Source organism: Gramella sp. KN1008 (genome assembly GCF_004332155.1).
Lineage (GTDB): Bacteria > Bacteroidota > Bacteroidia > Flavobacteriales > Flavobacteriaceae > Christiangramia.
In genome coordinates, this window is the sequence record NZ_SJDV01000003.1 from 57672 (window position 1) to 115342 (window position 57671).

57 protein-coding genes and 3 tRNA genes (2 of these 60 cut by a window edge) are annotated in these 57671 nt (G+C 40.0%); 29 read left to right on the forward strand and 31 right to left on the reverse strand.

Going from position 1 to position 57671, the window contains the following annotated elements:
* Nucleotides 1-2530, forward strand: the 3' portion of a protein-coding gene (locus EZJ28_RS06025; protein WP_131395961.1) for a tetratricopeptide repeat protein. It extends 491 nt beyond the left edge of the window; 2530 of the gene's 3021 nt are visible here — the last part of the coding sequence; its start codon lies beyond the left edge, outside the window; it ends in the stop codon at nt 2528-2530.
* A 26-nt stretch (nt 2531-2556) separates the two neighbouring features.
* Nucleotides 2557-4278 carry a TonB-dependent receptor gene (locus tag EZJ28_RS06030; protein WP_131395963.1) on the forward strand — a complete coding sequence of 574 codons (1722 nt, stop codon included), beginning with the start codon at nt 2557-2559 and terminating at the stop codon, nt 4276-4278.
* Between the two features lie 3 nt (nt 4279-4281).
* Here the strand turns inward: EZJ28_RS06030 and EZJ28_RS06035 are convergent, their stop codons facing one another.
* The 4 genes from EZJ28_RS06035 to EZJ28_RS06050 are packed head-to-tail and all read right to left on the reverse strand — an operon-like array spanning nt 4282 to nt 8303.
* Nucleotides 4282-5673, reverse strand: a complete 1392-nt coding sequence (locus EZJ28_RS06035) for an amidohydrolase family protein (protein ID WP_131395965.1) — start codon at nt 5671-5673, stop codon at nt 4282-4284.
* Between the two features lie 36 nt (nt 5674-5709).
* On the reverse strand, nt 5710-6447 hold the full coding sequence (locus tag EZJ28_RS06040; RefSeq protein ID WP_131395967.1) for a DUF6090 family protein: 738 nt from the start codon (nt 6445-6447) through the stop codon (nt 5710-5712).
* A 4-nt stretch (nt 6448-6451) separates the two neighbouring features.
* Nucleotides 6452-7522 carry a hypothetical protein gene (locus EZJ28_RS06045; RefSeq protein ID WP_131395969.1) on the reverse strand — a complete coding sequence of 357 codons (1071 nt, stop codon included), beginning with the start codon at nt 7520-7522 and terminating at the stop codon, nt 6452-6454.
* Nucleotides 7515-8303 carry a DUF6090 family protein gene (locus EZJ28_RS06050; protein ID WP_131395971.1) on the reverse strand — a complete coding sequence of 263 codons (789 nt, stop codon included), beginning with the start codon at nt 8301-8303 and terminating at the stop codon, nt 7515-7517. The genes EZJ28_RS06045 and EZJ28_RS06050 overlap by 8 nt, the downstream gene beginning before the upstream one ends.
* 226 nt (nt 8304-8529) lie before the next feature.
* Between EZJ28_RS06050 and EZJ28_RS06055 the strand changes: the two genes are divergently transcribed.
* A complete protein-coding gene (locus EZJ28_RS06055; RefSeq protein ID WP_131395973.1) occupies nt 8530-10161 on the forward strand; it encodes an amidohydrolase in 1632 nt (543 codons plus the stop codon).
* A 37-nt stretch (nt 10162-10198) separates the two neighbouring features.
* A complete protein-coding gene (locus EZJ28_RS06060; RefSeq protein WP_131395975.1) occupies nt 10199-11131 on the forward strand; it encodes a peptidylprolyl isomerase in 933 nt (310 codons plus the stop codon).
* A gap of 78 nt (nt 11132-11209) precedes the next feature.
* Here EZJ28_RS06060 and EZJ28_RS06065 read toward each other — a convergent pair whose 3' ends face one another.
* Complete coding sequence (locus EZJ28_RS06065) at nt 11210-11854, reverse strand: peroxiredoxin (RefSeq protein ID WP_131395977.1); 645 nt, start codon at nt 11852-11854, stop codon at nt 11210-11212.
* Between the two features lie 96 nt (nt 11855-11950).
* The gene (locus EZJ28_RS06070; RefSeq protein WP_131395979.1) at nt 11951-12508 is read right to left on the reverse strand and encodes a thioredoxin family protein; all 558 of its coding nucleotides are present in this window, start codon (nt 12506-12508) and stop codon (nt 11951-11953) included.
* A 76-nt stretch (nt 12509-12584) separates the two neighbouring features.
* Between EZJ28_RS06070 and EZJ28_RS06075 the strand changes: the two genes are divergently transcribed.
* Nucleotides 12585-12923: a tRNA-binding protein gene (locus EZJ28_RS06075; RefSeq protein ID WP_131395981.1), complete on the forward strand. Its 339-nt coding sequence runs from the start codon at nt 12585-12587 to the stop codon at nt 12921-12923.
* On the opposite strand, the gene EZJ28_RS06080 is transcribed toward EZJ28_RS06075, so the two are convergent.
* The 5 genes from EZJ28_RS06080 to EZJ28_RS06100 all read right to left on the reverse strand — a co-directional run bounded on the left by EZJ28_RS06080 (nt 12924) and on the right by EZJ28_RS06100 (nt 20391).
* On the reverse strand, nt 12924-13631 hold the full coding sequence (locus tag EZJ28_RS06080; protein WP_131395982.1) for a TrkA family potassium uptake protein: 708 nt from the start codon (nt 13629-13631) through the stop codon (nt 12924-12926).
* Between the two features lie 4 nt (nt 13632-13635).
* Nucleotides 13636-15339, reverse strand: coding sequence for a TrkH family potassium uptake protein (locus tag EZJ28_RS06085; protein WP_131396716.1), 1704 nt, complete (start codon nt 15337-15339; stop codon nt 13636-13638).
* 239 nt (nt 15340-15578) lie between these two features.
* Nucleotides 15579-18095 (reverse strand): M14 family metallopeptidase, encoded by a 2517-nt coding sequence (locus EZJ28_RS06090; protein ID WP_131395984.1) that lies wholly within the window; start codon nt 18093-18095, stop codon nt 15579-15581.
* Nucleotides 18096-18173: 78 nt separating this feature from the next.
* On the reverse strand, nt 18174-18560 hold the full coding sequence (locus tag EZJ28_RS06095; RefSeq protein ID WP_131395986.1) for a PUR family DNA/RNA-binding protein: 387 nt from the start codon (nt 18558-18560) through the stop codon (nt 18174-18176).
* Nucleotides 18561-18633: 73 nt separating this feature from the next.
* Nucleotides 18634-20391, reverse strand: coding sequence for an ABC transporter ATP-binding protein (locus EZJ28_RS06100; protein ID WP_131395988.1), 1758 nt, complete (start codon nt 20389-20391; stop codon nt 18634-18636).
* A gap of 134 nt (nt 20392-20525) precedes the next feature.
* Between EZJ28_RS06100 and EZJ28_RS06105 the strand changes: the two genes are divergently transcribed.
* From EZJ28_RS06105 to yajC, 4 genes are all read left to right on the forward strand, one after another.
* The gene (locus tag EZJ28_RS06105) at nt 20526-21623 is read left to right on the forward strand and encodes a Glu/Leu/Phe/Val dehydrogenase (RefSeq protein ID WP_131395990.1); all 1098 of its coding nucleotides are present in this window, start codon (nt 20526-20528) and stop codon (nt 21621-21623) included.
* Between the two features lie 88 nt (nt 21624-21711).
* Nucleotides 21712-22656, forward strand: a complete 945-nt coding sequence (gene nusB / locus EZJ28_RS06110; protein WP_131395992.1) for a transcription antitermination factor NusB — start codon at nt 21712-21714, stop codon at nt 22654-22656.
* Nucleotides 22657-22709: 53 nt separating this feature from the next.
* Nucleotides 22710-23168: a DUF1573 domain-containing protein gene (locus EZJ28_RS06115; protein ID WP_131395994.1), complete on the forward strand. Its 459-nt coding sequence runs from the start codon at nt 22710-22712 to the stop codon at nt 23166-23168.
* Between the two features lie 8 nt (nt 23169-23176).
* Nucleotides 23177-23470, forward strand: coding sequence for a preprotein translocase subunit YajC (yajC, locus tag EZJ28_RS06120; RefSeq protein WP_131395996.1), 294 nt, complete (start codon nt 23177-23179; stop codon nt 23468-23470).
* 54 nt (nt 23471-23524) lie between these two features.
* On the opposite strand, the gene EZJ28_RS06125 is transcribed toward yajC, so the two are convergent.
* Together EZJ28_RS06125 and pepT are read right to left on the reverse strand one after the other, a co-directional pair.
* Nucleotides 23525-24127: a YdeI family protein gene (locus tag EZJ28_RS06125; protein ID WP_131395998.1), complete on the reverse strand. Its 603-nt coding sequence runs from the start codon at nt 24125-24127 to the stop codon at nt 23525-23527.
* A gap of 11 nt (nt 24128-24138) precedes the next feature.
* Entirely contained in the window at nt 24139-25386 is a 1248-nt protein-coding gene (gene pepT, locus EZJ28_RS06130) for a peptidase T (protein WP_131396000.1), read from the reverse strand.
* A gap of 198 nt (nt 25387-25584) precedes the next feature.
* Here pepT and EZJ28_RS06135 point away from each other — a divergent pair, with 198 nt between their 5' ends.
* From EZJ28_RS06135 to guaB, 7 genes are all read left to right on the forward strand, one after another.
* On the forward strand, nt 25585-26607 hold the full coding sequence (locus EZJ28_RS06135; RefSeq protein WP_131396002.1) for a quinone-dependent dihydroorotate dehydrogenase: 1023 nt from the start codon (nt 25585-25587) through the stop codon (nt 26605-26607).
* A gap of 11 nt (nt 26608-26618) precedes the next feature.
* Entirely contained in the window at nt 26619-27233 is a 615-nt protein-coding gene (locus EZJ28_RS06140; RefSeq protein ID WP_131396004.1) for a LysE family translocator, read from the forward strand.
* Nucleotides 27234-27351: 118 nt separating this feature from the next.
* A complete protein-coding gene (locus EZJ28_RS06145) occupies nt 27352-28215 on the forward strand; it encodes a hydroxymethylglutaryl-CoA lyase (protein WP_131396006.1) in 864 nt (287 codons plus the stop codon).
* 139 nt (nt 28216-28354) lie between these two features.
* Nucleotides 28355-29521: a porin gene (locus tag EZJ28_RS06150; protein ID WP_131396008.1), complete on the forward strand. Its 1167-nt coding sequence runs from the start codon at nt 28355-28357 to the stop codon at nt 29519-29521.
* 89 nt (nt 29522-29610) lie between these two features.
* Nucleotides 29611-30123 (forward strand): FMN-binding protein, encoded by a 513-nt coding sequence (locus EZJ28_RS06155; RefSeq protein ID WP_131396010.1) that lies wholly within the window; start codon nt 29611-29613, stop codon nt 30121-30123.
* Entirely contained in the window at nt 30123-30626 is a 504-nt protein-coding gene (locus EZJ28_RS06160) for a hypothetical protein (RefSeq protein WP_131396012.1), read from the forward strand. Before EZJ28_RS06155 ends, EZJ28_RS06160 begins: the two co-directional genes overlap by 1 nt.
* Before the next feature lie 56 nt (nt 30627-30682).
* Nucleotides 30683-32155 carry an IMP dehydrogenase gene (guaB, locus tag EZJ28_RS06165; RefSeq protein WP_131396014.1) on the forward strand — a complete coding sequence of 491 codons (1473 nt, stop codon included), beginning with the start codon at nt 30683-30685 and terminating at the stop codon, nt 32153-32155.
* A gap of 66 nt (nt 32156-32221) precedes the next feature.
* On the opposite strand, the gene EZJ28_RS06170 is transcribed toward guaB, so the two are convergent.
* Together EZJ28_RS06170 and EZJ28_RS06175 are read right to left on the reverse strand one after the other, a co-directional pair.
* The gene (locus EZJ28_RS06170; protein ID WP_131396015.1) at nt 32222-32764 is read right to left on the reverse strand and encodes an OmpH family outer membrane protein; all 543 of its coding nucleotides are present in this window, start codon (nt 32762-32764) and stop codon (nt 32222-32224) included.
* Nucleotides 32765-32838: 74 nt separating this feature from the next.
* Nucleotides 32839-33291 carry an SRPBCC family protein gene (locus EZJ28_RS06175; RefSeq protein ID WP_131396017.1) on the reverse strand — a complete coding sequence of 151 codons (453 nt, stop codon included), beginning with the start codon at nt 33289-33291 and terminating at the stop codon, nt 32839-32841.
* Nucleotides 33292-33487: 196 nt separating this feature from the next.
* Between EZJ28_RS06175 and EZJ28_RS06180 the strand changes: the two genes are divergently transcribed.
* The 4 genes from EZJ28_RS06180 (at nt 33488) to EZJ28_RS06195 (ending at nt 39252) form a co-directional block, all read left to right on the forward strand.
* The gene (locus EZJ28_RS06180; protein ID WP_242670078.1) at nt 33488-34348 is read left to right on the forward strand and encodes a peptidyl-prolyl cis-trans isomerase; all 861 of its coding nucleotides are present in this window, start codon (nt 33488-33490) and stop codon (nt 34346-34348) included.
* Nucleotides 34311-35759 carry a peptidylprolyl isomerase gene (locus EZJ28_RS06185; RefSeq protein ID WP_131396020.1) on the forward strand — a complete coding sequence of 483 codons (1449 nt, stop codon included), beginning with the start codon at nt 34311-34313 and terminating at the stop codon, nt 35757-35759. The genes EZJ28_RS06180 and EZJ28_RS06185 overlap by 38 nt, the downstream gene beginning before the upstream one ends.
* 6 nt (nt 35760-35765) lie before the next feature.
* Nucleotides 35766-36716: a MoxR family ATPase gene (locus tag EZJ28_RS06190; RefSeq protein WP_131396022.1), complete on the forward strand. Its 951-nt coding sequence runs from the start codon at nt 35766-35768 to the stop codon at nt 36714-36716.
* Nucleotides 36717-36984: 268 nt separating this feature from the next.
* On the forward strand, nt 36985-39252 hold the full coding sequence (locus EZJ28_RS06195; protein ID WP_131396024.1) for an aconitate hydratase: 2268 nt from the start codon (nt 36985-36987) through the stop codon (nt 39250-39252).
* A 132-nt stretch (nt 39253-39384) separates the two neighbouring features.
* Here EZJ28_RS06195 and EZJ28_RS06200 read toward each other — a convergent pair whose 3' ends face one another.
* Nucleotides 39385-39747: a hypothetical protein gene (locus tag EZJ28_RS06200; protein WP_131396026.1), complete on the reverse strand. Its 363-nt coding sequence runs from the start codon at nt 39745-39747 to the stop codon at nt 39385-39387.
* A 220-nt stretch (nt 39748-39967) separates the two neighbouring features.
* Here EZJ28_RS06200 and EZJ28_RS06205 point away from each other — a divergent pair, with 220 nt between their 5' ends.
* Together EZJ28_RS06205 and EZJ28_RS06210 are read left to right on the forward strand one after the other, a co-directional pair.
* Complete coding sequence (locus EZJ28_RS06205; protein ID WP_131396028.1) at nt 39968-40729, forward strand: S24 family peptidase; 762 nt, start codon at nt 39968-39970, stop codon at nt 40727-40729.
* Nucleotides 40730-40787: 58 nt separating this feature from the next.
* Nucleotides 40788-41348, forward strand: coding sequence for a TlpA disulfide reductase family protein (locus EZJ28_RS06210; RefSeq protein WP_131396029.1), 561 nt, complete (start codon nt 40788-40790; stop codon nt 41346-41348).
* On the opposite strand, the gene EZJ28_RS06215 is transcribed toward EZJ28_RS06210, so the two are convergent.
* The 8 genes from EZJ28_RS06215 to EZJ28_RS06250 all read right to left on the reverse strand — a co-directional run bounded on the left by EZJ28_RS06215 (nt 41335) and on the right by EZJ28_RS06250 (nt 46717).
* Complete coding sequence (locus EZJ28_RS06215; protein WP_131396031.1) at nt 41335-42486, reverse strand: lycopene cyclase family protein; 1152 nt, start codon at nt 42484-42486, stop codon at nt 41335-41337. The genes EZJ28_RS06210 and EZJ28_RS06215 overlap by 14 nt on opposite strands.
* A gap of 13 nt (nt 42487-42499) precedes the next feature.
* Nucleotides 42500-42949 (reverse strand): sterol desaturase family protein, encoded by a 450-nt coding sequence (locus EZJ28_RS06220; RefSeq protein ID WP_131396033.1) that lies wholly within the window; start codon nt 42947-42949, stop codon nt 42500-42502.
* Between the two features lie 12 nt (nt 42950-42961).
* Nucleotides 42962-43801, reverse strand: coding sequence for a phytoene/squalene synthase family protein (locus EZJ28_RS06225; RefSeq protein ID WP_131396034.1), 840 nt, complete (start codon nt 43799-43801; stop codon nt 42962-42964).
* Between the two features lies 1 nt (nt 43802).
* Nucleotides 43803-45269: an NAD(P)/FAD-dependent oxidoreductase gene (locus tag EZJ28_RS06230; RefSeq protein ID WP_131396036.1), complete on the reverse strand. Its 1467-nt coding sequence runs from the start codon at nt 45267-45269 to the stop codon at nt 43803-43805.
* Nucleotides 45270-45285: 16 nt separating this feature from the next.
* A complete protein-coding gene (locus EZJ28_RS06235; protein ID WP_131396038.1) occupies nt 45286-46191 on the reverse strand; it encodes a MerR family transcriptional regulator in 906 nt (301 codons plus the stop codon).
* A 193-nt stretch (nt 46192-46384) separates the two neighbouring features.
* A tRNA-Leu gene (locus tag EZJ28_RS06240) sits at nt 46385-46468 on the reverse strand.
* Nucleotides 46469-46542: 74 nt separating this feature from the next.
* A tRNA-Lys gene (locus EZJ28_RS06245) sits at nt 46543-46615 on the reverse strand.
* A 29-nt stretch (nt 46616-46644) separates the two neighbouring features.
* A tRNA-Lys gene (locus EZJ28_RS06250) sits at nt 46645-46717 on the reverse strand.
* A gap of 126 nt (nt 46718-46843) precedes the next feature.
* Here EZJ28_RS06250 and EZJ28_RS06255 point away from each other — a divergent pair.
* Complete coding sequence (locus EZJ28_RS06255) at nt 46844-47365, forward strand: shikimate kinase (RefSeq protein ID WP_131396039.1); 522 nt, start codon at nt 46844-46846, stop codon at nt 47363-47365.
* Here EZJ28_RS06255 and EZJ28_RS06260 read toward each other — a convergent pair.
* From EZJ28_RS06260 to EZJ28_RS06270, 3 genes are read right to left on the reverse strand one after another with little or no spacing between them, the layout of a single operon-like run.
* Nucleotides 47357-47854, reverse strand: coding sequence for a phosphoribosyltransferase family protein (locus tag EZJ28_RS06260; RefSeq protein WP_131396041.1), 498 nt, complete (start codon nt 47852-47854; stop codon nt 47357-47359). The two genes, EZJ28_RS06255 and EZJ28_RS06260, sit on opposite strands and share 9 nt — an antisense overlap.
* Before the next feature lie 2 nt (nt 47855-47856).
* A complete protein-coding gene (locus EZJ28_RS06265; protein WP_242670079.1) occupies nt 47857-48471 on the reverse strand; it encodes a methyltransferase domain-containing protein in 615 nt (204 codons plus the stop codon).
* The gene (locus EZJ28_RS06270) at nt 48425-48832 is read right to left on the reverse strand and encodes an RNA-binding S4 domain-containing protein (protein WP_131396044.1); all 408 of its coding nucleotides are present in this window, start codon (nt 48830-48832) and stop codon (nt 48425-48427) included. The genes EZJ28_RS06265 and EZJ28_RS06270 overlap by 47 nt, the downstream gene beginning before the upstream one ends.
* 80 nt (nt 48833-48912) lie before the next feature.
* Here EZJ28_RS06270 and EZJ28_RS06275 point away from each other — a divergent pair, with 80 nt between their 5' ends.
* Nucleotides 48913-49833, forward strand: a complete 921-nt coding sequence (locus EZJ28_RS06275; protein ID WP_131396046.1) for an FKBP-type peptidyl-prolyl cis-trans isomerase — start codon at nt 48913-48915, stop codon at nt 49831-49833.
* 49 nt (nt 49834-49882) lie between these two features.
* On the opposite strand, the gene EZJ28_RS06280 is transcribed toward EZJ28_RS06275, so the two are convergent.
* On the reverse strand, nt 49883-50662 hold the full coding sequence (locus EZJ28_RS06280; RefSeq protein ID WP_131396048.1) for a hypothetical protein: 780 nt from the start codon (nt 50660-50662) through the stop codon (nt 49883-49885).
* Nucleotides 50663-50704: 42 nt separating this feature from the next.
* Entirely contained in the window at nt 50705-51406 is a 702-nt protein-coding gene (locus EZJ28_RS06285) for a bifunctional 2-polyprenyl-6-hydroxyphenol methylase/3-demethylubiquinol 3-O-methyltransferase UbiG (protein WP_131396050.1), read from the reverse strand.
* On the opposite strand from EZJ28_RS06285, the gene EZJ28_RS06290 reads away from it, so the two are divergent.
* A complete protein-coding gene (locus tag EZJ28_RS06290) occupies nt 51406-51897 on the forward strand; it encodes a YkgJ family cysteine cluster protein (RefSeq protein ID WP_131396052.1) in 492 nt (163 codons plus the stop codon). The genes EZJ28_RS06285 and EZJ28_RS06290 overlap by 1 nt on opposite strands.
* Here the strand turns inward: EZJ28_RS06290 and EZJ28_RS06295 are convergent, their stop codons facing one another.
* The gene (locus tag EZJ28_RS06295; RefSeq protein ID WP_131396054.1) at nt 51898-52089 is read right to left on the reverse strand and encodes a PLDc N-terminal domain-containing protein; all 192 of its coding nucleotides are present in this window, start codon (nt 52087-52089) and stop codon (nt 51898-51900) included.
* A 7-nt stretch (nt 52090-52096) separates the two neighbouring features.
* The gene (locus EZJ28_RS06300) at nt 52097-53332 is read right to left on the reverse strand and encodes an exo-beta-N-acetylmuramidase NamZ domain-containing protein (RefSeq protein WP_165499038.1); all 1236 of its coding nucleotides are present in this window, start codon (nt 53330-53332) and stop codon (nt 52097-52099) included.
* A gap of 6 nt (nt 53333-53338) precedes the next feature.
* On the opposite strand from EZJ28_RS06300, the gene EZJ28_RS06305 reads away from it, so the two are divergent.
* The 4 genes from EZJ28_RS06305 to EZJ28_RS06320 all read left to right on the forward strand — a co-directional run.
* The gene (locus tag EZJ28_RS06305; protein ID WP_131396056.1) at nt 53339-54571 is read left to right on the forward strand and encodes an ABC transporter permease; all 1233 of its coding nucleotides are present in this window, start codon (nt 53339-53341) and stop codon (nt 54569-54571) included.
* Between the two features lie 85 nt (nt 54572-54656).
* Nucleotides 54657-55637 carry a PLP-dependent cysteine synthase family protein gene (locus EZJ28_RS06310; protein ID WP_131396058.1) on the forward strand — a complete coding sequence of 327 codons (981 nt, stop codon included), beginning with the start codon at nt 54657-54659 and terminating at the stop codon, nt 55635-55637.
* A 130-nt stretch (nt 55638-55767) separates the two neighbouring features.
* The gene (locus tag EZJ28_RS06315) at nt 55768-56460 is read left to right on the forward strand and encodes an SGNH/GDSL hydrolase family protein (RefSeq protein WP_131396060.1); all 693 of its coding nucleotides are present in this window, start codon (nt 55768-55770) and stop codon (nt 56458-56460) included.
* A gap of 52 nt (nt 56461-56512) precedes the next feature.
* Nucleotides 56513-57671: the 5' portion of a DUF2851 family protein gene (locus EZJ28_RS06320; protein ID WP_131396062.1), read on the forward strand. It continues 125 nt past the right edge of the window; only the first 1159 of its 1284 coding nucleotides appear in the window; it begins with the start codon at nt 56513-56515; its stop codon lies beyond the right edge, outside the window.

A 57671-nucleotide genomic window follows, 5' to 3' on the forward strand; every position in this document is an offset into this window, starting at 1 on the left:
CAGGGTAAGAGATTCAAAGCAATATGGAGCTCAGGCAAAATACTATCTTGGATATATCGCCTATGAAGGAGATGACTATGAAGAAGCCAATGAATATTTTGAAGAAGTAAAAGGGAACGAGCGTTATACTGAAGATCTTTCCTATTTCCAGGCCGATATGAATTTCAAGCTTGGGAATTTTGAAAAGGCAATAGAGCAGGGACTTGAACAGTTACCAAAATCCAACAGACAGGAACTTTCGGAACTTAATAAGATCATTGGAGAAAGCTACTTCAACCTTGGGGAATATGATAAAGCCATTCCTTATTTAAAGGAATATAACGGCATGCGCGGTAAATGGAATAACACCGATTATTACCAGCTGGGTTATGCCTATTATAAGCAGGGGAATTATGAGGCTGCGATCAACGAATTCAACAAGATCGTAGATGGTAAAAATGCGATCGCCCAGAATGCCTATTATCACCTTGCGCAATCTTACCTTGAATCAGGCCAGAAGCAACAGGCGCTGAATGCATTTAAGAATGCCAGTGAAATGGAATTCGATGCGAAGATTCAGCAGGATGCGATGCTCAATTATGCAAAATTGAGTTACGAAATTGGGAATTCTTATGAAAGCCCATCGCAGGTACTTATCAACTACCTGAACAAATATCCCGATTCGGAGAACCGTCAGGAAATGGAAACATTGCTGATCGACTCCTTTATTACTTCTAAAAATTACGAAGAGGCGATGAGGTTGCTTGAGAACAACAGGAACTTTAGCGATAAGCAGGCCTATCAGAAAGTCGCGTATTTCTACGGGCTGGAACTTTATGAAGAAGGAGATTATTACGGGGCTATCGAGAATTTTGATAAGGCGCTTAAAGAGCCAAGAGACCAGAATATTACCGCCAAGGCTACTTTCTGGAAAGCGGAAAGTGAATACAATGTGAACCGTATGGATGATGCTCTTTTAGGATATCGTGAATTCAAAGGGATGAGTGCGGCAAGAGGAACAGATGAGTATAAAGATCTTGATTACAATATTGGATATGCCTATTTCAAGAAGAATGATTACTCGCAGGCAGTAAACTATTTCAAGAATTATGTGGCAAGTTCAAGTGCTGAAGGTGCCAAAAAGAATGACGCCCTGCTCAGACTTGGAGATACTTATTATGTGACCAGCCAGTACTGGCCTGCTATGGAAGCTTATCAGAATGCCATTAACAACGGTGTAAGCAATGCCGATTATGCCGCATTTCAGAAAGCCATTAGCTATGGTTTCGTGGAGCGTAATGATACAAAGATAGAAGAGCTGAATAGCTTTATAAGCAAATATCCTCGTTCTTCTTATCGCGATGACGCGATGTATGAGCTGGGGAATACTTATGTAGCCAAGAATAATACCTCTCAGGCCATTCAGTCTTATAACCGACTCATCAGGGATGTGCCTCAGAGTGCCCTGGTACCTAAAGCCATGCTGAGACAGGGACTTATTTATTACAATAATAATGAAGGAAACAAAGCTCTTGAAAGATTAAGAAAAGTGGTGGCCGAATATCCTAACACTCCGGAAGCCAAGCAGGCAGTTTCAACTGCGAGAAATGTGTATGTTGATCTTGGCCGTACAGATGAGTATGCCAGCTGGGTAAGGAATATCGACTTTGTTGAGGTAAGTGATGCCGATCTTGATAATACCACTTATGAAGCTGCAGAAAATCAGTACCTGAACAATAATACCGATAAGGCGATAGCGAATTTCGAAAAATATATTCAGAACTTCCCGAATGGAATTCACTCGATAAATGCCAATTTCTACCTGGCACAACTATATTACCGAAACGGACAGGTTGAGAAGTCAATTCCAAACTATCAATATGTGACTTCCAAGCCTAAGAATGAATTTTCAGAACAGGCTTTAGCTAGGTTATCACAGATATATCTTGAGAAAAAGAATTATGCTCAGGCGCTTCCGCTGCTTGAAAAGCTTGAGAAGCAGGCCGATAATGAGCAGAACGTGGTATTTGCTCAGCAAAACCTAATGAAGTCTTATTATGAGACCGGTAATTTCAACAAGGCGAATGAATATGCAGAAAAAGTGCTGAACAACTCCAGCGCTGAGACCGAAGCAAGAAATGATGCAAGGGTCATGGTGGCAAGAGCGGCGATAAAAGCCGGAAACGATAGTAAGGCACGTTCAGCTTACAAAGAGGTTCAGAAGACCGCGACCGGAGAACTTGGTGCCGAAGCTCTTTATTATGATGCCTATTTCAAGCATAAGGATGGGAATTATGAAGCCTCAAATGCAGCTGTACAGGTGCTGGCCAAGGATTTCTCAGGCTACAAGTTATGGGGAGCAAAAGGTCTGGTCCTGATGGCGAAGAATTTCTATGCCCTTGACGATGCCTACCAGGCAACCTATATTCTGGAAAATGTGACCAAGAACTTCCAGAAATATCCTGAGATCGTTCAGGAAGCCAAAGCTGAATTAGCCAAAATCAAAGCCCAGGAAGCCAAAACTAATTCTTCCGTAGAAACAAATAACTAAACTTAATCTAATAGATTCACTGCTATATGCGATTTAAAGCAATTAAGAAAAGTCTGTTCTTTAGTCTGTTCATATTTAGCGGGATCCTGTTTGCCCAGGACCCAATTGGTAGCGAAACAGTAACAGTAGTAAAACCGTATACGCCTTCGGTAAGCGATGCAAATAAGATAAGGGAAACTCCCAGCAGGAACGATTCAGTAAGCCTCCAGAAAAAAGAAGTGCAATATTCAATATTTTCGGTTCCTGTTGCATCTACCTTCACACCTGCAAAGGGAAGAGCGACAACCGTAGAACGTGAAAGACCGCCAAAGGTCTATGATAATTATGCCACTCTTGGATTCGGAAATTATTCCAATGTCCTGGCTGAATTCTATTCAAATCTTGAAATAGACCGAAGCAGTAATTTTGGTATTTACCTGAATCATAATTCTTCTCAGGGTGGAATTGAAGGAGTAAAGCTGGATGACAAGTTCTACGATACCGAAATGAACCTGAGTTATAACACCAGGAATCGTGATCTTGGATGGATGGCCGAAGTAGGGGGAGAGCACCAGTTATTCAACTGGTATGGTCTTCCAGAATACAATGCATCTACCGATGAGGAGCTGTATTCTTTGGATCCTGCACAGAACTATTATTCTGTTTATGTAGGCAGTGAAATAGAATTGTATGATTCTTTCTTCGATAGCGCAAAAGCTCGTTTTCGCCATTCGGGAGACTCTTATAGTACAGCTGAGAACCATTTTAATGCGGAAGGACTATTTGAGATCGAGATCGCTGAAGAGCTCATCTCTACCAAAATCGGAGCGGATATTGTGAATGGGAAGTTCGATCGGGAATATGATTCCAACATGAGTTATGACTATACCTTCATGAATTTTAATATTACCCCAAGTCTTCTGATCCTGAGAGATGATTTGAGTATTGACCTTGGAGTGAATTTCGTGTACGGCATGGATGCTGAAACCAGCGACGGGAATTTTTATATTTACCCGGCCATTTCGGCTAGTTACAGGCTCGCTGGTGATTATTTTACGGTCTATGCCGGAGTTGACGGAGATCTTCAGCAAAACACCTATTACAGCTTCTTCCAGGAGAACCCCTATGTTTCTCCGACCCTGGATATCATGCCAACCGATAATGAATATAAGGGATATATTGGAGGAAAAGGGAAATTCAGCAACGCGGTTTCCTATAATCTTAGAGGTAGTTACCAGTCCCAGTTCAACAGGGCGTTATTCAAAAAGAATTATGATGCATCAACCCTTGAAGGTGAAGCTTATACTTACGGGAACAGTTTTGAAGTGGTCTATGATGATGTGAAGACACTTTCCTTCTATGGGGAATTGAATGTTGATGTGAATCGTGATTTCAGACTGGGAATAAATGCTGAAGTTTTCGACTATAATACCGATGAGCAGGCCGAAGCATGGAACCTGCCAGATTTGAAAGCCAGCCTGAATGCAGATTACCAGATCACTGAAAAGTGGTATACCGGTGCTAATTTGTTCTATGTGGGGGAGCGCAAGGATGAAGCTCGCTCAATAAGCCTGGTATTTGATGAGCCCGTAGTGACCCTGGACAGTTATTTTGATGCGAATGCCCACCTGGGATATCGCTTCAACGATCAGCTTTCGGCTTTTGTAAAGGGAAGCAATCTTCTAAATAATAATTATCAGAAATGGCTGGATTATGATGTTCAGGGAATTCAGTTCCTGGCAGGAGCTACCTACAAATTTGATTTTTAAGATCTAATTGTTTAGATTCTTTAATAGGTCACCCGGGGTGTAAATTTTGTTGTTCTTAATAACAAATTTGATACTCCGGGTGTTTTTTATATCCTCAAGAGGATTCTTCTTCAGAATGATCATATCTGCCACTTTTCCCTTTTCAAGACTTCCATAACTGTTTTCCAGGTCAAAGAATTCTGGTCCGTTTATAACGGAAGTCAGAAGAGCCTGAGCCGGGCTAAGTCCTGCGTTTACCAGTTCTTCCAGTTCTGAATGTAGCGATTCTCCTGGATAAACAAAGGAATTGCTCGCTCCTGAATCGGAGCCCGCCAGAATATTAATTCCGGCTTTATACATGGGAATAATCATGGTGGCGCTTAATCTTTCCATTTTTTCTCTTCTCTGGCTCCCGGCAGCCTTAGCCCGTTTGGCACCATCGATCCTCCTTTGATAGGATTGCTTTATCCCGGGTCCAATATAATTGAGCAATGAGTCCTTAGAATGATCCGTTTCAAGAAGATTGCTCAGTACTTTACCTATATGCAAGGTAGGAGTGATGCTCATATCACTGGCGGCCATTTTGGAAAAAATATTTGCGGCCATTTCAGGATCATAGGTGTCTATGAGAGGTTCAATCATACCATAACCAGAGTGGACAGAGGTAATACTATCGGCTCGGGGAGAACTGGATTTTAGGGTGTAATACATATGTTCCAGTCCGTCCAGTCCAAGGTCGATCGCTTTTATAAGATCTGCATCCAGAGGCATATGCCCGGTGGTCTTAAGATTTCGTTTTTCGGCTTCGGTGATAATAGCATAGAAAAGGTCAGGTGTAAGACTTCCGTCATACATTTTCACATAATCCACGTCTAAATCTTTTAAAGAATCCAGTGCTGGACTCACGTCGTTCTCATTTGAGATTGCAATGGAACCGTCCCAGGCCGGGTTTTTGCCATCCAGTTTTGGCCCCGAAGAGAATATTCTTGGTCCAGCCATTGAATTTTTTTCGATGTTCTTTCTCCATTCCATTACAGCTGGAGTAATATCTCCACCGGCATCTCTAACAGTCGTAACTCCATAAGCAAGGAAGAGCTTGAGCAAATCCTTATTCTCTTTAATAAGACTGTCACCGCCTCTAAAATGTACATGCATATCCCAGAGTCCGGGCATTACATAATTATTTTTAACATCGATAACTTCTTTACCTTCGTAGGCACCGATCTCTTCCATCTCTCCAACCCATTGGATGGTATCGTTTGAGATCCCAATAAATTTACTCTGATGAATACTATCCCCTTTAATATTTACGATACTTGCGTTCGTAATAAGTAGATCGAAGGATTTTTTATCGCTGGTTTGAGAACAGGAGGATAGCAGGATAGATAATAGAAAGCTAAATATTAGTTTTTTCATGTTTTGAGTGTCAGTGGCTTCAAAATTAAATAAAACTCAGGTTTTTGTTTCCTCAATCAATTCTAGAATTGTTTTACGGGCTCTTTTCAACCAGGTTCTTGTTGTCCTGTACATATATAGCTTGTCATCGATATGATTTTCGAACCTGGGGTCGGCAAGCAATTTCTGGTTATTAACGACCAGGCGGGATTTAGGATATTCAAAGTTCTCTCCGGCAACGTCAACGTTTCTCAATGAACCATATTCCTTAAGATGCGCAATGATCTCCTCTCCGGTTCTTTCGGTGCGTTGCTGCACTTCGATCATTTCGTTATGTTGCCTGGCCCATTTATATAAAAGCAGTTTTAGTTTTTCGTTCTTCAACTCTGTAATACTGCCAGAGCTATTGAGATTGTTCAACAAATAATCGCTGGGTTTCCAGTTTGGGGAGGACAGTGCCCTGGAGAGCCAAAGGTCTAGTGAGTCATTATTAACGTTCTCCGGTGTTTGGTCAAAAAGTCCGAATACTTTCTCCAGGGATTGGATCACCTTGTTAACTTCTGTACCTATGGAATCCAGGTCCTGAAGATTATCCCGGAACTCTTCGTTAAGATTTGAAAGCAACTTTTTTTCTCGCATTGATTCCTTTCGAGCTTCATTCCAGTTATTGATCTGAAGGGCGATCAAAATCCCGATCACCACCAAAATAATTTCCCCAACAGCATAAATCAGATACCTGGTGAATCTATTTTCACGAAGCAGTTTGTGGCGGATATTTCTAAAGAATTTAATCATATTCTCAATAAATCAATAAATAACTACTCCTTTTAACCATAAAGCGTTCTTCACATCGCCCGTTCTTATCCATCTGAAAAATGGTGCCTTCAGCCTGACCGAACACTGTAAACTGCCTGGAAGGCAACTCCAAAGTTTCATATATCTCATAATCGAGGTTTAGGCGATGAATGGTAATTAGGTGATCAGTGGCATTATAAATTGGATTGAACTGAAAAAGATCGGCCTGTTTAAGCTCCGTAGTAGTATCCTTACAAGATAATTTTTTCATGGGGTGATAACCCAATTCAGCAAAGGCTTCTTTAATATCCGCAAGACTCCCGGAATGCAGTCTTACAAGTTCCCCCATAACTATGGCCTGGCTGGCTCTTGCCGCGGTAATACTCCGGTTAAGATGGCTATAGTTTCTGCGAAATAATTTCACCCTGGTTTTGTAATTTTTGTCATTTAACGAAAAATCTATGGCCTTTTTTATGCTTAAACTATCGGTGGCAAGGAACCAGGGATAGGAGTCCAACATAAACCGCATAAATTCTTTTTGATTTTCGGAAGCTCTGTTCATATTAACCTTCATATTTGCAACCTGCGCTTGATATGATTTAAGGTGATAAAGCAGCTGTTCGTATTTTTCAGGATATTCGAAACGTTTTTCTAGGATGACTTCAGCAGTTTCCGGTTTAATAATATTTTCTGTTTGATCCCCCATTAAGAGGGCGGCTTCCTGTCGCTGTGAAAACATTGGGAATAACAACTCGTTATTTTCTTTATATGTTTCCTTATTGATTTTACCCTCTTCAATAAGCTGTAAAATGGAATCAGAGGTTATGTAAAATGTATTTAGTATTCTAAAAATATTATATTCACTGTATCCTTTCTGTATTTCTTCTTTTAAATCGGTAATAAGTTCCGCACGTTGCTTTTGGTTGTTCTGTTCATTATTCCAGTTATTAACCTTCAGCGCTATCAAAATCCCGATCACCACTAAAATAATTTCCCCAACAGCATAAATGAGGTATCTGGTGAAACGGTTTTCGCGAAGTAGTCGACGGCGGATATTTCTAAAAAACTTAAGCATTGGAACGAGTTAATTCTGAATCTATTTTTTCAATCAGATCTATAGTAAATTGTAGAAACATTTTCCAAAACCTATTTAATACTAGATGTTTTGCGTAATTATATTTAAGATAATTTCTGCCTTCTATACTCTGAAACTTTTTAATTAGATAGTTACTCTGAATCTCTCTGTTTGGTAGCTCGGGTAGGCTATCGCTTAAAAAATCTATTCCTAAAAGCTCCTGATAGAAAGCATAACTTAGTTCATAATTCTGAGTTAGGCCTAAATCTTCTACCTGGTCTTTCTGGGCTTCACTTATTTGCCAATCTCTCAATCTATTGAAATTTCCCCGGGTTATGTAATAATGATCTTTAATGTCTTTGAACAAACCTTCAAACCCAACTAATCCAACGTATCCCGCATTATTCATAGAAGTGAATGCTTGATCATTAAGGCTGAAATCTCTTAGGTTTCGGTCTATACTCTTATTTAAAAGCGTAGCATCATCTAGAGTATAATTGATTTCGGATAGTACTTTTTTATCTAATTTTATCTGTTCCTCTAAGAACTTAATTTGGCCTACTAGTAGAATTGTATCCTTGACTAAATCTTCCCGAATTTCCAGTATGAATTCTCTGGAAGCCTGAATTTCTTTCTGAGTTTCATTCCAATTGTTTATCTGCAAGGCAATTAATATCCCAATCACTACTAATATTATTTCGCCAATAGCATAAATCAGATACCTGGTGAATCTATTTTCACGATGCAGTTTACGGCGGATATTTCTGAAGAATTTGATCATTGCATTTCGTTCAGTAAAAAGAAGCTCAGGTAGGGCGAATTTCCTGTTTAAACGGTTACGGATAATTTAAATGTACAAAAAACTGAATATCAGCAGGATAAAATTTTTATCCGAAGAAAATTTTGACCAGATCTGGACTGGTATACAAGTGTAATTTGATCATCTACTAGAAGAATTTTTCTTTTCCGTTGAAAAATCGGAATTTGAGGCACTTAAACTTAGATACATGAAAAGAATATTTACGTTAATAATTCTATGTGCCATCTTGATTTCCTGCGGGAATCAAAAAGAGCAGGCAGATCTTCTGGTCTTTAATGCCAAAATTTACACCGTTAATGAGGCTTTTGAAATGGCTGAAGCCTTCGCTGTCAGGGATGGTAAATTTCTCGAAATTGCTCCTATAGATGCCTTACGGGAAAAATATGAATTCACCGAAGAGGTAGACGCTCGTGGTAAGGCTGTCTATCCTGGCCTTATTGATGCCCATGCTCACTTTTACGGCCTAGGAATGCAACAACAGCGTGTAGATGTTACTGGAACTAAAAGTTTTGAGGAGGTCGTAATGAAAGTCGTGGAGTTTCAACAGAAGAATCGCGTAGATTTTATTGTAGGACGCGGCTGGGACCAGAATGACTGGGAGATCAAGGAATTCCCGGTGAAGGATACACTTGACCGCCTATTTCCGGATACCCCTGTTGCTCTTACCAGGATAGATGGTCATGCCATGCTTGTGAACCAGGCTGCACTTGATGCTGCGAATATTACTGCTGAAACTAAATTCGAAGGAGGGGATATCGAGCAAAAAGACGGTAAACTCACCGGAATCCTGGTAGATAATCCTATGATGCTCATCGAAAAGATCACCGATGATGTTGACCTTGATACCCAGGCGGAAGCGCTGCGTGATGCCCAGGCGATCTGTTTTGGTTACGGACTAACCACCGTGGATGATGCAGGGATAGACAGGGAAGTAATTGAACTAATAGATAGCCTTAACAATTCAGACGAGTTGAAGATCAGGATCTATGCTATGATAAGTAATACTAAAGAGAACCTGGATCATTATCTTGATAAAGGACCTTATAAAACAGACCGACTAAACGTTCGTTCGGTAAAATTCTATGGTGATGGTGCGCTTGGATCAAGAGGAGCAGCTCTAAAAGCTGAATACTCCGACAGGCCAGGGCATTTTGGAGCCTTGCTTTCTCCGGTTTCAGAGTTTAAGGAAACGGCAGAGAGAATAGCGAAAACCGAATTTCAAATGAACACGCATGCTATTGGAGATTCTGCGAATTATCTTGTTTTGAAAACCTATGATTCACTTCTAAGCTCGGGAGAAGACCGTAGATGGAGAGTAGAACATTCGCAGGTGATAGATTCATCAGATTTTCATTATTTCAGTAAGAATATCATCCCTTCCGTTCAGCCAACACATGCGACAAGCGATATGTACTGGGCTGAAGAGCGATTGGGAGCAGAACGTATCAAAGGCGCTTACGCCTACAAGAAATTACTGGACCAGGCTGGTATTGTAGCTTTAGGAACTGACTTTCCTGTGGAACAGGTGAATCCGTTCCTCACTTTTTACGCGGCTGTAGATCGCCAGGATACCGATAATTTTCCTGAAGGCGGATTTATGAAGGACCAGGCCCTGAGTAGGGAAGAAACTTTAAAAGGCATGACCATCTGGGCGGCCTATTCCAATTTTGAAGAAGACGAAAAAGGAAGTATCGAACCCGGTAAATTTGCCGATTTCGTGATCCTTGATCGCGATATTATGGAAGTAGAGATAGATAGCGTACCCGAAACCAAAGTACTGTACACTTTTGTGAACGGGGAGCAGGTGTATAAAAATTAAACTGGGTATCTTTGCACTTTATCAAAAATTCAATAAAATGAACGACGGATTATATGCAAAATTCCATACTTCAAAAGGAGAGATCCTGGTGGAGCTGGAATATGAAAAAACTCCCGGTACGGTAGGCAATTTTGTGGGCCTTGCCGAAGGGAAAATAGAAAATGAACCTAAGGAAAAAGGGGAGCCTTATTATGACGGTTTGAAATTTCACCGCGTAATACCCGATTTTATGATCCAGGGAGGTGATCCACAGGGAACCGGAGCCGGCGGACCCGGATATAAATTTGATGATGAGATCCATCCGGACCTGAAGCACGACGCTCCTGGGAAATTATCTATGGCCAATGCAGGACCTGGAACCAATGGTAGTCAGTTCTTTATCACTCATGTAGAAACCCCATGGCTGGATGGGAAACATACCGTTTTTGGAAATGTTGTTGAAGGCCAGGACGTAGTTGATAAGATACAACAGGGAGATAAAATTGAAAAGCTTGAGATCATCCGTGAAGGAGCTGAAGCCGAAAGTTTTAATGCTGAAAAGGCATTTGAGGAATTCAATGCTGAAAAAGCCAAAAGAGAAGAGGAAGCGAAGAAGAAAGCTGAAGAGGAATTGGATAAACTTGCCGCAGGTTTTGAGAAAACCCCAAGCGGACTTCGTTATAAGATCATTCAAAAAGGTGATGGTAAGAAAGCCGAAAAAGGGAACAGTGTTTCCGTTCATTATAAGGGGCAGTTAGCCGATGGAACGGTATTCGACTCTTCATATAAAAGAAATCAGCCTCTAGAATTTCCAATTGGGGTAGGACATGTGATTCCGGGTTGGGATGAAGGAATCCAGTTACTTCAGGTTGGTGATAAGGCCAGGCTTGTGATCCCTTCAGATCTTGCTTATGGAGAAAGAGGAGCAGGAGGAGTTATTCCTCCAAATGCGGTCCTCATCTTTGATGTGGAACTGATGGATGTAAAATAACAGAGCACTGGATTATTAATAAAAAACGCGCTGAGAAATCAGCGCGTTTTTTATTTGATTAGAACCTCCACAAAGGGATTATTTCTTCAATTCCGGCTGAGGTGTCATCCTTAGATAGGGCTTCACAGTTTTATATCCTTTAGGGAACATCTTATCTGCTTCTTCGTTAGTTACTGACGGGCTTATCACCACATCTTCTCCATTCTTCCAGTTAGCGGGAGTCGCAACTTTGTTATAAGCGGTTAACTGGAGGGAATCGATCACCCTTAAAAGTTCGTCAAAGTTCCTTCCGGTACTGGCAGGATAGGTGATCATAAGTTTAATTGTTTTATCAGTTCCTATCACATAAACCGATCTTACCGTAAGAGTGTCATCTGCTTTAGGATGTATCATACCGTAGAGGTTAGACACTTTCCTGTCCTCGTCGGCGATAATCGGAAAATTTACCGTAGTGTTCTGGGTTTCATTGATGTCTTTTATCCAGCCTTTATGAGATTCCAGGCCGTCAACACTAAGCGCTAAAACTTTCACATTGCGTTTCTCGAATTCCTTTTTATAGTTGGCCACCGTTCCCAGTTCTGTAGTGCAAACCGGGGTATAATCGGCAGGATGGGAGAATAGGATTCCCCAGCTGTCTCCCAGGTAATCATAAAAATTGATCTTTCCTTCCGAAGTTTCGGCATCAAAGTTTGGGGCTTTGTCTCCTAATTTCAACTCACTCATAATCAATAATATTTAGTTGTTAAATAAACCTATTAAATCTATAGGTTAATAAAAGTAATGAAAATTAATTCCCGTAAACTTTAAGAATAGGTTAAATTAATTCTTCCACTTAATATTGCAACCTATGCTTGGTTTTTGTATAGGTGATACTTTTCTATTATTCAGCACCGCATCCATGGCTTCACGAAGGTCCCTGCCATTTGGATGCAAACCGTTTCCAGGCCGGCTATCGTCCAGCTGACCGCGATAGATAAGTTTTAATTCATCATCAAAAAGATAAAAATCGGGTGTGCAGGCGGCATCATATGCCCTGGCAATTTCCTGGGTTCCGTCAAAAAGATATGGAAATGAATACTGGTGCTTGGCCGCCACTTCTCTCATCTTTTCAGGACGGTCTTCAGGATAGTTTTCAATATCGTTACTCATTATAGCCACAGAACCAAAACCAAGAGCGCGATAATCGTTTGCCAGGTGAACTATTTCTTCATTCACATGCTTTACAAAGGGACAGTGATTACAAAGAAACATTACCAGCGTGCCACGTTCACCACGTACATCCTCCAGGGTGTACAGGTGTTCGGTAATAACGTCCATTAGTTTAAAGTCCGGCGCCTGGGTTCCAAGCTCGATCATATTTGAAGCAGTACGTGCCATCTTTTTTTATAAAATTAAATATTAAAGCCGAATTAATGCCGAATATTCTCTATTTTGATCCTTCTAAAATCCTATTATGGAAGAGATCGAATGGAATGATTTCGAAAAAGTAGAGATGAGGGTAGGGACAATAATTTCTGCTGAAGCATTTCCCGAAGCACGGGACCCGGCTTATAAGCTTAAAATAGATTTTGGCGATGAGGTGGGAGAAAAATCGTCTTCGGCCCAGATCACCCGTCGCTATACTCAGGAAGAACTATCCGGAAGGCAGATAATAGCCGTAGTAAACTTTCCGGCCAAAAGGATTGCGGGTTTTAAGAGTGAATGCCTTGTGCTTGGTGTTATGGGGGAAGAGAAGGATGTGGTGTTGCTCAGCCCCGATCAAAAAGTACCCAATGGTTTGCGCATAGGCTGATCATATTTCTTTTTTGAATTTTCGGTGATGTTCCAGCAGGTGTTTTATGTCTTTGTTATGTCCATACAACACCATGATATCTCCCTCAGATAATCTGGTGTCTGCCCGGGCAATACCCTGAACAGTGGTGCGATCTTTGTCCACGTCCATATCATTCTTTTCGCTTGTCACTTTCAAGGTGGTAAGTACGATGATATTAAATTCATCTTTTATCCCCAGTTCCTTTATGGATTTTCCATCATATTCCTTAGGAATCTTTGTCTCTACAATGCTGTAATTACCATCCAGTTCAAAGCTGTCTACCACTCCTTCCAGGTTGAGCATTTTAGCCCATCTTTCGGCGGTTTCTTCTTCCGGGTGTATTATCTCGTGTATTCCCATTGCTTCCAGAACGGTCTTTTGAAGAGGATCCACCACCCGGCCAATGATTCTCTTCACCTTCTTCTTCTTCATAAGTGCTCCTGCCATGATGTTGGCTCCGGTATCTTCTCCTATGGCGATTATCACGACATCCACATCCTTTAAGGGAAGATTTTCAACTGCATCAGGATCTGTCGCGTCCAGGTTTATAGCATGCGTAATTTTCTCCTTGATGTTCTCTATCTTGCTTATTCGGACGTCTACGCCTATCACCTCATTTCCCATTTCGGTTAGTTTTTCGCCCAGCGCCGATCCAAATTTCCCCAAACCAATGATTATGTACTTCATTTTCTTAATTGATTAAGATTTCGTCTTTAGGATAGCGATAGTTAAGATGTCTTACTCTCCTCAACATCGCTATCATTATTGTTAGCATACTTACCCTTCCAATGAACATGGTAAAGATGATAACCACCTTTGATGCCTCTGAAAGATCTCCGGTAATTCCGGTGGTTAAGCCTACGGTACTGTATGCAGAGAAGGCTTCAAAAGCTATGCTTAATAAGGTTTTATCACTGTCAAAAGAAGCGATTAGGAATATGGAAGTTCCTATCACCAGTAAAGATAATGTTATGATCGCAAATGCTCTTCTTACGGTGGATTGGGATATCTCTCGTCTATGATATTCAATCCTGTTCTTTCCCTGTGCCAGGCTGAAGAAATTAAGTGTGGCCACAGCAATGGTACTAGTTTTGATTCCACCTCCCGTTGAGGCCGGGGAAGCACCTATCCACATGAGTAGAAAAATGATCATCATGGTACTAAAATTCAGGGCACCTGTATCTACCGTATTAAAGCCTGCGGTACGGGGAGTTGCCGCTCCAAAAAAGGAGGTTACGATTTTTCCGAACCAATTATGTTCAGCAAGGGTATTGTTATATTCGAAAAAATAAAAGACCGTTGTACCCAGGATCAGCAGAATGGTGGTGGTGATCATTACCAGACGTGTGTTCAGATTGATCACCCAGGGGGAATGTACAGATGGCTTTTTGTTAGTGAAGTTTACTATACTGTTCTTGAATAAATAGATAACATAGCGATAAAGGTTGAGTAGAATAGGAAAACCTATTCCGCCAAGAAGAAAAAGAAAAGCAATGATCAGATGCAATGGGTAATTGAAGCGAAATGCCGGATCATATAGACTGTGTTCAAGAGTTGAAAAACCCGCATTGCAGAAACCACTTACGGCATGAAATACCGAAAAGAATAATCGGTCTGAAATCTCAGCGATCTCAGTTTTACTGAGGCTGAAGTATATTAGAATAAATCCCAGGAATTCTACAATTACGGTGATAGAAAGTATCTTTTTCAGGACTCCCAGAACTTCTCCTATCTTTTCCGAATTTGTAACGTCTTTCAGCATGATCTGATTCTCATAGGAGGTCTGTCCTCTGAAAAAGTAACTGAAATAGCTGGCGAATGTCATGATTCCCAGTCCGCCAAGCTGCATTAGAATAAGTATGATGGTCTGGCCAAAAACCGTAAAAAAGGACCCGGTATCCACAACTATCAAACCAGTCACACAAACCGAACTTGTGGCTGTAAAAAGGGCATCAAGAAAACTTATATCCCCTACGGTAGCCTTGGGAAGCATTAGTAATGCCGTACCCATCAAAATCAACGAGAGGAAACTGGCAATGAATAACTGGGCCGGATTAAGTAAGGTGCGGTTATATTTGAGTTCGAATGTGGCAAATTCTCTTATAAAGAAGAGCAGAACGGTGATATAGACGAACATCATCTGGTTAAAGAATTCCAGGGGAGGAAAGTTTTCCCGTAAAACGTCGATACGCATCAAAAGTAGTACGCCAAAGAGGATCACGAAGAGCCAGTCAAAGATCATCACTTTAAAGCGATGCTTGAGACTAAAGATGAAATACCTGATAAGGATAGACACCAGGCCGCCGGCCAGTCCCAGGAAGTAAAAATCCCGTAGCATTTCCTCTTCTTTATCCGGATGTTTGAAACCGAGGTCAAAAATGGAAACCAGGATCATGATAAAGCTTAACAGGAATGTAAAGATGCTGAGGTATCTTAAGAACCTCTCGTTCTGTAACCAGCTTTTAAATCCTGAAAATTTCACCTTAGGGTAGTTTTTAGCATGAAGAAGGGTATTTCTTTTAACCCAGAAAGTCCGAAAACAGACTTTCGGACTTTCTGAATCAGCTTAGTCTTTTACAAAGTTATCCAAATTTGATACAAGACTGCTAAAATTTCCCTAAACTATGCAGAGCTTTACATCTCTTTTCCGAAGAAAATAGCGTTCATTAGAAGCTTATTTGTTCCATACCAAAAAGCCCTGAAGTTAGTGTTATCAGTGAAAAGCATAACATCACCTCTGCCAAGGGATTCATGTTTAAATGGCACCGTATTCGCTATCGAATCAAGGTTAGGCTTGCTGATGTATCCGCTTAAAAGTGGTTGCTCTGTATACTGGATAGGATTGTTATAGCTTTGCTCATCAGCTTCCATAAAAATGGTGGTATTTCTGAAAAGCGCGATCTTATCATCCTTATATCCGAATGCAATTGGATGGCTTCTGTCCAGTTTAGCTTCAAAAATTGCACCTCCAATATGCTGGGCGCCTCTGAAATCACCACGTTCCTCAAAACTTACATTCTTAGCGGTAAGCTCGTTCTCTTTTGTTTTGAAATCTATGAAATCATTCTTCTTCATCCAGTTAACCGCATTACGGTAGGCGATAAGCGTACCGCCGGATTTTGCCCAGTCCTTGAGTTTTTTAGCATAGTCTTTTTCAAGACCGCCGCCCCATGAATTAGGAATAATGATATCTGTATACTTTTGGAGATCTGCCCTGTCCAGGTCTTCCACATCCAATTTGGTGATCTTCATGTCATAGCGCTGGTCAAAGAGATGCCAGATCTCTCCCGCATCGTATGAAGTGATAGACCCGCCTACTATAAGGGCCACTTTTTGCGGCTCCAATGCCCTGAACTGGTTGCTTCCAAGATTGATGCCCATGGTCATCCCTGTACCTATGGCTGTGATCTTTACACCGCTATCTTCTGAAATTTCCCTTAGAAATGCATGTAGTTCTTCTTCATCCAGTTTCTGGTTTTGTACGGGGATCATTATGGTTCCATAGCCGTATTTTTTGGAATTCAGGCTGAAGTCTTCCATTGCTACTTTTGCACGCAGACCTTTTTCAAGGATACTGTTCAATGCTTTAGGAGCGAAGTAGTTATTCCAGTCCAGTAGATAAGCATAATCGCTTTGTTCTGGTAGTTCCGCAGAAGGCATTTTTAATTCTTCTATTTTATCACCTGCATTTTTCATAGATGCGTTCTCGGTATAATCAAGATTGAAAGCAAGAGGGAAGGTCCAGGCCGAAATATCATAGAAGAGGCTGTCCTCAAATGTGGTTCTTCTCTCAAACATTGCTTTTATAAGCCTGTGCTGGCGTTGGTTCTTAGGAATTATATACGCCGAACCCTTTTCGAACTGTTCACCATTTTCACTGAAATTGTTCGCCAGTTCATGTACTTCGATCTTATGTCTTTTAAGAATTTCTGCGAGTTTGTATGCACTGGCCGGATCTTTTGAGTTTCCAAAAGCATACGCGCCATTTTCAGCAGATTGTCTCGCGTTTTTAAAGAAATCCCGCTGATAGTTAAGGAGATCTGTTCTCATCTTCTGGGCAGCTTCTAAAGTAGATAGTGCCGCGGTGAACTGATTTCTTATAGTGAATGGAAAGGTTAGTATTCCATTATCGGTTTCCTGTGCATGTCCGCGGGAACTTCCCTGTTCGAACAGGATTCCCACACTACCGTTAATATCGGGGAATGTAGATCCTTTGCCGTAGTAGAAGTCATCGTAATTTTCTTCCGTGTAATATAAAGAACCTATCTCATCAAAGGCCGCAGCGTGGTAGGTTCCTATCTCTTTAGTAAGGTCCTGGTTCTGTTGAGGTGTTAGAGGATGGGTTCTTGACGGAATCCCGGGTTGGAAAAAGAAGGTGGAATTGGATCCCATCTCATGATGATCGGTCAGGATATTCGGGTACCATTTATGAAAAGTGGCAATTCTAGCTTGAGATTCCGGTAACTGTACCGGTAACCAGTCACGGTTCATATCAAACCAGTAGTGATTAGTCCTTCCGCCAGGCCAGACCTCATTATATTCCCTGTCCTGCGGGTCGGGATTAATATTTTCACTTTTATTGGTATTGGCCCAGTAAGCGAATCTTTGCAGGCCATCGGGATTGAAAGCCGGATCCAGCAGGATCACCGTATTTTCCAGCGCATCTTCAATTTTATCACCCTGTCCTGCAGCCAGATAATAGGCATACAACAGGGCAGCGTTAGAACCGCTGGCTTCATTTCCATGGATGGAGAATCCCTGGTTCACTATTACAGGCATTTCTTTGGTGTTCAGAGATTCTGAATTTTCCTCCACCAGGGCTACGTGATTTTTTCTGATCTCTTCCAGATTCGCAAGATTTTCTTCAGAAGAAATAGTAAGCAGTACAAGTTGGCGACCTTCATAAGTGAAGCCACGATTCTCTATTTGTATTCGCGGTGAGACTTCGGCCAGTTTGTTCATATACATCAACAGCCTGTCGTGGCTCACATGCCATTCACCAGGGATAAAACCAATGACTTCCTGTGGCGTGGGAATTTCCGGGTTATATGTTACGTCCTCAGGGAGGTAGTATTCAAGGCTAAGTTCTTCCTGTTGGGCCTGGGTTAAAGTAATGGTAAAAAGAAAAAAATAGATAAAGAGTCTTTTCATGATTATAATTTTGGAGGGTCTAAGATAAAAAAAACCGTCCTTAAATGGGACGGTTTATAATATCTGGTGTAATTCTGATTAAATATCGTCAAAACTTACGTCAGTAAATTTTTCAGCATTAGAGGAGGTTGAACCTGATTTCTCGGTTTCTTCGGTTTCATACTCCTTTTTAAAGTCTTTTTGATGACGTTCGCTTATAACCTCTTCACCTTTCTCGTTAATAATGAAATCGGTCATTTCCTGAAGAATCTCTCTAAAACCTTCAAAATCTTCCTTGTAAAGATAGATCTTGTGTTTTTTATAATAGAAAGAACCATCATCATTAGTGAACTTCTTACTCTCGGTAATGGTGAGATAGTAATCATTAGCCCTGGTGGATCTCACATCAAAAAAATATGTTCTTCTACCGGCTCTTAAAACTTTAGAGAATATTTCTTCTTTCTCCATCATTCCCTTGTCGCTCATAAATAGATTCTTTAATGGTTTGTTATTGTCGAGACCAAAAATCTAAAAAATTTTAACATCTAACAAAATATTTTCACATTTCTTTTTCATTTAACTGTTTTGCATATAGTTCCTTGTAGTAGCCATCTTCGCTCATCAGCTGCTGATGCGTGCCTTCCTGAACTATCTGGCCGTCTTCAAGGATAATGATCTTATCGGCATTTTTAGCGGAAGAAATACGATGGCTTACAATAATGGTGGTCTTATTTTTTGTGATCTTGAACAGATTGTTAAGGATCTCTTCTTCAGTTTCGGTATCCACGGCCGAAAGGCAATCGTCAAAAAGCAGGATCTCCGGGTCATGAATTATGGCCCTGGCAATAGACACTCTTTGTTTTTGTCCGCCAGAAAGAGTTATTCCTCTTTCTCCCAGGACGGTATCGTAACCTTTGCTGAAGCCCACAATATTTCTGTGTACTGATGCATTTTTAGCGGCTTTGATAATCTCTTCCTCGGTGGCTTCGGTCTTACCGAATTTGATATTGTTTCTTATGCTATCGCTGAAAAGGAAGGCATCCTGTGGTACATATCCAATGCTATTCCGAAGACTTTCCAGATTGAGTTCGTGGATATTCCTCCCGTCAATAAGAATTTCACCATTATCGATATCATAAAGCCTTCCTATGAGTTCAAGGATTGTGGATTTACCAGATCCCGTCTTGCCTATGATCGCAAGGGTCTCGCCTTTTTTAACCCGGAACGAAACATTTTTAAGGGCAGTGATATTAGTATCGTCATAAGTGAAACTTACATTTTTGAACTCTATACTTCCCTTAATGGTATCGGGTTCCTGTTTTGGATTGGTTATTTCGGGTTTTTCGCTTAAGAATTCGTTGATACGTTCCTGTGAGGCTTCTGCCTGCTGCACCAGGGAAGTAACCCATCCAATGGAAGCTACCGGCCAGGTGAGCATATTTACATACAGGATGAACTCAACCATCACATCTATATTTTCTATTTGACCTGAGATGATCTGCCTTCCGCCGACATAGATGACGATTATGTTACTAATCCCAATAAGTAATACCATTAAAGGAAAAAAGAAGGCCTGCACTTTTACCAGGTCTATGTTCTTATCCCTGCTTTTATTGGAAAGCTCGGTGAAGTTTACATTGGTCTGTGGTTCCAGGCCATATGATTTTATTACCGCGATCCCGCTAAAACTTTCCTGTGTGAATGTATTCAGTTTTGAGAGATATTGCTGAACAACCGTACTTCTCTGATGTATGGCCACACTTAGTTTGTAAATGGCAAAAGCCAGAATGGGCAGGGGAATAACCGTGTAAAGAGTCAATTCCGGGGCTGCCTGTATCATGAAGATGAGTACGACCACGGTAGAGGTAAAGGTGGTAACACTATACATAATGGCCGGCCCCAGATATAAGCGAACCTTGGAGACATCTTCGCTTATGCGGTTCATCAGGTCACCGGTTCTGTTTTTTTTATAGAAATTCAGTGATAGTTCCTGATAATGCTGGAAAACCTCGTTCTTCAGATCGTATTCCATATGTCGCGAAACTACAATGAAGGTCTGTCTCATTAAAAATGTAAAGAAAGCGGAGATCAACGTGGTTCCCACTATGAGCAGGATATTGTAAGCCAGTTCACTTTTCACCACAGAGATATCTGTGATCCGGTTGTTAAGATAATCTTCAATCACCACAGTACTCTGACCTATAAGAGGGATATAGTAAATGGCAAATATTCTTGCTGCAATAGTGATTACAAGACCAATAAGCAGCTTCCACTTATACTTAAAGAAATATTTATTGAGATACCGAAGGTTCTTCATTCAGAAATCATTCAAAGTTTGAGGATTGTGCAATTTAACACCTATTTAAGCCCTCTAAATTAAAATATTGTTATTTTTGATGCGGATTTTTTTTGTTATATTTAAAATCCCTAAAAACTAAAAATCAACAAACTATGCAAGTTGACGTTCTAAACGCAAAAGAACTTAAAAAAGCTGCTCCGGTGTTCGGGCAGGTATCGTTCGACGATCATGAACAGATCGTTTTTTGCAACGACAAAGATACAGGTTTAAAGGCAATTATTGGTATTCATAATACGGTTTTAGGGCCTGCGCTTGGTGGGACCCGTATGTGGAACTATACCAGTGAATGGGAGGCTTTGAACGATGTTCTGAGACTTTCACGAGGGATGACCTTCAAGAGTGCTGTGACAGGTTTGAACCTTGGTGGAGGAAAGGCTGTGATCATAGGAGATGCCAAGAAAGATAAGACACCGGAACTCATGAAAAGGTTTGGTGAATTTGTACATTCTCTTGCTGGAAAGTATATCACTGCTGAAGACGTTGGAATGGAAACTTCAGATATGGACACGGTACGGGAGGTTACTCCTTATGTGACGGGAATATCCGAATCTAAAGGTGGTGCCGGTAATCCTTCTCCAATAACTGCTTATGGTGTGTTTATGGGATTAAAAGCTTCTGCCAAATTCAAGTATGGTAATGATAATCTTGAAGGTAAGAAGGTGATGGTTCAGGGGATTGGTCATGTTGGTGAAACCCTTGTTGAATATCTAACCGGAGATGGGGCTGAAGTTTTCATCACCGATATCAATGAAGACCGACTACAGGAAGTAAGTAAAAAATACGGCGCTCATATCTTTACTGAAAGAGATATCTATTCTGCCGATATGGATATCTATGCTCCATGTGCGCTTGGGGCTACGGTTAATGATGATACCATCGAAAGACTTAAGGTTGATATCATCGCCGGTGCGGCTAACAATCAGCTTGCCGATGAAGTGGCTCATGGAGAGATACTTCAGAAAAGAGGAATCGTGTATGCTCCTGATTTCCTTATCAATGCCGGAGGTATTATTAACGTGTACGCCGAGCTTGAGAATTATGACAAAAAGGAGATAATGAGAAAGACAGAGAATATTTATAATACTACCTTAAAAATTCTCGAAAAGGCGGCTAAAGATGATATGACCACTCATTTTGCTGCCTTGCAAATCGCAAAACAGCGAATTGAAGAAAGAAAAAACAGAATTTGAATTAGTCAATTCTAATTAATTGATATTTTTGCAGGGCGAAAGTAAATCACTTTCGCCCTTTTTAATTTCTAAAAGTTCTTTTACAGTTATGTTGACAAGAAGACATATCCGGGTTAAAGTAATGCAGTCGCTTTACGCTTTCAATCAGAGCCAGAATGATAACCTTGCTACCGAAGAGAAATTCCTGCTTAAAAGTATGCAGGAGATGTATGACCTGTTTCTTCTTCAGCTTAGCCTTATTACAGAGATAAGAGAACATGCAGAGACCTATTTAGAAAAATCCCAGCAAAAATACCTCGCTACCAGTGAGGAGAAAGATCCTAACCGCAAGTTTGTGGATAATATGATCTTCCAGGTGCTTAATGAGAATGAAAGTATTCAGAATGCTCTGGAAATTCATAAGATCAATCAGTGGAAGCAGGACGATGAGTACGTTACCATTATCTGGAATGAGATCAGAAATAGTCTGGCTTATGAAGAGTATATGCAAACCAGGGAGAATAGTTTTAAGGAAGATAAGAACTTTATAATTACAATCTTCAAAGAAATAATTGCTCCTAATGACAAATTGTATGAATACCTGGAGGATAAGAAGCTTACCTGGGTGGATGATATGCCACTGGTGAATACTGCAATTCTGAAATTTCTTCAGAAACTAAAGGAAAATACCGGGAAGGAGAAAAAGATAACCCAGCTTTTCAAAAATGAAGAAGATAAGGAATTTGCACTTAAACTCTTTAGAAAAACATATCTCAATGACGAGGAACTTTCCGAAGAAATGCTCGGGAAAACTCCTAACTGGGATAAAGACCGGATCGCCGAGGTAGATATGATCCTGATCAAAATGGCCATTTGTGAATTCCTGAAGTTCACCAGTATTCCGGTAAAGGTTACTATAAATGAATATCTTGAAATCGCGAAGGAATACAGTACACCCAAGAGCAGTATTTTTATTAATGGGGTATTGGATAAACTTTCCAGAGAATATCAGTCCGAAGATAAGTTAAATAAAACGGGTCGGGGGCTCATGTAGTAAAGAATTTTTTATATTTTTATCGATTAGTAATTAAACAAAATAACTTCACCATGAAAAAAGCAATTTTGATGTTTGCAGCAGTAGGGGCGATGCTGTTCACCGGATGTAAAGATAATGCCTCAGATAAGGTTAAGGCCGAGAATGTGGAGACCGCTGCAGAGCGTGATTCACAGGAAACCGTTTATCCTGAAATCACTTTTGAGGAAACTGAATTCGATTTTGGAAACATCGCGAAAGGTACTAACGTAGAGCATGTTTTTAAATTCACTAACACAGGTAAAGCTCCTTTGGTAATCACTAATGCTTCCAGTTCTTGTGGTTGTACCGTACCTACATATCCTAAGAATGAAACTATTAAACCGGGCGAAAGCGGTGAGATGCTTGTAAAATTCAATGGCTCAGGTAATGGACAGGTGACCAAAACAGTTACTGTTACCGCAAATACCGAAACAGGAAAAGAACAAATTAAAATCAAGGCTTTTGTAGAAGCTGAGGAAAACCAGAGCTAAAACATATAATGGATCAATTAACGCAATTTGCACCAATTATTCTGATGTTTGTGGTGGTGTATTTCTTTATGATACGCCCGCAAATGAAAAAAGCTAAACAGGAAAGAAATTTTGCCTCCGAACTTAAAAAAGGAGACCGTATCGTTACCAAGAGCGGAATGCATGGTAAAGTAGTGGATTTTAGCGAAAAGAATAACGCGGTGATAATAGAAACCGGAGCAGGAAAAATAACTTTCGATCGTTCTTCCATTTCGATGGAACTGAGCAAGAAACTAAATGAGCCTGCAAAGGATAAAAAGTAAATCACATTTTTTCTAAAATAAAAAAAAGCAGCTTTTAAGCTGCTTTTTTATTTTCTAACAATTTCTGTACTTATCATGAAGTCCAACCCTACTTTTTATTAATGGGCTTATCTTTTCCAGTCTCTTTAATTTAGTGGTTTCCATTTTTGCTTCAGCAATGTAGTTTGCATATTCTCTTTGTCTGCCCGGAGTGAGACTATGAAAAGCCTCCTTTAAAGCATTATCCTGCTCCATGGCTTTGGCCAGTTGGGACGGAACAGCCAGTTCTTTGTTCCCGGTATCCCTCTCTGGCCTAATCTCTTTTCCTTCCTTTTGATTCTGAATGGCTTCCTGGATATAGGGAAGCAATATGGAAGTGTTTATTTCTTCTCCTTTTTCAAACCTGATTTGTCTTAAGGCTTTGGTCTTTTCTTCCTGGGCATTTATCAAAAGGGCAGTATTGTCTTTTAGAAGTGCTCCGTTAAAGAACCAGAGTGCCGAATGATTTTTAAATGCTCCAACTCCAACCACGTTCTTTCCGTCCAGGGTGTATACCGGGGCACCCCATTTTATCTCCGGTTCTAGTTCGGTAGTAAGGATCATTTCATGCAACTGTCGTAATTCTTCTTCCCAATAGGAATGACAGTTAATATATTCTTCCACATTTTTCACCGGCATGATATTCCAGTTTAAGATTCTTCATATTTTTTGGCGGTAAGTTCAGCAAGTTTCACAATCACTTCAGTGGCTTTCTGCATACTTTCTACCGGAACGTATTCATATTTCCCGTGAAAATTATGTCCGCCTGCAAAGATGTTAGGGCATGGCAGTCCTTTGAAACTTAACTGGGCGCCATCGGTTCCGCCTCGTATAGGTTTGATGATAGGCTTTACATTAACTGCTTCCATAGCTTCCTGGGCCAGTTCAACGATATGCATCACAGGCTCTACCTTTTCCTTCATATTATAATACTGATCTTCTATCTCGATGCTTACACAATCTCTTTCATATTGCGAGCAGATCTCCTTTACCAGATCTGTCATCATTTGTTTACGAGCTTCAAAATGCTCCCTGTCATGATCCCTGATTATATATTCCAGCACCGTTTCTTCAACATCTCCGTTAATGCTTGTAAGATGGAAGAAGCCCTGTCTGCCTTCGGTGTGCTCGGGAGTTTCGAGCCTGGGCAGTGAGTTAATAAAATCCTGGGCGATGTACATGCTGTTCACAAGCTTGTCTTTGGCATACCCGGGGTGCACACTCTTACCCTCTACTCTCACAACAGCCTGTGCTGCGTTGAAATTCTCATATTCGAGTTCGCCAATCTGACTACCATCCATGGTGTAGGCCCACTCGGCTCCGAACTTTTCTACATCAAACTTATGAGCGCCTTTTCCAATTTCTTCATCGGGAGTAAAGCAAATCCTGATCTTTCCATGGGGGATTTCCGGATTATCAACCAGGTATTGCATTGCGGTCATAATCTCCGTGATCCCAGCCTTGTCATCGGCACCTAATAGGGTAGTGCCATCGGTAGTGATAAGCGTTTTCCCTTTATATTGATGCAGGTCTTCAAAATAATCTGGTGAGAGTACAATGTGCTTTTCCTTATTCAATAAGATATCCTTGCCGTCATAATTCTCAATGATCTGTGGATTCACATTGGTCCCCGAAAACTCTGGCGTGGTGTCAAAGTGCGCCACAAAGCCGATTACCGGGACCTCGTGAGCAACATTTGCCGGCAGCGTGGCCATCACGTAGGCGTTCTCATCTATGCTCACTTCGTCCAGGCCTATTTCTTTGAGCTCTTCTACTAATTTATTGGCAAGATCCCATTGTTTTTCGGTACTCGGGGTTGTAGTACCTTTTGGGTCGCTTTGAGTATCGATCTTTACATAACTGATGAATCTATCAATTATATGGTGCTTATTGGTCATTGTCGGTTGGGTTTGTTTTCAAAAATACATATATAGGCCAGTGCTTCAAAGTCTTTTAAGTTTTCATCTGCTAATTTTATTAAATTTTTAAGGAGATCAATTGGGCTTTATTAGTGGCATTGAATAATTGTTGGCTATTTACCAATATTTCCTGCCGTTTTTAGCTAATTCATTTTATTTTTGCACAAACCTTCCAGTATGTACAAATCGCTAATAAGACCTGCGCTATTCAGGTTCGATCCTGAAAAAATACATTATTTCACCTTTGATTTCTTAAAGAAGTTCTGTCGCATCCCCGGTGCGATTTCCTTTTTGAAGTCAAAATTCCAGTTGAATGATCCTCGCTTGGAGAGGGAAGTCTTCGGGCTGAAATTCAGAAATCCGGTAGGACTGGCCGCGGGATTTGATAAGGACGCGAAACTCTTTAAAGAACTTTCAGCACTTGGTTTTGGTTTTATTGAAGTAGGAACGGTTACCCCTAAACCACAGCCGGGGAATGAAAAGAAGAGGATCTTTCGCTTGAAAGCAGACCAGGCGATCATTAACCGAATGGGCTTTAATAATGAAGGGGTGGAAGCTATGGTAAAGCGTTTAAAGAATAATAAAGATGTGCTTATTGGAGGGAACATCGGCAAGAATAAAGTTACGCCGAATGATAAAGCGGCGGATGATTACCTATTCAGTTTTGAGGCGCTATTCGATCATGTGAATTATTTTGTTGTAAATGTAAGTTCTCCCAACACTCCCAACCTGCGAGAACTGCAGGATAAAGAACCGCTAAAAAAACTACTTAATATACTTCAGGAGCGAAATCTTACTAAACAAAAGCCAAAGCCGATTTTGTTGAAAATAGCACCTGATCTTACCGATGAACAATTGATGGATATTATTGAGATTGTTGAGGAAACAAGGATTGCCGGATTGATTGCCACGAATACTACTATTTCAAGAGAAGGGCTGAAATCTGAAAAAAAGGATGAAACTGGCGGGCTTAGCGGAAAACCTCTTACCAGAAGATCTACCGAAGTGATCAGATTCCTGTCCGAAAAAAGTGGTAATGCCTTTCCTATAATCGGTGTAGGAGGTATACATTCTGCTGAAGATGCTATTGAAAAGCTGGAGGCTGGGGCAAGTCTGGTACAGCTTTATACCGGATTTATCTATGAAGGCCCTGCACTTATAAAACAGATCAACGAGAAGATTCTGGAAAAGGGTATGTAAATTGGTTAAAGATGACCGAGCAATTAATCCCTTTTTTGAGTGCTTCCATTTTACTCACCCTTTCCCCGGGCCCCGATATTATCTATGTATTGGTAAGGTCGTTAGCTTATGGATATAAACAGGGGGTGGCCACAGCCATGGGCCTGGTTAGCGGGATTCTGGTGCATACCAGTCTGGTCGCTTTCGGACTTTCGGCAATTATTAAACAATCTGATAGTATATTTCTTATAATTAAGATTTTCGGCGCTGCCTATTTAATTTATCTGGCATATCAGGTCTATAAAAGTGATCCTGAAATCGCATTTTCTTCAGAAGGGGTTAAGAATAAAAGCATGATAAAGCTTTTTAAACAGGGGTTTATAATGAATGTTCTGAATCCCAAGGTTGGGATCTTTTTTCTCGCATTTTTTCCTGGATTCTTGTGGGAACCGGAAGCTGATACCGTGTCTCAGTTCTATATTTTAGGAGTTTTGTTCATGCTGCAGGCTCTTATTATTTTTAGTATTGTAGCAGTGATGGCTGATAAGATCTCAGTCTTTATAAAGTCTCATCCAAGTTCGGGCTGGTTTCTTAAATGGATGCAGGTTGTGATCTTTATTGTGATCGCCATACTTATACTGTTATGATCCTGCCAATTCGTTACAGGATTGGCAATTAAAAAGTGTTGTTGTTCCGCCTTAATTTAATAATATCAATAAATCTTTATTCTTTTTCAATTTTCCCTAAAATATTATCTTTGGGCGTATGCGGAAAATCAAGATGATCGAATGTCCCAGGGATGCCATGCAGGGTATCAGGGAATTCATTCCAACCGAGAAAAAGGTTCAGTATATACAATCTTTATTGCGTTGTGGATTCGATACCGTAGACTTTGGGAGTTTTGTATCCCCAAAGGCCATCCCACAAATGAAAGATACCGCCCAGGTTCTGGAACAGCTTGATCTTTCCAGAACTTCAAGTAAACTTCTCGCAATTGTCGCCAATGTAAGAGGAGCCCAGGATGCTTCGCAATTTGAGGAAATAAATTACCTGGGTTATCCGTTCTCCATTTCCGAGAACTTCCAGATGCGTAATACTCATAAGACAATAGATGAGTCGGTTGAGGTCCTGCAGGAGATACTTAATATTGCTGATGCTGCCGGAAAGGAAGTTGTTGCTTATTTAAGTATGGGCTTCGGAAATCCTTATGGTGATCCATGGAATGTGGAAATCGTGGGGAACTGGACTGAAAAACTTTCTGCAATGGGAGTGAAGATCCTTTCGCTTTCTGATACCGTGGGCTCTTCAACCCCTGATATCATCGATTACCTCTTTTCCAATCTTATCCCAAAATATCCAAATATTGAATTTGGTGCTCACCTGCATACCACTCCTTCTAAATGGCATGAGAAGATAGATGCTGCGTTTAAAGCTGGATGTTCAAGGTTTGATGGCGCCATACAGGGTTTTGGGGGGTGTCCTATGGCTAAGGATGAGCTTACGGGGAATATGCCTTCAGAAAAAATGCTTTCGTATTTTACTTCAGCTAAGGCCGATACGAATATCAAAATGACCAGTTTTGAGTCGGCTTTTAATGAGGCTTCCAAAGTTTTCAATATTTATCATTAATACTTTTTATGGAAATCTGTTATGTTATCTATAAAAATTATTTAAAATTAATCTAAATAAACTTGGCACAGCGAAAAGTCGTTTCTATATTTGCGCTCGATATTCAAACATTATTTTTATCAAGTCTAAATAAGTAAAAATGACTAAGCTCTATTTATCTTTAGCATTTGTATTAGCTACTACTTTATCATTTGCTCAAACTACTCAGGATTCTATCACTTTTGATCCTCAAAAACAACAAAACGCGGCTCAGCGTATTCTATCAGGAAATTATTCAGATGCGGTTACCGTTGGTGCCTATGGAGAGGTTCACTATAACCAGCCGGAAGCCGATAACGGTAAACTGGATGTCCACAGACTGGTTATGCTCTTAGGATACCGCTTCAACGACAAAGTGCAGTTCTTTTCAGAAATCGAATTTGAACACGTAGAGGAAGTGTATGTAGAACAGGCCTTCGTTAATTATAATATTGCTAATAATGTGAATCTTCGTGCCGGTCTTATGCTGGTACCCATGGGAATCATAAACGAATACCACGAACCAACAACTTTTAACGGAGTTGAAAGACCGGGTGTAGATGGAGCTATCGTTCCTTCAACCTGGAGAGAAATTGGGGTAGGAGTATTGGGAAGGATCAACAGCGCTTCTCTTTCTTACCAGGCATATATTTTTAACGGATTCAAATCTACCGATGCTGATGGGAACGGCCTGATTGGTGGATCCAGCGGTCTTCGTGGCGGACGTCAAAAAGGTATCGAATCTACCATTAATAAGCCGAACCTTTCAGCTAAACTGGATTATTACGGGATACCGGGTCTTCGCCTTGGATTGTCTGGTTACTTCGGAAGAACCCAGGCTGATGATGAGATCGATCATGTTGATGGCGCCGATGTTGGGATCGCCATGTTAGGTCTTGACGCGAGATATGCGTATAAAAGATTTACGGCAAGAGGTCAGTTTATCCAGGCCGGGCTGAATGACACCCAGGCTTATAACGAGCTAACGGGACAGAACCTTGGAAGCGAACTTCAGGGATGGTATGTTGAAGGAGCCTATAACCTTTTACCACTTAGAAATGAACAAAAATTGTTTGCTTTTACAAGGTATGAGCAGTACGATACTCACGCCGATGTTGAAGGTAGTCTGGTACAGAATAATGCCTATAATAGAAATGATATTACTATGGGGCTAAGCTATCACGTGGCTCCTGGTGTTGTCTTTAAAGGGGATTATCAGATAAGGGACAACGATTCTGATGCTGAGGTTCCTAACCAGCTTAATTTAGGAGTTGGAATATGGTTCTAAGAAACCAAATATAAAATGGGTAAGGTCAGGATAGTTTCTCGCTATCCTGACTTTGGTATTTTAATTGTGTATAATTAAAAAAACAATCAATGATGGCTAAGAACTTATTAATTCTGGTTATTTCTTTACTAACTTTTACTGTAGGAGTAGATAAGACTCCAGGTAAAAAGATAGACAGGGAAGTGGAGCGTGCTTTTGATATTGAAAACCCCAGCTACAAAGGGGTCAAAGTACCTTCCGAAATAAAAACGCCATCAGATGTTTCAGCAAACAATTTTTTCAAGATCACCAAGAACAATGAGCTTGTGGGCTACGCCTACATAGATAAAGCTCCCAGTAAGACTGCACAATTCGATTATCTGGTTATATTTGACAAAAATCTGACTATTGCAAGAACCAAGGTTCTGGTTTATCGCGAAGAATATGGTGGTGAGATAGGAAGTACCAGGTGGCTGAAGCAGTTCACAGGTAAATCTGCAGGTGATGATCTGTATGATGTGGCTGCTATCTCGGGTGCTACCATTTCGGTGAGATCGATGAAAAATGCAGTTTCCGATATTCTCCAGAGCGTTAAGATTCTTAGGTCGAAGAACATTATTTAATGAATTACGACGGACTTCTTCTACGTTTACCCAATGAAATAAAATATTTTTTAGCCGTCTTTATACTCGTTCTGAGTGTAGGATATTTTACCGGTCTTCTTTTTGTTGCTCAAACAGAGACCACAAACCCTGATGGGATAGAAGAGAACTATCTTGGCAATGAGGATGATCCTGATGCCGAAGTGATGAAGTTCGAGAAGGGAGAGCGGGAGATGCTCACTATTATTCATACCCATGTTCTTTCCATGTCTTTTATCTTTTTTCTTTTTGGTGGAATCTTATTGATCACCAGGCTTCCTAAAAAACTTAAATTCTTTCTTATTATTGAACCTTTCTTTTCTATAATTGCCACTTTTGGTGGAATTTACCTTGTTTGGAAAGGATTTCTCTGGATGAAATATATTGTAATGTTATCGGGGTTGCTGATGACTGCTATCTTCACAGCGGGTGTGCTCATTATTTTTTATCAGATATTTTTTAAAAAGGAAATATTGAAGCCTTAAATCAGGTTTCTGATATTTAAAACGTATATTTGCATGCAATTAAATTCTTAATTGCAATGACCGCACACGAATCAAAAATACTTGGAGACGGGCTAACCTATGATGATGTTCTACTGGTGCCTAACTATTCAGATGTTCTTCCAAGACAGGTAAGTATTCAATCTAAATTCACACGAAATATTCCGATCAATGTTCCTATTGTTTCCGCTGCTATGGATACGGTAACCGAATCCAGGATGGCGATCGCTATGGCCAGAGAAGGAGGGATAGGAGTTCTTCATAAGAATATGACGATTGAGCAGCAGGCGCTGAAGGTGAGAAAAGTGAAACGTGCCGAAAGCGGAATGATCATAGATCCTGTGACGCTTCCTGTTACGGCAAAGGTTAGGGATGCCAAGGAGTCTATGAGAGAACACAGTATTGGAGGAATTCCAATAGTGGATGACGACGGTAAACTTATAGGAATCGTAACCAACAGGGACCTGCGATTTGAGAAGAATCTTAACCGGCCTATTTCTGAAGTAATGACCTCAGAGAACCTGGTGACCGTGTCTGAAGGTACCTCTCTTGAAGATGCCGAGGATATACTTCAGGAGAACAAGATCGAAAAACTTCCCGTAGTCAATAAAGATAATAAACTGGTTGGCCTCATTACCTTTCGTGATATCACCAAACTTACTCAGAAGCCTATGGCTAACAAAGATAGCTATGGTCGATTGAGAGTTGCTGCGGCTGTGGGTGTAACCGCCGATGCAGTTGACAGGGCTGAAGCTTTGGTGAATGCAGGTGTGGATGCCATAATTATAGATACGGCTCATGGACATACTAAGGGTGTTGCACATGTGCTTAAGGAAGTAAAGAGGAAATTTCCCGATTTGGAAGTGGTGGTAGGGAACATTGCAACCGCCGAAGCTGCCAAATATCTGGTAGAGGCTGGAGCCGATGCAGTGAAAGTAGGTATTGGTCCGGGTTCAATATGTACTACCAGAGTAGTGGCTGGAGTTGGATTTCCACAATTCTCAGCAGTTCTGGAAGTTGCAGCAGCCATAAAAGGTTCAGGAGTTCCTGTTATTGCTGATGGGGGTATTCGCTATACTGGTGATATACCTAAAGCCATTGCAGCAGGAGCTGACTGTGTGATGTTAGGATCATTGCTTGCGGGAACCAAAGAGTCTCCTGGTGAGACCATTATTTATGAAGGTCGTAAATTCAAGTCCTATAGAGGAATGGGTTCTGTGGAGGCTATGGAAAAAGGTTCTAAAGACAGGTATTTTCAGGATGTTGAAGATGATATCAAGAAACTTGTTCCTGAAGGAATCGTAGGTCGTGTGCCTTATAAAGGTGATCTGGAGGAAAGCATACATCAGTTTGTTGGTGGACTAAGAGCCGGTATGGGTTATTGCGGAGCTAAGGATATAGAAACTCTTAAGGAAACCGGTAGATTTATAAAAATCACCGCTGCGGGAGTGCACGAGAGTCATCCTCATAATGTTACCATCACCAAGGAGTCACCTAATTATAGTAGATAATCATAAGTTCAGATAAAAAAAAGCCTCACAAATCGTGAGGCTTTTCTTTTTGATATAAGAACCGGTTTAGTTTTCTACCGTATTATCCGGAGCCGGTTGCGGTTCCTTTGGTTCTATTCCTAATTTGTCCATAACTTTTAAGGTTATGTCGTCTTCAACTCTTGAAAAAGCCAGGTTGCCGGATCCGGCATGGAAGATCTGTGTGAAGCCTTCTGCTGCGATCACTTCCTTCATAGCTTTGTCTATTTTTTCATATAAGGGACTGGTAAGTTCATTCCTTTTCATTTGCATCATTACTGAAGCCTTTTGGCGGTAGTTTTTAATGCTGTTTTCCAGTCCTATGATCTTTTCTTCTTTTTGTTTTCTGATGGTATCTGTGAAACTTTCATTATTGGTTTGATAGTCCTTGACCAGAGTTTCGTACTCTTTAATGGTAGTTTCGAGGTCTGCCTGAAGTTCCTGGTTGTAGGCTTCCAGTCCTTTGTTAACCTCTATATTTTCTGGCATTTGAGAAAGAATATACTCGGCATCTATTGTGCCGATTTTAGATTGTGCATTTACCGAAAATGCTAAGAATGATAAGAGAAATCCTAAAGCTATTTGTTTCATTTTGAAATATTTTTTCGCAAATATAACAGGCTGAAGCATATATAGCCCTCTTTTATTCAGTAAAAAATTCCGGCTTATTCATTTAATACGCTTTTATCATTCTCAACAAAGGCTTTAAAATCCTGCATATACTTCCTGGATTGTTTTTTAAAGGCTCCCGGCATTACAAAACCGATTACTTTCATAAATCCACTGAACCTGAATTCATTTTCCGATATCCACTTAGTGTGATCTTCTGGAGTTTGGAGGAAGCGGTTACGTTGAAAATTGTAAACTCCTTTTGCTTCATAGGTCGCCATATATTCGTTGGGCAGGTTATTCTTTAAAACTGTTTCTTTCATCTCTATCTCGCGTTTTCCCATTTTATATTTCAAAAGGTTTTGCGAGCCATCGGCGCCGGGTTCCCCATTGATTGGCTTCATAAAGATGAAACCTTCCTGCCAGTGCTTCATATTGTCCGGGTTGGAAAACTTTTCAACTACTTCATTCCGGGGCCTCTTAATAGTTATTTCCTCGTAATATTTCATAATTGTTTGAATTGTAGTTTATTAAAGATAGTTTAGAATTAAATATTCCGAAAATTTATAATTTAAATCTTATGTTTTCGTTATGCCTTTAGCTTGCAGAACCTTAACTAATTCTTATTTTTGCCGGGATGAAGCCTGTTGATCATATGGAGGTTTCATCTGGCATTCAATTTGTGTGGTGCTAAAAAAATTGATTTTGAAGCGAAATTTAGTTGGATTCTTTTTTGGTCTGTTTTCACTACTGTTAGTGGGATGTGAATATTTTCAGCAATCAGACAACCGGAAGGTGGTAGTAAGGGTAAATGATTCTTTTTTATATGAGGAAGATATTAGAGCTCTTATAAATGATGATACTTCACCGGAAGATAGCAGTCTTATAGTATCTAACTACATTAATCGCTGGGCTACACAGCAATTGCTTATAGACAGGGCAGAGCTGAATTTACCGGAAGCGCAGCAAAGAGAATTCAACGATCTGGTGAGTAATTACCGGAATGAACTGTACACTAATGCCTATACTGAAGCGGTTGTTTCCAGAGATCTGGATACTTCGCTGAATAAAGATGAGATTAGTAATTATTACGAAGCGAACAAGGAAAATTTTATTCTGAATGAAGACCTGGTGAAGCTTCGGTATATAAATCTTGCCAGTAATAGTAATAATCTGGATGAGATCAAGCGTAAATTTATAAGGTTCAATCAGGAAGATCAGGACGATCTTACAAATATGGCCTTACAGTTTAAGAATTACTCAATGAACGATTCGGTTTGGGTGAAAACTAAATCGGTTTATAATAAGATTGGTCCACTTTCTGTAGAGGACAGAGAAAGACTGGTCAAGAAATCTAATTTCATGGAATTGCAGGATTCACTAAATGTGTATCTTGTGTACGTAAATGATGTTTTGACAAGAAATGAGCAGGCTCCTTTGGAATATGCCTCGGCGACCATTCGCGAAATCTTACTTAATAAGCGTAAACAGGCTTTAATAAAAGAATTAGAAAAAGAGATTACTAAAGATGCAATTAAAAATAATGAATTTGAAATTTTCAATTAAAACCGTACTTGCCGGCCTTTGTGTTATGATAACCACTGCTGTACAGGCGCAGGAGGTGATAGTTACTGATAGTACTTCCATTCAGCCGGATGCCGAAATTAAGAAGGTGAGCAAGGAGCAGCAGGGTAATCAGCGTACGAAGGTAGACGGGATCGCCGCGGTTGTTGGAGATTATATTATCCTGGAAAGTGATATAGACCTGATGTATAAGGATATGCAGAGCCAGGGGATTTCTACGGCAGAGGTGACCGATTGTAACCTTGCAGGTTCCCTTATGGAGAACAAGTTATACGCTCACCACGCCATTCAGGATAGTATCATTATTCCCGATTCACAGATAAATGGTATGATAGATCAACAGCTTCAGGGCTTTGTGCAGCAGGCTGGGTCTATGGATAAGATCCTTGAATTTTACAATAAGGATACTGAAGAGGAACTAAGAGAGGAGTTGTTCCGTATCAATAAGCAAAGACAGCTTGCGCAGCAGATGCAGCAAAAGATCATTGAAGATATAGAAGTTACACCCGAAGAGGTTAGGCAATATTTTAACCAGATGGAAGAAAAACCGATGTTCGGGACCGAGGTGGAACTTTCACAGATCGTTATTGAACCAGAGATCCCTGAGTCTGAAAGACAGAAGGTGGTGGATCGTTTGAATGAATTCAGATCTGATATTCTTGACAATGGTGCGAGCTTTTCAACTAAAGCAGTACTTTATTCCCAGGATCCCGGAACTGCCTCAGACGGTGGACGGATTACACTTACCCGAAAAGATCCTTTTGTAAAGGAATTTAAGGATGTGGCATTTAGTCTTCAGGAGGGAGAAGTGAGCGAACCTTTTGAAACTGAGTTTGGTTACCATATTATTCAGGTTGACAAGATAAGGGGGCAAACGGTGGAACTAAGACACCTTTTGCTTATTCCTGATGTAACCAATGCATCAGTTGAAGCTGCCCGTGCCGAGATAGATACCATAAGAAGCAAGGTTGTAGCCGGGGAACTTGAATTCGCAGCTGCTGCAAGAGAAGCTTCAGATGAAGAAGAGACCAGGAACGAGGGTGGTAAACTTATCAACCCCCGTACTGGAGACACCAGGTTTGAGCTTACCAAGATAGATCCGCAACTGTTTAAGCAGGTGGAAGGCCTTGAAGAAGGAGAGGTTTCTCTGGTGCTTACTCAACAAGACAGAACCGGAAGACCTCAGTTTAAAATTATTAAGGTTACTAAAAAGATTCCTGAGCATAAAGCCGATTATTCCACCGATTTTCAGAAGATCAAAGAACTTGCTCTGAGAGATAAACAACTGGATGCCATAGCAGAATGGCAGGAAGAAAAAATTTCAGACACTTATATCAAAGTTAATGGTAAATATCGCGATTGCGACTATACCAGTGACTGGGTGAAAAATTAGTATTATATGTCAGATGTGGCCCTTGTAGAAAAGCTGGTAAATAAGCACCGTGAACTCAAGAAAGAGATCGCCAAGGTGATCGTGGGTCAGGATGAAGTGGTGAACCAGATTCTTCTTTCTATCTTTTCAGGAGGCCACTCGTTGCTTATCGGGGTACCAGGTCTGGCAAAGACGTTAATGGTGAACACCATTTCCAAGGCCCTTGGGCTTAATTTTAAAAGGATTCAGTTTACTCCAGATCTTATGCCCAGTGATATTCTGGGGGCGGAGATCCTGGACGAGAACCGAAAGTTTAAATTTATCAAGGGGCCTATCTTCACCAATATTCTTTTGGCAGATGAGATCAACCGAACTCCGCCTAAAACACAGGCAGCCTTACTAGAAGCCATGCAGGAGAGGGCGGTCACCGTTGCAGGTCATCATTACAAGCTGGACCTTCCTTATTTTGTTCTGGCCACCCAGAACCCTATAGAGCAGGAAGGCACCTATCCATTGCCGGAAGCGCAGTTAGACAGGTTCATGTTTGCCATCAATCTGGATTATCCAAGCTTTGAGGAAGAGGTGGATGTGGTTAAAAGTACAACTTCAGACTATGTGCAGCAGGTAAACTCCCTGTTCACTGCAGAGGAGATCCTGGAAATTCAGCACGTTATAAGAAGGATCCCGGTCCCTGATAATGTGATAGAATATGCAGTCAGGCTCGTAGGGAAAACACGCCCTTCCAGTGATGCATCAGATCTTGTAAAGAACTATGTTGACTGGGGTGCAGGTCCTAGGGCGTCGCAAAACCTGATCATGGCTGCCAAGACCCATGCAGCGGTAAATGGGAAGTTCTCCCCGGACATTGAAGATGTTCAGGCTGTATCATTCGGAATTCTTCGCCACAGGATCATTAAGAACTATAAGGCCGAGGCCGAAGGGATCTCTGAAGAGGATATTATCAGGAAACTATTCTAAACTATTTTCATTCAATTTATTTACCTGATTTCCGCCTTTTTAACTAATTCATATTTGGTCTAAACAACTGAATTTTTAAAAATCATCATTCTTTTTATCAAATTCTCAATTTATCATCTATATATTGAGTTTTATTGAAATTATAATGACCATTTTTATAATTTTGAAAATTATTTCCAGTATTTCCTTCCTAACGCTTGTAATTTTCAAAATCGTTTCAAAATCCTTATTTTTGCAAGACTTTTTTAGAATATAAATTAAACATAGTATGGCATACGATATTGATATGATTAAGAAGGTTTATGGCCATATGGCCGATCGTGTGAACAAAGCACGTGAGGTCGTTGGAAAACCTTTGACACTTTCAGAAAAGATCCTTTATTCTCACTTATGGGACGGTGAAGCAACAGAAGCTTATACCAGAGGAAAAGATTATGTAGAATTTGCACCAGACAGGATCGCTTGTCAGGATGCGACTGCGCAGATGGCACTTTTGCAATTCATGCAGGCAGGAAAGAAAAAGGTTGCTGTTCCTACAACTGTACACTGTGACCACCTAATCCAGGCTAAAATGGGAGCTGCCATAGACTTGCAGGCCGCGAACAAATCAAGTAGTGAGGTTTTTGATTTTCTGGAATCAGTATCTAATAAATACGGAATTGGTTTCTGGAAACCCGGAGCAGGGATCATACACCAGGTGGTACTTGAAAACTATGCGTTCCCGGGAGGTATGATGATAGGTACCGATTCACACACTGTTAATGCCGGTGGGCTAGGTATGGTCGCTATTGGTGTTGGTGGAGCAGACGCGGTAGACGTAATGGCCGGAATGGCCTGGGAGCTTAAATTCCCTAAACTTATTGGAGTTAAATTGACCGGAAAACTTTCAGGTTGGACCGCTCCTAAAGATGTGATCTTAAAGGTTGCTGGTATTCTTACCGTTAAGGGTGGTACCGGTGCCATTATTGAATATTTTGGAGAAGGTGCACGCTCAATGTCATGTACAGGTAAAGGAACCATTTGTAACATGGGTGCTGAGGTGGGTGCAACTACTTCAACTTTTGGATATGATGACTCTATGGAGCGTTATCTAAAGGCTACCAACCGTGCAGATGTTGCTGAGGCTGCTAACGAAGTTCGTGAGCACCTTACTGGTGACGATGAGGTATATGCAGATCCTGAAAAATATTTCGATCAGGTGATCGAGATCAACCTTTCGGAGTTGAAGCCTCACCTTAACGGGCCATTCACTCCAGACCTTGCCACTCCAATTTCTGAAATGGGAGAAAAAGCCAAAGAGCATGACTGGCCTATCAATGTAGACTGGGGTCTTATTGGTTCATGTACCAACTCTTCATATGAGGATCTTACAAGAGCTGCTTCTATTGCAAAACAGGCGGTAGATAAAAAAGTAAAAGCGAAATCTGATTTCGGTATTAACCCGGGATCGGAACAAATTAGATATACGGCAGAGAGAGACGGGCTGCTTCAAATCTTTGAAGATCTTGACGCGACTATCTTTACCAATGCCTGCGGGCCATGTATCGGTCAATGGGATCGTTCAGATAGAAAAGGTGATGAGAAGAACACTATTGTTCATTCTTTTAACCGTAACTTCTCTAAGCGTGCCGATGGTAACCCGAATACTCACGCATTCGTAGGCTCTCCGGAAATGGTTGCGGCAATTGCAATTTCAGGTAGGCTGGATTTTGACCCGACTCGCGATAAGTTAATGAACGAGGATGGTGAGGAAGTAATGCTTGATGAGCCACAGGGAATTGAACTACCAACAAAAGGCTTCGCAGTAGAGGATGCAGGTTATGTTGCTCCTAAAGAAGATGGAAGTGATGTGGAGGTAAAAGTTGCTGAAGACAGTGAAAGACTTCAGTTGCTTACTCCATTTGAGCCATGGGATGGTAAAAATCTTACCGATGCGAAGTTACTTATCAAGGCTCATGGTAAATGTACTACAGACCATATTTCAATGGCTGGTCCATGGTTAAGGTACAGAGGTCACCTTGATAATATTTCTAACAACTGTTTGATTGGTGCTGTGAATGCTTTCAATATGAAGACGAACTTTGTTAAGAACCAGATGACAGGAGAGTATGATGGGGTGCCGGCAGTACAGAGAGAGTACAAGGCAAATGGAATTCCTACGGTAGTTGTTGGAGATCATAACTATGGGGAAGGTTCTTCTAGAGAGCATGCAGCTATGGAACCAAGACACCTGGGTGTTAAGGTTGTGTTGGTGAAGTCTTTTGCTCGTATTCACGAAACAAACCTTAAGAAGCAGGGTATGCTTGCGCTTACTTTTGTGAATGAGAATGATTACGATCTTATTCAGGAGGACGATACCTTCAACTTTGTAGATCTTGAGAATTTCGCTCCGGATACTCCGTTAACTATTGAGATCGTTCATGCTGACGGGTCTAAGGATACTATTAAGGCAAACCATACGTATAATAAACCGCAAATTGAATGGTATAAGCATGGTTCAGCGCTTAATCTTATCAAGAAGCAAAACGCGGCATAAAAGCCTATTCTGATATAAATAAAAAAACCTCGGGATTATTTACCGGGGTTTTTTATTTAGGCTTATACAAAAATTACATACCTAAAAAATTACCTTATTCCTTTTCCAGGTAATATTTAGAAATTTAATCAACTAGACTTCTTCCGAAAGATAGTTCTCTATCTCATGTTTTTGCTTTAACAGCATGTCTACAACAGGTTTCGGGATATTCGGTGTGTAGAGAGCGTCATAGTATAAACTAAGATTTTTGAATTCCCATTTAGTCACGATATTCCAGTCTTTTGGTTCAAAATAGAATATCAGCCTGGAACTTCCATGATTTATCTTTGAAATCGAATAAAACATTGCTTTTTCGGCTAAAAGACCCTTTCTATTTCGTACCTTACCTAGGCTGTCATCAAGTTCAGTCTTTATTTTTTTTCTTCTTGTAGATCTTTCAATGCAGATGCTCTTCCTGCTCTCATCTGTAGTACTAAGCACATCATATAAGTTCAAGATATGATTATTACAACATCCAAGCTTAGATAGTCGTGAAAAGAGTAAAAAAGAATTCATTTGGAAAAAAGTTGTATGGTAATTTAAACTTTTTCAATAATGAGAAGTATGATCGATTAACACTATAAATTATAGGTTAAACCGTAATTATTATTTTTAATTATATATCATTTTAGAAATAAATGGATGCCCGTTATTTGGGGTATAAAGTAGATACGGTATGAATACAAGAGTTGAGATAGGGAAAAGAATTAAGAAACTAAGGCAGGAAAATAACCTGTCTCAAACCAATGTTGCCGAAATTTTATTTATCACCCAGGCGGCCTATTCCCTGATAGAAAACTCACAGAATGGAATTGTAGCAGAACATTTGGTTAAGTTAAGTAAATTATATGATGTTTCTGCTGATTATATTCTTACAGGCGAGGATAATTATATTAAAATAGGACGTGAATCTGGTTTTATTCCCCTTCTTCGCACCCATGCCCATGCCGGGTTTATAAAGGCAATGACTAAGGATAGTTTTTATGATATAAAAGATTGGTTCCGTATCCCCGGTTTCAATCCATCTGAAGAACAGCTGTTGTTTGAAGTTGAAGGTAATAGTATGGCTCCCACGCTTTTTGCAGGGGATGTATTGGTTTGTCAGCTTCAGCATAATACAGACAAGATCCTGGATGGTTCGGCGGTGGTGCTTATAACCGTGGAAGGGATCATGGTAAAAAGATTAAGAAGGGACAAGGATTCGGAATACTGGATGGTTGAAAATGATAATGAGGCTCATGGTGAGATAGACAGGTTGAATAAAGATGATGTAAAAAAGATTATGATGATAAGTGGAAAAATTAGCAGTGTTCTTGTACCTCACTCGGTAACAGATGGAAAAGCCAGGATGCAGAATCTGGAAGATAGTGTAGAAACCTTAAGAAAGGAATTGTTGGATATGAATAAGAAGTTAAATTCTGTTACCAATAATAAGTAAATAAAAGGCTTTAGACTGGTACAAATTTTTTATTTCTTTACGCTATAGAAGTGAAGCTATGAAAATCTTTAAAAACCAGTGGTCCAATATAATATTAATTGTACTAATCCTGGCAATGATAATTCCGCAGACCAGGAAGCCGATCCAGATATTTGTAAATAAGCTTATTTCATTTGCGCCGTCCGTGAATGATGAAGAAGACCGGGTAAAAATAGCCGATTATAACTGGGTGCTGGAAAATGACGGAGGGAAAAGAGTCGAGTTTTCTCAGTTTGAGAACGAGGTAATCATAGTAAACTTTTGGGCAACCTGGTGTCCGCCCTGTATTGCTGAAATGCCAAGTTTTCAGGAACTGTATGAGGATTATCAGGATAAAGTGACCTTTCTTTTCATTTCAGGAGAACAACATGAAACGGTGGATAATTATATGAAGAGAAAGCGATTCAGCCTCCCTTCTTATAAAATGCTTACCAAAGCGCCCGACCCAATGGATGGACGAACCCTTCCTACTACCTATGTTATTTCAAAAGACGGAAGTATTGTGATAGATAAAGTGGGGGCGGCCGACTGGAATAGTGAAAGTTTCAGGAAAACCCTGGATAAACTTATCGCCGACTAGATAACAGCTTTCTGAAAAATGATTTTATAAATTCGGGATGATAAAGGGAGAGCATGATCTTTAAATTCTCTGAAAAGCTGGTTTCCTCATCCAGGAACCTGAAAATATCCTCCATCGAATTCTTTGTATAGAACTTAGTGAATAGTCTTTCCCCCAGATCATTCCTTCTGGCAAGAACGTCCAGGAAAATTGAATCGTACTGAGCGAAATCTTTATTAAAAAGGCCCTGAGAAGGAGAGACCCCGCTCTTTATGTTCTGAATAAGCTGTTCCACTTTTTTCTCTGTAGTCTTGAAGGAATAGCCTGATGAGGCTTTTACCCATCCGCCTCCGGTTCCTATTTTCGTGATATAGGCTGAGTTTTCCTTATGAAATGGATAATCGGTCATAGGAATTATACCTGTCTCTGTTTCCCGAATTTCCCAGGTTTTAAGATTGAGGATCTGCCTGATGTATTTTTCCAGCATTTCATCATACACCTCCTCTTTTGTAAGAAAAGGGGTAAAGAAGGTAAATTCGACTAAAGCTTTATTCCTGGTTAATGGCAGTAAATAGGTGAAACTGGTTGAATCCTCATATTTCAGGCGGAAGTCCATTATCGTAAAAATATCAGGATCAAAGATATTTTCCTGAGTTTCTATGATCCAGCCTTTAAAATGCTGGTAAAGGACTGTATGTTTGCCTTTGGCTTTATAATGATCATCTGGACGGCTATCGAAGAAATGTGTCGCAGTATAATTAGCTTTTTGTCCTATAGCTGCTCTGGTTACAGGATCTATCTTTTCAATTTTGTCATTTATAAAAACGAATTCTTCGGTTTTATCCAGTTTCTTTTTTACCGACTCGTAAAAATCGGCTGAGCGTATCATATTATAAGTATAATCTCCCAGATTCAGTATCTCTTCAGTTTCTGAAGAAAAAAAACCGGTTTTTTTCCAGGATTTATGAATGAGATCATCCCATTTACCAGGACTGTTTTGCCAAAAGCACCATGTTTTGTCATTTTCGATCTTAGCCTGTGGCTCTATAATGGCTATTTTTTTTCCTTTGAAGAAGACGTCATTACTGATGCGGGAGGCCAGCTGAAGACCTGCCAGACCACCACCCACAATAATGTAGTAATAATCTGGCACTAACATTTATAGGAGTATCTTATTTTTTGAAATATTTGAAAGGTACGAAAAGCATTCCGAAACACTCCCCATCTTCTTTTCCCAGATGCTTGTGATGTATCTTATGAGCCCTTCTTATTCCCTTGGCGTAACGGTTATTCGCATTTCTGAATATCTTGAAACGCTGATGTATAAAAATATCATGGACCGTGAAATAGGTGATTCCATACGCGAGAATTCCAAGTCCTATTGGAAGACCTATCCAGACACCTTCGTATTTCCATAGCAAAAAGCATCCAATACTAACCAGAGCATAAAAGACAAAGAAAAGATCATTTCTTTCCCACCAGTTGCTATGATCCTTTTTGTGATGATCCTTGTGTAATTTCCATAAGAATCCATGCATAATATATTTGTGAGTGAACCAGGCCATTCCTTCCATCATAATGAAAGTTCCCAGAAAAACGGCGATCCAAAGTAAAACATTCATAGTTCTATGTTTTTAAATGAGGTTCAGTCTGTAAGAAATATACGATCTTGCCAGCAGACCGGCCTTTTCGTAATTAGGAACACGAATCCTTCGCTTTCTTATTTCCAGAGACGGAATCCTTTTAAGTTTTTGTAATAATTTTTTATAATATATATATGCCGTATAAACTCCAAATTTTGCTTCCACGGGTAAATGAGCTATACCTTTTAACCCGTTATGAAAATCTTCCTCTATTTCCCTTATGATCTGTTCTTTGTTGATCTCGTTCAGCTGAGATAAATCTACATTTGGGAAATAACTACGGCTAAGATCGTCATAATCTGCTTTCAGATCTCTTAAAAAGTTTACTTTTTGAAATGCAGATCCCAGGCTCATGGCAGAATCTTTTAGTTCTTCATATCTTTTCCTGTCTCCCTTTACAAAAACCTTCAGGCACATGAGGCCTACTACATCTGCACTTCCATAGATATAGCAACGGTATTCCTCCATGCTGCGATATTCGGTTTTATAGAGATCCAGTCTCATACTGTTCATAAAAGCCTCATAAAGATCTTTCTCTATTCCGTACCTGTGTACTGTTTCCTGGAATGAATTGAGGATTGGGTTGAGAGATATCCTGTCTTTGACAGCTTTATAAAGATCTTTTTCAAAATTATTGAAAAGTTCTTCTTTATCATAATCATGAAAAGTATCTACGATCTCATCGGCAAGGCGAACGAAACCATAAATGTTATAAATATCCTGCCTTATTGAAGGCGCCAGCATTTTGGTTGCTAGAGAAAATGAAGTACTGTACCGATTAGTCACCAATCGGCTGCAGGATCTGGATACATTGTCAAAAATAGCTTTCATATTAATTTTTTTCATTTTTTTCAATCAGGCCGGCAGCCAGTTTGCCGGAGATCAATGATGGAGGAACTCCGGGTCCGGGGACGGTTAACTGTCCGGTAAAATATAATTGGTCAACTTTCTTGCTTTTTATCTTTGGTCTTAAAAAGGCCGTTTGGAAAAGAGTATTGGCCATTCCATATGCATTGCCTTTATAAGAATTGTAATCGTTCTTAAAATCATTTACGCAAAAAGACTCTTTAAGGATTATATTATCCCTTACTTTTTGACCGGTAAGTCTTTCAAAACGCTTCATTATAATATCAAAATAGTGTTCCCTTATCTGGTGGGTATCCTCGAGGTCGGGGGCCAGGGGTATAAGGAATATTCCGGCTTCCATTCCTTTAGGCGCGCAGGTCTCATCGGTCTGGGATGGGAAACTGGCATAGAACAGCGGTTCTGCAGGCCAGGCAGGTTGATCATAAATATTTTCAGCGTGTTTTTTGAAATTACTATCGAAGAATAGACTGTGGTGAGAGACATTCTTCAGTTTTTTATTAAATCCTACATAGAAGAGCAGCGATGAGGGGGCAAAAGTCTTTTTGTCCCAGTATTTTTCAGAATACTGCCGTAGTTCATTTGGTAATAGTTGTTCCGAATGGTGGTAATCGGCTCCGCTTAGGACAATATCACAGTAATGAGCCTGTCCTTTAATTACGACCCCTTTGGCTTTTCCTTTTTCGGTAATAATACTTTCCACCGGGGAATCAGTATGAAATATCACTCCAAGAGATTCGGCTAGTTGCTGAATAGCTTCAATAACCTTGTACATTCCTCCTTTAGGATGCCAGGTGCCCAGTCCAAAATCTGCATAATTCATGAAGCTGTAGAATGCCGGGGTATCGCTTGGTTTAGCTCCAAGAAAAAGAACAGGGAATTCCAGGATCTGGCGCAATTTTTCACTCTTAAAATCCTTTCGTACTTCTGTGCTGATATTGGTGAAAAAGCGCCCGAGTCTTTTTGTGGTTTCCGGGGTTACCAGTTCAAGGGGGGAAACTCCCGGACGGTATACAAGGTCTTTAATTGCTATTTCATAATTATCCCGGGCTCTGGAAATGAATTTTTTAAGCTTTGCAGCACTCCCTCGTTCTTCTTCCTCGAAGTTGCTATAGATCTGTTCCAGACTCCCGGGGATGCTGATGCTTTTTCCTTCTCCAAAAAATACCTCGTAGGCAGGGTCCAGTTTTTCAAGCGAATAATATTGAGAAGGAGTTTTACCAAAATCGGCAAAGAACCTTTCAAAAACATCCGGCATCCAGTACCAGGTAGGACCTATATCAAAGGTGAAGCCGTCCTTCTTCAACTGCCTTGCCCTGCCACCAACAGTGCTGTTCTTTTCGAAGACTTCTACACTGTTACCTGCTTGAGCAAGATAACAGGATGCAGCCAGCGACGAAAAACCCGAACCAATAATATATATCTTTCTGGACATCTGGTTAATTTGTTATTTAAAGTGTATTGGTAAAATCGGGAATAGAGGTATATACTTTTATATTGTCTGATAACTCCTCAGTCTCTATTTCCCTGGTACGTTGACCAAACAACAGAAGCTCCCTTTGCTTTTTCTTACATACCTGCTTCTGGAACTTATCTATAAATTCGTGAATGTTTGTGTTAGTAGGGGATACGGTAAGATAACTAATAAAAATTAAATTGTCGTGCTTGTCCAGAAGATAGTCTATATTCTCAAGAGGTAAACTTGGTCCCAGATAGATCGCATTTCTCCCTGCAGCCAGTAATTCGTAATTAAGATAAAGAATTCCCAGATCGTGAATTTCATTATCAGGTAAAAAGAGCACATACATCTTTTCATCTCCGGACTCTATTGGATTCGAAAATTTCAATTCCGAAATGTTGAGATATATCTTTTGCTTGATTAGCTCGGTAATATAATGTTCATGTATGGGTTTAATAGTATCGGTTTGCCATAGCATTCCAATTTCATCAAGTAGGGGCAGAAAGACATCATGGAAAACTTCTCGGAAGGTCTTTTTTTCTCTTAGTTTATTATAGGTGTTCTGAAATAACCTTTCATCAAAATTCATCATGGCCAGTTTAAAGGCATTCCTGGACCGGTTTTCTTCACTGGCTGATGCCGAGATACGTTGCACCAGATTGTTGATCTCTTCTTCTTTCATCTTGGAAATTCGGGAGATCTTATAACCGTGGGAATTCAGGAAAGCTATATTGAGAAGCTTTTGCAGGTTGTCACCATCATAAGTTCTAATATTTGTATCAGTCCTTTCAGGATGAAGAATATTATAGCGTTTCTCCCAGATCCTTATTGTATGAGCTTTTATTCCACTTAGGTGCTCAAGGTCCTTAATACTAAAATTTTGTTTAATATGTTCCATAGTAATGAATAGAAGTTAAACAAATCTAAACATTACCGGCATAAGTTCAATGTATTAAAATGTTAAAATGTTTAATATAGTAGTTAAAAAATTAAACAAAATTAGAGAAGGATAAAAAAATAAGCCTTTACGGCTTTACAAGAGGAGGGAAAAAATGTGAGTATTAATAACGAAATTTCTTAAGGTAATTAAGTGCCCGAGGCGGGAGTCGAACCCGCACGCCCTAATGGACACATGGCCCTCAACCATGCCTGTCTACCAGTTCCAGCACCCGGGCGAAAAATATCATCGGGTAAAACTAAAATCAGTTCTATAAACCGATAAAATTGTATCTGGGTTGATACAAATTAGTGATCTGGCTGGGGCTCGAACCCAGGACCCTCTCCTTAAAAGGGAGATGCTCTACCAACTGAGCTACCAGATCTAAAACAAAATCAAAAATGAACTTAATTGTGATCTGGCTGGGGCTCGAACCCAGGACCCTCTCCTTAAAAGGGAGATGCTCTACCAACTGAGCTACCAGATCAATAAAAAACATCCGTTTTTTTGCGAATGCGGGTGCAAATATACATTCATTAATTTATTTTTCAAGGCTAATTTGCTATAATTTTATCATAGTTTTGCCTTCGTCTCATTATAAGCATATTATCAAATGAAAATTTTTCTTTTAGGGTATATGGGCTCCGGAAAAACCTATATAGGAAAGCAACTTGCTGAACGTCTCGGTTCCAGATTTATAGATCTTGATGAGCAGATAGAAAAAAAGCAGGGGGCAAGTATTTCTGAAATCTTTGAAAAAAGGGGAGAAGTATTTTTTAGAAAAATAGAAAGACAGATGCTTGAAGAGGTATTACGATCTGATGTTTCTTCTGTAATATCTCTTGGTGGGGGAACACCCTGTTATGGAGATAATATGGATGTCATAAAAAATACAGATAATGCCACTACTATTTATCTTAAGTGGGATATAGCAACACTTACCGAACGCTTATTTACCGAAAAGGATCACCGGCCCATGATAAGTCATTTGGAGACCAGGGAAAAACTGGAGGAGTTCATAAGGAAACATTTATTTGAAAGAGGTTTCTATTATAATCAGAGCGAACACATCATTGACTGTAATTCAAGATCTCCTGAAGAAATTATCCATCAAATAAATGAATTGCTAGGATAATTCCACTCTCTCATTATTCTTTTCCAGACTTACCTTTACGGTTTCACTGAGGGAAGTTGAAAGAGAGAGCCCTTTAAAATCTGCCTTTACGGGATATTTCTTGTGGTTCCGGTCTACGAGGACCGCTGTTCTGAACTGCTTAAGAGGGACTTCCAGAAAGTGTCTAACTCCGTAGATAAGGGTAGTTCCGGAATTAAGAACATCGTCTACCAGAATAATAGATTTATTCTGATATTCATCACTGCTCAGAGAAGTTCTAACTTCACCAAGCGGATTCTTTTTGTCAATTTCCACCTTGCATAGTGAAATAGCGAGCGGCGAGATCTGCTTGAGTTCTTTTTCCAGCTTTTTTGCAAGTTCAAATCCATTATTTGCTATGCCTGCAATGATAACTTCCTTTTCATCAATATTACTCTCATAGATCTGATAGGCAATGCGACGAATTTTATGTTTTATCTGTTCTCCGTTCAGGATTGGATGTTTCTTCATTTTTAATTTTTTATGAATTTAAAGAATAACTCATTTCCCTGTCGGGGCTTGATCGAGTTATAACATCTTTCTAAAATATCGATTTTGAAGTACTTGCTAAAATACGTTAAATATTCTTCTCTGCTACCTCCAAAAGGAGGGCCTTCACCAGTCAGTTTAAACTCAAAGAACACTCCTGCAATCCTGCCATCTTTCGAGAGAAGGTCATGGCATTTTCTGGCATATTTCGCTCTTCTTTCTACCGGAATGGCGCAAAAAAAAGTTTGTTCCAGGATAAGATCGTAGGTGCCGGTAAGGCTAAAGAAATCCTTCTGGATCAGTTGCACTTTTGGGAATCCAGGGACGCGCTTCTTAAAGTTTTCGATAGGTTCAGGAACTATATCACAAATAAAAACATTGGTAAAACCATTGGTAAAAAGATATTCGGCTTCATAGGAATTTCCTGCTCCCGGGATTAGTATTTTAAGTTCCTTATTACCAAGTTGGTCTATATATTCTTTAATAGGAGTGGACACATGGCCAATATCCCATCCGGTTTTATTTTCCCGGTATCTGGCAGACCAGAATTCACTATTCACGCTCTTCATCTTTCTTTTCTTCCCTGTTTTCCCTTGCATTATCAAACCATTCATCTATATCACGGCGATCCTTTTTGGTAGGTCTGCCGGTTCCTTTCTTTCTATAATAGTCTTTGGAATATTTTAAAAGATCGAGCTTTTCAAAAGCTTCCTTGGGAGTTACATCGTGTACATAAATATTTACAAGCTTCGCGCCCAGACGACTTTTAGGAAGGTCCAGTATTTCAAGTTCATAATTGATCTGGTTTTTTCTAACCTTCAGCTTATCGCCGGGAAAGACTTCTTTAGAAGGTTTAAGAATTTCATCATTTAGCCTCACTTTTCCCTGCTTACAGGCATTGGTGGCAATGCTTCTGGTCTTGAAATAGCGTACACACCATAAAAATTTATCAACTCTCATAATTTGACCTCTAAATCACCGTTCATTTTAAAGCAAAAATACAAGATTATTGTATCTTGCGGCTCCTAAATAAAATTCGAATGAGATTAAACAAAATTTTTGCGATTTGCCTTATGGCTTTTCTTGTTTTTTCATGTGATAAAGATGATGATAATGGTGTTGAATTGATTCCTCCCAGAGATCGTGGAGAGGTAGCTATTGAAGATGATCAGGAAATAATAGAATATCTGAATACTCATTTTTATAATTATGAGGAGTTTGAGAATCCTGCTGAGAATTTCGATTATAATGTGAGATTTGATACTATCGCAGGAGATAATGCTGATAAGACCCCCCTTATAGATTCAGAGAACCTTATTACTAAAACAGTGAATTATGAAGGTGTAGATCAGCAGATCTATATCCTGAAGGTAAGAGAAGGGGAAGGGCAACAGCCAACTTTTACTGATTCTACTTTGGTTGCTTATAAGGGACAGCTATTAAATTCCAGCGTTTTTGACAGTAATCTTAAATCGCCGGTCTGGTTCAATCTGTCGGGTTATGAAGTGAGAGGTTCAAATGGAATTGTTTCTACAGTTGGAAATGTTATAAAGGGATTTTCGGAAGGACTGGAAGAATTTCGTGCCTCTACAGGCTATGAAGTTCAGGCCGATAATACGATTAAATGGAATAACGATTATGGAATTGGAGCTATATTCATTCCTTCAGGTCTGGGATATTTTTCCTCTGGAAGAGCTTCTATCCCTGCTTATTCGCCTCTAATCTTTTCCATTAACCTTTATCATGTGAATGAAGCCGACCATGACAGGGATGGAGTTCCTTCTTATATGGAAGACCTGGATGGAGATGGAGATCCCTTTAATGATGATACTGATGGAGATGGCATAAGTAATCATTCAGATCCTGATGATGACGGGGATGGGAAACCTACTAAAGAAGAATTAGGTGATAAGAATGGGGATGGAATACCAGATTATTTAGATCCCGATATTTTTGAATAAAATGAAAGACTTATAAAAAAAAATCCCCCGGTAATACCAGGGGATTTTTTTATTTTCCTCCAACCGATTGGAGGTCGTCTATACAAAGCTGATCTAATTCGGGAATTCCTGTGCCGTTGATTACGTCAACTACTCCGCTTCCAAATTCGATAGAAGCTTTCATAAGGCAGCCATCTGTTATACAATGCCCCTGATTTTCCGAATCTTCATGGTCTGAAACCGGTTCTGTACCAAGATCAACAAGACCGAATAAATGTCCGAATTCATGGTTTAAGGTTGCAGCCTCTATGGTTGCTCTGCTGGTCCCTCCATTTCTACTGGAAAATTCTTTAATGGTTTTTTCGTAAATCACCATGGACGTGTTTCTAAAAGCCGATCCAAGTACAAATTTATCATTACTGTCTTTTTCACTACTGCCATCAGCAAAATAGATCCAAACAGCTATTTCATCTCCGGCATTATAAGCAGTTCGTTCTTTTTTCTCTATCTCCACTATCTCGTCGATATCGAATGGAGCCTGGCCGGAAGAGCTCACTGATCTCTGGGTAATACGGATGCCATCAGGCTTATAAGTCCTTTGCTTAAGAAAATTACTGAAATTACTTATAGCTTCCTCTGCTGGTTTATTCCCTTCAACATATACAATTTCAATATTCATAGATGTGAAATTCACATCACTCAACAAATCGGTTGCAGAAGCACCAAGAGTCTTAAGATTAGCCGTACGGTTTACACCTCCATTCGCTGGATCATTTGGATCCTCTGTAGAACATGAAAATACAAAAGCGATAGAAACAAAAAATATAAGTAGTTTTTTAAATCTTCTCATGATTAATTTTATGCTTGTGGCAAAAATATGAAAAATAGTGAGTTAGAGTGGTTTTAATACAGCCAGGTAGTCAAAATGGCTTCCCTTATCGGCGATCTTACAGCTAAAATTATTTTCTTCGGCCTTTTTTCTTAACAAATTCGGGTCTATATATAGCCAGTCAAAGAAATCTGATTGGTAATCTTTATAGCTCAGCTGAAATTGCAGTTCTCCATAATATTGTTCCTGTTCAGGTATTTCGTCATCATATAAGTAGATAAGGTCTGAAGAGTCTAATAATATCTGGCCTTCAGCTTTTAATAATGTTCTTGAATGCTCAAAGAAATCTTTCAGGTTTTGTAGTTTGCCTATGATCCCGCTCCCGTTCATCAGCATAAGAATGGTGTCAAATTTCTCATGTTTCAGCTTGAAGAAATCCTGACAAACAGCATTCTTGAGCCCCCGCTTCCGTGCAATTTCTATGGCCCCGGCAGAGGTGTCTATTGCCATGCAATCCAGATTTCTGTTATTCTCAAGGTAAAGGCTATGGCTACCTGCACCGCAACCTACATCCAGCACTTTTCCTTTACATAGTTCTAGAGCCTTTTTTTCCAGAGGCGGCATTTCTTCAAAATTTCTGAAGAGATAGTCTATAGGGATAATGTCATCCTCAAAATCTGGAGAATGAACATTGATATCTGTCCTGTCATTATCCTCGTAAAATGCTTTGATGGCTTTGCCGAATATATCCTTATTTTTGCCCAATGGATGAATTTCTTAAAAGTTTACCGGAAAAAGCCAAAGATAAGAAGAAGGAGAATAGGAAGTTCTTTTCTAAGCTGAAGAAAAGAACGCCTAAAAATCTTGATTCCCTAATGCTGGAACTGCATGAAGAGGAGTTTAAGCGCACGGATTGTCTTGAATGTGCCAATTGTTGTAAAACCACCGGGCCGTTATTTACTCAAAAAGATATTGAAAGGCTTAGCAAACATTTTAGAATGAAGCCAGGGGAATTTATTGATACTTACCTGAGGCTTGATGAGGAGAATGACTATGTACTTCAGCAGGTGCCCTGTCCGTTTCTGGGTGAGGATAATTATTGTTCAGTTTATGAAAAAAGACCGAAGGCCTGCCGAGAATATCCCCATACCGATCGCAAGGATTTTCACAAGATATCAAATATCACCATTAAGAATACGGCGATCTGTCCTGCTGCTTACAATATTGTAGAGGAGATGAAAAAAAGGATAGGTTGATTATCTAATTCTTCTTCCCAAAAGAAAATAGATCAAGGAGCCAATGATAGGCGCCAGAATGATCAAGATGAGCCATAATAACTTTTCTGTTAGGCTTAATTTCTTCTGGAAAATATCGATAACCGCCCAGATCACTATGACCACAGTCAGAATGATAAGGATGGAGATGAAACTCATCAAAAAAGTATCCATTCACAGCTTATTTATAGAGCAGGTATTTCTTTCTCATTTCGCGGTACTCCTCTAATCCTGTTTGCCAGGTTTTCTTGATCTCTTCGGCGCTTAAACCTTCCTCGATCTGTTGCTGAAGTTTTTCAGTCCCCGCAAGTTTGGTAAAAAACTGATTAAAGAACTCATCTTTTGACGAAGTGTGATTATATGCTTCAATTAACCATTCCAGATTTATAGAATTAAGTTCAGGACTTTTTGAAAGGTCTTTTCCGTAGCACTCGGTTCCTTTATGTTTCGGGTTTTGTGCTCCATCCATCGGTTGGGGAGTATAGGAATAGGAGTAATATTCGTTATCCAGAAATGGGGAGCCGAATACCTGGAACTGTTTGCTGGTGCCACGACCCGCATTTACATTGGTACCTTCAAAGAAACATAAACTGGGATAAAGGTTAATGGATTTATCATTCGGTAAATTGGGCGAGGGTTTTACGGGAAGCGAATAAGCCATGGAATGATCGTAATTCTCCATTTTTATAACCTGAAGCTTACATTTTGATCCGTTGCCGAGCCAGTTCTCTCCATTTATCATTTGGGCATATTCACCAATTGTCATTCCGTGAACAACAGGGATGGGATGCATGCCCACAAAACTTTTATGTTCTTTTTCGAGAATAGGTCCGTCTATATAAGAACCGTTAGGATTAGGTCTGTCCAGAACCAGTAAAGGAATGTTGTTTTCAGCACAGGCCTCCATAATATAATGTAAGGTGGAAATATAAGTATAGAATCTCGCGCCCACATCCTGGATATCGAAAATAAGGATATCTACATCTTCCAGAACCTCGGCTGAAGGTTTCTTATTTTCACCATAGAGCGACACGACCGGCAGCCCTGTTTTGGTATCCGTTCCGTCTTTCACAACCTCTCCGGCATCAGCGGTTCCACGAAATCCGTGTTCGGGAGCGAATACTTTTGTGATCTGAATATCATGCTTTAAAAGTGAATCAACCAGATGTATATAATCACCTTTTTCAGTTTTTATGATTGAAGTCTGATTGCCAATAAGCCCTATCCTCTTATCTTTAATAAGAGGGAGATAGGCCTGGGTCTTATTCGCTCCTATAGTAATTTCAGTATTTTCGGTCTGTTCTTTTTCTGAACTAAGTGTTTGAGATTCAGTGTTATTCTCTTTCCTTGAGTTTCCGCAGGAAAGGATTCCGCTAAGAAGGAATAAAAATGTAATTTTGGGCAATCCCTTAATCATGATATCTTGAATTTCGAGTATTTTGTTGTTAAACGGCTAATAAGCACAAAAAAGTATAAAAGTAGCATATCTGCTCCTATAATAAAAATAGCAATTACGGCTATTGCGATAGGGGTGATCATGATGCTTGTATCTTTTGCTACCGGCCTGGGACTGCAGGAAAAGATAAGAGATAAGATTGCCGCTTTTAATGGTCATATCAATATTTCCAGCTACGATAATAATAGTTCCAAGGTTTCTCTTATACCTGTTTCTACTGAACAGGATTTTTATCCCGAATTCAAAAGCGTTGAGGGTATCGAGCATGTGCAGGCTGTAGCTACCATTTTTGGGGTTATACGTACCGAAACTGATTTTGAAGGAGTAATTGTAAAAGGGGTTGGAGAAGATTATAAATGGGACTATTTTAAAGATTTTATTACGGCTGGTCAACTTCCTGATTTCACCTCCAAGCTTAATGACCAGATTCTTATTTCTGAATATCTTGCCAATCGGCTTCAGCTAAAAGTAGGGGACAGGGTGCCTACTTATTTTCTGCGGGAAAACAGCGAGCGACCTTTAGTTAGGGGCTTTGAGGTAAGCGGGATCTATGATTCGGGATTTCAGGAATTCGACGAACTTTATCTTATTGCTGATATTCGGCATATACAGCGGATCAATGATTGGGAGGAAAATGAAGTAGGGAACTTTGAAGTTTTTGTTGAGGATTTCGATGAACTGGACCAAAAGGGAAATGAAGTCTATGAAAATACTGGCTCGTTCCTGGATACCCAGACCATAAGTCAGAAATATTACTCCATTTTTGAATGGCTTTCACTTTTCGATTTTAATATTGCCCTGATCATAGGTATCATGATCCTGGTGGCTGGTATAAATATGATAACCGCTCTACTAGTGCTTATTCTGGAGCGAACTCAGATGATCGGGATCTTTAAGGCCCTTGGAGCTGGTGACTGGAGCATCAGGAAGATCTTTCTTTACAATGCAGCCTATCTTATTATCCTTGGACTGTTCTGGGGGAATCTGATTGGCATTGGAATGCTGGCACTTCAGAAATACTTTAAACTAATTCCTTTGGATCCGCGTACTTATTATGTTACCGAAGTTCCTATATACCTAAACTGGGATTATATTCTTTTCGTGAATATTGGTACATTAATCTTATGCATGCTAATGCTGCTTATACCTTCGGTGATCATTTCCAAAATATCTCCCGTTAAAGCCATAAAATTCGAATAAATTTTCGACCAATACATTAAGCGGATATAATACTTGGGTTTAGGCTTCAGGATTTTTTTACATTTGCAGTCCTTAAAAAATAAAAATGGAATACGCTGAAAATATATTAGGTACCATTGGTAATACTCCTTTAGTAAAGATGAATAAGATCGTGAAGGATATTGATGCACTGGTACTTGCTAAATATGAAACCTTTAATCCTGGAAACTCGGTAAAAGATCGGATGGCCGTAAAAATGGTAGAAGATGCTGAGAAGAAAGGTCTTTTAAAACCTGGAGGGACCATTATTGAAGGTACTTCGGGAAACACGGGGATGGGTCTTGCGCTGGTGGCTATCGTAAAAGGTTACAAGATGGTATGTGTAATGAGTGATAAGCAGAGCAAGGAAAAAATGGATATTCTTAGGGCCGTTGGTAGCGAAGTGATCGTGTGCCCTACAGATGTCGCTCCCGATGACCCACGTTCTTACTATTCAACTTCAAGAAGACTGGCCGAAGAAACTCCAAATTCCTGGTATGTGAATCAGTATGATAATCTTGCGAATGCAAGAGCCCATTACGAATCCACTGGTCCGGAGATATGGAAACAAACCGATGGAAAAGTAACTCATTTTGTGGTTGGTGTAGGGACCGGAGGAACTATTTCGGGAGTGGGAAAGTACCTGAAAGAACAGAATCCGGATATCAAAGTCTGGGGAATAGATACCTATGGGTCGGTATTTAAAAAGTATCATGAAACAGGAATATTCGATGAGAACGAAATATATCCGTATGTGACCGAGGGGATAGGAGAGGATATCCTTCCCAAGAATGTGGACTTTAGTGTGATTGATGGTTTTACCAAGGTGACTGATAAGGATGCGGCCGTATATACCAGAAAACTGGCCAGAGAAGAGGGGTTTTTCCTTGGGAACAGTGCCGGTGCTGCTGCGAAAGGCTTACTTCAGTTAAAGGACAATTTCAAAAAAGACGATGTGGTAGTGGTTCTTTTTCACGATCACGGAAGTCGTTATGTAGGAAAGATGTATAACGATGAATGGATGAAGAAAATGGGATTTATTGAATAGGTGGATCATCCTGATAACAAAAAAAGACCTGCCATATGGCGGGTTTTTTTATACTAAGAAAATACTAAAGACGGGATGATTATTTCAGAATCGCCTGAAATGAGCTATTTTCAGATCATAAAAAATGATCATGAAGAAATTTTACTTAAGTCTGCTTAGTGTTTTAGTTCTATCCTGCAGCTCTACAATGGATGTCAGGAATAATGAAGAACCGGAAGATCCCAAGTATACTTACCTTGCTCTGGGCGATTCCTATACTATTGGTGAGAGCGTGGTGGAAACTCAGCGATGGCCGGTACAGCTAGCTGAGCAACTGAGGGGAAGAGGGTATAAAATGGCAGCTCCAAAAATCGTGGCAAAGACAGGATGGACCACGGGTGATCTTTTGAGGGGTATGGAAAATGAGCTTGATGTACAGAGAGACTTTGATCTGGTTTCCATCTTAATAGGGGTGAATAACCAGTATCAGGATAAACTGGAAACCGAATATGAGGAAGAATTGCGGCAAGTTTTCAGAAAGGCTATTAACCATTGTAAAACCCGTGAAAAAGGAGTTTTTGCAGTGAGTATTCCTGATTATGGGTACACACCTTTTGGAGCTTCAGACCAGGAAGAGATCAGTGAGGAAATTGACAGGTTCAATTCGATATTTAGGAGAGTGGCTGAAGACTTTGAGGTGGACTTCTATAATATTACTCCTATATCAAGGGACGCAGGAAATAATCCCGATCTTATTGCCAGTGATGATCTTCATCCAAGCGGTCTTATGTATCGGTATTGGGTAGATTATTTTGTTAATCAGGTAGCGGAAAAATTACCATGATAAATTTTGTATCTGTCGTATTATCAAATAGTTAATTTGATACATTTGATGGATGCGGGAAGAATTTTTATACCATGTATGGAAGTTTCAGAAGTTTAATTCTGAAGCATTGAATACCTCCCAGGGAGAACCCCTGCTGGTGCTACATCCCGGCACCTATAATGATCTTTCAGGCCCCGATTTCTTTAATGCCAGAATTCAGATAGGAGATCAGCTCTGGGCAGGGAATGTAGAGATACATTCAAAATCCTCACACTGGTATCTTCACAAACATGAAACCGATAGAAATTATGATAATGTGATCCTGCACGTGGTGTGGGAGCATGACGCTGATATTTTTAGAAAAGACGAATCTGTAATTTCCACTCTAGTATTAAATGATAAAATAAGCCAGGATATTCTCGCATCTTATGAAGAATTACTGGAGAAAAAACATTTCAAAATTAATTGTGAGAAGTCTTTTTCAGGGTTTGATGACTTTATGGTCGAACACTGGCTGGAAAGATTATATTTTGAAAGGCTGGAAAGCAGGTGTCTTCAGGTAGACAAAATTCTTGGTTCTATGGGCAATGACTGGGAAGCCACGTTGTTTAGAATGCTATGTAAAGCTTTTGGATTAAATCATAATGGTGAGGCTTTTATGGCGATGGCCAGTAGTTTCGATTTTAGGTTAGTAAAGAAACTTGGAGGTGATAGATCGCTCCTGGAAGCTCTGTTTCTTGGACAGGCAAAGCTCCTGGAAGGAGAAGATAAATATGCTGAAGAGCTTAAAAGGGAATATGATTTTCTGAAACATAAGTTCTCCTTGCGGAATGAAGCGGTGCTGAGACCACAATTTTTCAGACTAAGACCTGATAATTTTCCGAATATAAGGCTTGCGCAGTTAGCTTCTTTATACTCAAAGAATAAGAATCTGTTTCAATGTATGATTGAAGCTTCTAATTTGAAAGATCTTTATGATCTATTTGATATTGAAATCTCGGAATACTGGAATCGGCATTATAATTTTGGAAAGATGCATTCGGCGAGAAAAAAGAAATTAAGCGATTCTTTTATAAATCTACTCATTATTAATTGTGTCCTGCCAGTTAAGTATTCTTATTCTAAATTTAGAGGACAGAGTGATGAGGAAACACTTCAGAAAATTGTCTCAGGTCTCCCGGTTGAACGGAATTCTGTAATTGGTCTGTTTAATGAATTGAGACCGGGAA

Coding starts and splice junctions, on each gene's coding strand:
- EZJ28_RS06030 (WP_131395963.1), top strand. CDS start 2,557: ATGCGATTTAAAGCAATTAAGAAAAGTCTGTTCTTTAGTCTGTTCATA.
- EZJ28_RS06035 (WP_131395965.1), bottom strand. CDS start 5,673: ATGAAAAAACTAATATTTAGCTTTCTATTATCTATCCTGCTATCCTCC.
- EZJ28_RS06040 (WP_131395967.1), bottom strand. CDS start 6,447: ATGATTAAATTCTTTAGAAATATCCGCCACAAACTGCTTCGTGAAAAT.
- EZJ28_RS06045 (WP_131395969.1), bottom strand. CDS start 7,522: ATGCTTAAGTTTTTTAGAAATATCCGCCGTCGACTACTTCGCGAAAAC.
- EZJ28_RS06050 (WP_131395971.1), bottom strand. CDS start 8,303: ATGATCAAATTCTTCAGAAATATCCGCCGTAAACTGCATCGTGAAAAT.
- EZJ28_RS06055 (WP_131395973.1), top strand. CDS start 8,530: ATGAAAAGAATATTTACGTTAATAATTCTATGTGCCATCTTGATTTCC.
- EZJ28_RS06060 (WP_131395975.1), top strand. CDS start 10,199: ATGAACGACGGATTATATGCAAAATTCCATACTTCAAAAGGAGAGATC.
- EZJ28_RS06065 (WP_131395977.1), bottom strand. CDS start 11,854: ATGAGTGAGTTGAAATTAGGAGACAAAGCCCCAAACTTTGATGCCGAA.
- EZJ28_RS06070 (WP_131395979.1), bottom strand. CDS start 12,508: ATGGCACGTACTGCTTCAAATATGATCGAGCTTGGAACCCAGGCGCCG.
- EZJ28_RS06075 (WP_131395981.1), top strand. CDS start 12,585: ATGGAAGAGATCGAATGGAATGATTTCGAAAAAGTAGAGATGAGGGTA.
- EZJ28_RS06080 (WP_131395982.1), bottom strand. CDS start 13,631: ATGAAGTACATAATCATTGGTTTGGGGAAATTTGGATCGGCGCTGGGC.
- EZJ28_RS06085 (WP_131396716.1), bottom strand. CDS start 15,339: ATGATCCTGGTTTCCATTTTTGACCTCGGTTTCAAACATCCGGATAAA.
- EZJ28_RS06090 (WP_131395984.1), bottom strand. CDS start 18,095: ATGAAAAGACTCTTTATCTATTTTTTTCTTTTTACCATTACTTTAACC.
- EZJ28_RS06095 (WP_131395986.1), bottom strand. CDS start 18,560: ATGAGCGACAAGGGAATGATGGAGAAAGAAGAAATATTCTCTAAAGTT.
- EZJ28_RS06100 (WP_131395988.1), bottom strand. CDS start 20,391: ATGAAGAACCTTCGGTATCTCAATAAATATTTCTTTAAGTATAAGTGG.
- EZJ28_RS06105 (WP_131395990.1), top strand. CDS start 20,526: ATGCAAGTTGACGTTCTAAACGCAAAAGAACTTAAAAAAGCTGCTCCG.
- nusB (WP_131395992.1), top strand. CDS start 21,712: ATGTTGACAAGAAGACATATCCGGGTTAAAGTAATGCAGTCGCTTTAC.
- EZJ28_RS06115 (WP_131395994.1), top strand. CDS start 22,710: ATGAAAAAAGCAATTTTGATGTTTGCAGCAGTAGGGGCGATGCTGTTC.
- yajC (WP_131395996.1), top strand. CDS start 23,177: ATGGATCAATTAACGCAATTTGCACCAATTATTCTGATGTTTGTGGTG.
- EZJ28_RS06125 (WP_131395998.1), bottom strand. CDS start 24,127: ATGCCGGTGAAAAATGTGGAAGAATATATTAACTGTCATTCCTATTGG.
- pepT (WP_131396000.1), bottom strand. CDS start 25,386: ATGACCAATAAGCACCATATAATTGATAGATTCATCAGTTATGTAAAG.
- EZJ28_RS06135 (WP_131396002.1), top strand. CDS start 25,585: ATGTACAAATCGCTAATAAGACCTGCGCTATTCAGGTTCGATCCTGAA.
- EZJ28_RS06140 (WP_131396004.1), top strand. CDS start 26,619: ATGACCGAGCAATTAATCCCTTTTTTGAGTGCTTCCATTTTACTCACC.
- EZJ28_RS06145 (WP_131396006.1), top strand. CDS start 27,352: ATGCGGAAAATCAAGATGATCGAATGTCCCAGGGATGCCATGCAGGGT.
- EZJ28_RS06150 (WP_131396008.1), top strand. CDS start 28,355: ATGACTAAGCTCTATTTATCTTTAGCATTTGTATTAGCTACTACTTTA.
- EZJ28_RS06155 (WP_131396010.1), top strand. CDS start 29,611: ATGATGGCTAAGAACTTATTAATTCTGGTTATTTCTTTACTAACTTTT.
- EZJ28_RS06160 (WP_131396012.1), top strand. CDS start 30,123: ATGAATTACGACGGACTTCTTCTACGTTTACCCAATGAAATAAAATAT.
- guaB (WP_131396014.1), top strand. CDS start 30,683: ATGACCGCACACGAATCAAAAATACTTGGAGACGGGCTAACCTATGAT.
- EZJ28_RS06170 (WP_131396015.1), bottom strand. CDS start 32,764: ATGAAACAAATAGCTTTAGGATTTCTCTTATCATTCTTAGCATTTTCG.
- EZJ28_RS06175 (WP_131396017.1), bottom strand. CDS start 33,291: ATGAAATATTACGAGGAAATAACTATTAAGAGGCCCCGGAATGAAGTA.
- EZJ28_RS06185 (WP_131396020.1), top strand. CDS start 34,311: ATGCAATTAAAAATAATGAATTTGAAATTTTCAATTAAAACCGTACTT.
- EZJ28_RS06190 (WP_131396022.1), top strand. CDS start 35,766: ATGTCAGATGTGGCCCTTGTAGAAAAGCTGGTAAATAAGCACCGTGAA.
- EZJ28_RS06195 (WP_131396024.1), top strand. CDS start 36,985: ATGGCATACGATATTGATATGATTAAGAAGGTTTATGGCCATATGGCC.
- EZJ28_RS06205 (WP_131396028.1), top strand. CDS start 39,968: ATGAATACAAGAGTTGAGATAGGGAAAAGAATTAAGAAACTAAGGCAG.
- EZJ28_RS06210 (WP_131396029.1), top strand. CDS start 40,788: ATGAAAATCTTTAAAAACCAGTGGTCCAATATAATATTAATTGTACTA.
- EZJ28_RS06215 (WP_131396031.1), bottom strand. CDS start 42,486: ATGTTAGTGCCAGATTATTACTACATTATTGTGGGTGGTGGTCTGGCA.
- EZJ28_RS06220 (WP_131396033.1), bottom strand. CDS start 42,949: ATGAATGTTTTACTTTGGATCGCCGTTTTTCTGGGAACTTTCATTATG.
- EZJ28_RS06225 (WP_131396034.1), bottom strand. CDS start 43,801: ATGAAAGCTATTTTTGACAATGTATCCAGATCCTGCAGCCGATTGGTG.
- EZJ28_RS06230 (WP_131396036.1), bottom strand. CDS start 45,269: ATGTCCAGAAAGATATATATTATTGGTTCGGGTTTTTCGTCGCTGGCT.
- EZJ28_RS06235 (WP_131396038.1), bottom strand. CDS start 46,191: ATGGAACATATTAAACAAAATTTTAGTATTAAGGACCTTGAGCACCTA.
- EZJ28_RS06255 (WP_131396039.1), top strand. CDS start 46,844: ATGAAAATTTTTCTTTTAGGGTATATGGGCTCCGGAAAAACCTATATA.
- EZJ28_RS06260 (WP_131396041.1), bottom strand. CDS start 47,854: ATGAAGAAACATCCAATCCTGAACGGAGAACAGATAAAACATAAAATT.
- EZJ28_RS06265 (WP_242670079.1), bottom strand. CDS start 48,471: ATGCAAGGGAAAACAGGGAAGAAAAGAAAGATGAAGAGCGTGAATAGT.
- EZJ28_RS06270 (WP_131396044.1), bottom strand. CDS start 48,832: ATGAGAGTTGATAAATTTTTATGGTGTGTACGCTATTTCAAGACCAGA.
- EZJ28_RS06275 (WP_131396046.1), top strand. CDS start 48,913: ATGAGATTAAACAAAATTTTTGCGATTTGCCTTATGGCTTTTCTTGTT.
- EZJ28_RS06280 (WP_131396048.1), bottom strand. CDS start 50,662: ATGAGAAGATTTAAAAAACTACTTATATTTTTTGTTTCTATCGCTTTT.
- EZJ28_RS06290 (WP_131396052.1), top strand. CDS start 51,406: ATGGATGAATTTCTTAAAAGTTTACCGGAAAAAGCCAAAGATAAGAAG.
- EZJ28_RS06295 (WP_131396054.1), bottom strand. CDS start 52,089: ATGGATACTTTTTTGATGAGTTTCATCTCCATCCTTATCATTCTGACT.
- EZJ28_RS06300 (WP_165499038.1), bottom strand. CDS start 53,332: ATGATTAAGGGATTGCCCAAAATTACATTTTTATTCCTTCTTAGCGGA.
- EZJ28_RS06310 (WP_131396058.1), top strand. CDS start 54,657: ATGGAATACGCTGAAAATATATTAGGTACCATTGGTAATACTCCTTTA.
- EZJ28_RS06315 (WP_131396060.1), top strand. CDS start 55,768: ATGAAGAAATTTTACTTAAGTCTGCTTAGTGTTTTAGTTCTATCCTGC.